We start from the raw sequence: 54,686 nt of genomic DNA, 5'->3' as shown, positions 1-54,686 counted from the left end.
GAGCGCTCGCCCCACGCCTGGTCGAGTGCCCGGGTGAAGACCTCGGCGGGCTGGGCGCCGGAGACGCCGTACTTGCGGTCGAGGACGAAGAAGGGGACGCTGTTCGCGCCGAGCTCGGCGGCCTCGCGCTCGTCGGCGCGGACCTCGTCGGCGTACGCGGCCGGGTCGGCGAGCACCTCGCGGGCGGCGTCGGCGTCCAGGCCGGCCTCGACGGCCAGCTCCACCAGCCGCTCCGCGCCCTCGGTGAAGACGGAGCGCTCCTCGGCGAAGTTCGCCCGGTACAGGATCTGGATCAGCTCGTCCTGCCTGCCCCGCTCCTTGGCGAAGTGCAGCAGGCGGTGCATGTCGAAGGTGTTGCCGTGGTCGCGGTCGCGGGTGCGGTAGTCGAGGCCCTCGGCGGCGGCCTGCGCGCCCAGGTTGTCCTCGCCCGCCCTGGCCTGCGCCTCGCTCATGCCGTACTTCTTGGCGAGCATGGCCGGCACCGGCTGGACGTCGTTCTTCGCGCGGCCCGGGTCCAGCTCGAAGGAGCGGTGCACCACCTCGACCTCGTCGCGGTGCGGGAAGGCCGCGAGCGCCTTCTCGAAGCGGGCCTTGCCCACGTAGCACCAGGGGCAGGCGATGTCGCTCCAGATTTCGACGCGCATGTTCTCGGCTCTCTCCGGGTCGTACGGGCACGGAGGCTCTCTCCGCCCGGTACGTGAACGTTCAAGCAGCCGGTTTCATTCCCCGGGTGTCGCCCCGGGCACGGTCAGGCGCAGGAAGAGGTGGTGGTCCCCTTCCGCGGGCGGGTTCTCCGGGTCCGGCACCCAGCCCCGGCGGGCGTAGAAGGCCTGGGCGCGCGCGTTGTCCACGTGCACGTCGAGCACCGCGGTGCGCCTGCCGTCCGCCTGCCAGGCCTCCACGCAGGCCGCGTGCAGGGACGTGCCGATGCCGGAGCGCCAGCGGTCGGGGTCGACGTGGAACTGGTACAGCTTGACCGTTTCCGCGGGGGCGCCGTCCGGGGTGCGGAAGGAGGCGACAGCGACGATGGCGCCGTGCTCTACGGCGCACAGCACCTGAGCGTTCGGTCGCTCGATGGAACTCCGCCAGGCGTCGGCCCAGTCCACGTCGTCTTGGGGGACGCCGTCCGGGTAGTAGGTCGAGCGGGCCCGGTGGTGCAGCTCGGCGATGACCTCTGTCTCGACGGCCAGGGCGGTCCTGATCACCCGGGATTCACTGATCCGACGTTCACTGATCATGCTGCCGAAGACGATGCGGCGGCCCCTGCGGTTCCGCGGCCCGCCTCCTCAGCTTCCGTCGCGCAGGTCGTCCGGCCAGTCGGCCCTGAACTCGATGTGGTCGTAGGTGACCACGCAGCCCTCGCCCATCGGCGACTGGGTCATGAAGCCGACGAGTGCCGCGTCGGTCTCCTTCTCCTCGCCGAGGGTGAAGAGGCGGACGAACGTCCAGTGCGCGCCGTCGCGGGAGGCGTGGAAGGCGAAGGCGCGGCCCGTGCGGCTGATCCGCAGCCAGATCGAACTGCCCCGCACCGTGAAGGCGTTGGCGTCGTCGGAGTGCCCCCGGGTGACCACCGTGCAGACGGTGGGCTCGTCCGGGGAGTACTCCAGGCAGAGCTTGGCCCAGGCCCGGTCGCCGACGTGGACGTAGAGCGCCCCCGCGTCGAAGGCGCCCGCGAAGCCGACGGTGACCCGGGCGATCAGCTGGAAGTCGCCCTCGGGCGCCCCGAGCAGCCGGGGCGCGTCCGAGGCCGGGTCGAGCGCCTCACCGGTGGGCGGCACGAACCGGTCCTGCCGGGGGCCGGCCCAGCCGGTGAGGACACCGCCCTCGTAGGACCAGTTGCCGTCGGGGCCGTAGGTGCGCAGGGGGAAGGGGAGTTCGGGAAGTTCCACGTCCATCGGCCGAGTGTCTCAGCTTCCCCTGCGGTTACGGGCCCGTTTGTTCAGCGTTCGAGAAGGCCGTCGAAACGGCGGGGCACCCCGAGCGGGTTGTCATCGCGCAGTTCCTTCGGCAGCAGTGCCTCGGGGGCGTTCTGGTAGACGACGGGCCGCAGCCAGCGCTCGACGGCCGTACCGCCCACGGACGTCGAGGTGGAGGTCGTCGCGGGGTAGGGGCCGCCGTGGTGCTGGGCGGGAGCGACCGCCACACCGGTCGGCCAGCTGTCGACGAGCACGCGCCCGGCGAGCGGGGTGAGCTCCGCGAGGATCTCCGCGCCCCGCCCCTCCCCCGCGGACTCCTCCGCCGACAGATGGACGGTCGCGGTGAGGTTGCCGGGCAGCCGGGACAGGACGGCGGTCGCCTCGCCCTCGTCCGCGTAGCGCGCGACGACCGTCACCGGCCCGAAGCACTCCTCCAGGAGCAGGTCGTACGCCCCTTCCTCCGTGAGCCGGCCGGCCGGCACCGTGAGGAAGCCCGCGCTCACCGTGTGCTCGCCGCCCGCGCCGGGCGTCACCGGGGACTCGACGCCGTCCAGTGCGGCACGCTCGGCGACCCCGGCGACGAAGTTGTCCCGCATCCGGTGGTCCAGCAGGACGCCCGCCTCGGTGTTGCTGACGGCGTCGGTGAGGGTCTTCACCAGCCGGTCGCCCGCCGCGCCGGCCGGGGCGAGCACCAGGCCGGGCTTCACGCAGAACTGGCCGACGCCCAGGGTCATCGAACCCGCCAGTCCGGTGCCGATGGCCTCCGCGCGCTCGGCGGCCGCGGCCTCGGTGACGAGGACGGGGTTCAGGGAGCCCAGTTCGCCGTGGAAGGGGATCGGGACGGGTCGGGCGGCCGCGGCGTCGAAGAGGGCACGGCCGCCCCGTACGGAACCGGTGAAGCCGGCCGCCGCGACCTGCGGGTGCCGGATGAGCTCGATGCCCGCCTCGAAGCCGTGCACCAGGCCGATGACGCCCGCGGGGATGCCGTGCTCGGCCGCGGCCCGGCGCAGCACCTTGGCGACCAGCTCGGACAGGGCCGGGTGGTCGGGGTGGGCCTTGACGACCACCGGGCAGCCCGCGCCCAACGCGCTCGCGGTGTCGCCGCCGGCGACGGAGAAGGCGAAGGGGAAGTTGGAGGCCGCGTAGACGGCGACCACGCCCAGCGGGACCTTGTACCGGCGCAGGTCCGGGATCGGCGGGGTCGCGGTGGCGTCGGGGTGGTTGATGATGACGTCGAGGAAGGCGCCCTCGTCGACGAGGTCCGCGAAGGCGCGCAACTGGTAGGTGGTGCGGGCGAGTTCGCCGGTGAGCCGGACCGGGCCGAGGGCGGTCTCGGCGTCGGCGGCCTCGACCAGCTGGTCCTTGGCCGCGTCCAGGCCCGCGGCGGCGGAGCGCAGGAAGGCCGAGCGGACCGCGCGGTCGGCGAGCGAGGCGCGCGCGGCGTGGGCGGCCCGGACGGCGGTGTCCACCTCTTCGGCGGTGGCCTCCACAGCAACCTGTTCACGCTGCTTCCCGGTACGCGGGTCGACACTCCAGACTGGTGCTGCTGCCACGCGGGTCCCTCCACCTGTATCGCATCGCCGCTGCAATGCCGCAGTATCTAGGTCATCCACCAGCAGCGTTCGATATACTGAACGCTGTCTCTGATGATGAATACGCTGTCGGAGACTATATCTCCAGGTTCTCGTCCAACGAAGGGGTCAGGGCGATGTCGGCAGGCGAGACAGGCGGCGGGGCACAGGTCAAGTCCGCGGTGCGGACCGTTGAATTGCTCGAATACTTCGCGGGCCGACCCGGCATGCACTCGCTGGCGGCGGTCCAGGAGGCGGTCGGCTATCCCAAGTCCAGTCTCTACATGCTGCTGCGCACGCTGGTCGACCTCGGCTGGGTCGAGACGGACGCGACGGGCACGCGGTACGGCATCGGGGTGCGGGCGCTGCTGGTCGGCACCTCCTACATCGACGGCGACGAGGTCGTCGCGGCCGCCCGCCCGACGCTGGACCGGCTCTCCGACGACACCACGGAGACCATCCACCTGGCCCGTCTGGACGGCACGAACGTCGTCTACCTGGCCACCCGCCAGTCGCAGCACTACCTCCGCCCCTTCACCCGGGTCGGCCGCCGGCTGCCCGCCCACTCCACCTCCCTCGGCAAGGCGCTGCTCGCGACCCACACCGACGAGCAGGTCCGCAAGCTCCTGCCTCAGACGCTGCCCGCACTCACCGAGCACACCATCACCGACCGGGAGCAGCTCATCGAGGAGCTCCACCAGGTCCGCGAGCAGGGCATCGCCGTGGACCGCGAGGAGAACACGCTCGGCCTACGCTGCTTCGGCGTCGCCATCCCGTACCGCACCCCGGCGCGCGACGCGATCAGCTGCTCGGTCCCGGTGGCCCGGCTGACCCCCGCCCACGAGCAGCTGATCAAGGACGCGCTGTTCGACGCGCGGGACCGGCTGACGCTGGCGACGCGGAGGCTCTGAGCAGGACGGTGCCTCCCCCGTGCGGCGGAGGCGGATCATCGTCGTGCAGGAGGTGGACCCGCCTGTCGGCACGGGAGCGTTGAGGCATGAACCCCTCAACCGCTCCCGCCCCGGCCCGTGTTGTCACCGGCTCCCGCCGTCGCCTGCTGCGGCTCGTGGCCATCGTCGCCTGTCTGCCGTATCTGTGCCTCAAGCTCGCCTGGATCGCCGGGAGTCACCTCGGCATCCCGGACGGGAGTCCGTTGCTGAGACACCGGATGACCATGGTTGTCGCCAATGGGCTCACCGTGCTGATGGACGCGGCTGTCATCGTGCTGGCGCTGTTGCTGACCCGGCCGTGGGGACAGCGGGTGCCCTCCTGGCTGCTCGCGGTGCCGATGTGGGTCGCCACGGGACTTCTCTCGCCGATCATGGTGGGATTTCCACTGCAGTTGGTCGTCCACGGGGGTTCGGACAGCGGAGACGACCGGCCGTTCCTCGACGGGTGGGTGTTCGGGGTCGTGTATGGGGGGTTCATTGTGCAGGGGCTCGCTCTGGGGGCGCTCTTCGTCGAGTATGCCCGCGAGCGGTGGGGACACCTGTGGCAGGGGCGGGTGTGGGACCTGCCCGCGCAGAGTGCGCCTGCCGCGCAGCGGGTGACCGCCGTGACGGCGGCCGTGCTCGCACTGGTTCCGGGCACGCTCCGGCTGCTGTGGGCCTGCGGGGTCACGACCGGGCGGGACACGAGCAGCGGCCGACCGATGGAGGTGGTGTACGTCGGCTTCCTGGCCGCCGCCGTCGTCGGCGCCTGGCAGCTCGCCTTCCGCCACGGCCGCCCGCTGCCGGTCGGTGTGCCGCTCGCCCTGGGCTGGGTCGGCTCCGGGGCGGTGGCCTGCTGGGGCGCGTGGCAGGCGCTGGCCCCGCTCACCGGGGTGAACGACGGCGCCGACGGCCCGACGCGGCTGCTGGACCTCGCCTACGCCGGCCAGGTGATCACCGGCATCCTCGTCGCGGTCCTCGGTGCCCGGTTCTTCGCCGAGCGGTCGGCCCGGGCCCCGAAGCGGCCCGCGCGGTGAGGACGTTGGCCCGGCCGCTGTTCGGCCGCACCGCGCGCCGCCGCTGGATCCATCTGATCCTGGGCGGCGCGCTCGCCATGCCGTACGTCTTCGTCGGCGAGGTGATCGTCGGGCCCATCCTCGGCTCGGACCGCTTCTGGGGCGACCTGCCCGTCCAACTGGGCTCCTTCGCCGTGGGGTTGCCGATCGCCGCGGTCACCTCCCTGTTCCCGCTGACCCGCCCGCTGGAGACGGGAGCCGCCCGCGCCCTGTGCGGCGTGCCCCCGGACGCGCTGGCCCACGGTCCCGCCCGGACCCGGGCCGCGAGGGGGCGGACGGCGGCCTGGTTCACGCTGCACCTGGGATTCGGCGGGATCGTCTCGGGGATGTCCCTCGCCGTGCCGCCGTTCGCGGCGGTGCTGATCGTGCTGCCGCTCTTCTCGTGGCTGCGCGACACACGGCTCGCACTGCCCGCGGTCTTCGACCACACCTGGGCGCTGGCACTCGCGCCGGTCGCCGGGGTCGCCACGCTGCTGGCGCTCGCCGGGTGCGCGGCCGGCGCCGGCGCGCTGCTCGCCCGCTGGGCGCCCGCGCTGCTCGGACCCACCCCGGAGGACCGGCTGGCGGCGGCCGAGGCACGCGCGGCCGACCTCGCCGTACGCAACCGGCTCGCCCGCGAGTTGCACGACTCCGTCGGACACGCGCTGAGCGCCGTGACCCTCCAGGCGAGCGCGGCCCGCCGGGTCCTGGACACCGACCCGGAGTTCGTCCGCGAGGCCCTCGCCGCGATCGAGGACACCACCCGGCGCACGGTGGGCGAACTCGACGCGGTGCTCGGCGTGCTGCGGGACGGCGACGCCCCCGGCACCGCACCCGCGCCGACCCTCGCGGCCGACCTCGACGGACTGCTGCGGCGCACCCGGGCGGGCGGGCAGTGCGTCACGGCGACCGTCACCGCCGATCCGGCCGCGCTGCCGGGGCCGCTGAACCGCGAGGCCTACCGCATCGTGCAGGAGGGACTGAGCAACGTGCTCAAGCACGCGGGCGGACAGGTCGAGGCCGCCTTACGGATAGAGGTCGCCGACGAGCAGCTGGCGATCACCGTCGAGAATCCGCTGGGCGCCCCCTGCCCCTCCCGCCCCGGCGGCGGCCACGGCCTGCGCGGCATCGCGGACCGGGTGCGCCTGCTGGGCGGCACGGTCACCGCCGGCCCGGCCGGGGAGACGTGGCGGCTGCACGTACGACTGCCGATGAAGGGAGCCGCATGACCCGCCTCACGACGATCCGGGTCGTCCTCGCCGACGACGAGCGCATGGTCCGCACCGCCCTGCGCGCCATCCTCTCCGCCGAGCCGGACCTGGAGGTCGTCGGCGAGGCGGCGACCGGGGCCGAGGCCGTGTCGGTCGTACGGGATCTGCGGCCCGACGTGGTCCTGATGGACGTGCGCATGCCGGAGGTCGACGGCATCCGGGCCACCGAACAGATCCTGGCGACGCTCGCCGCACCGCCCCGCGTCGTCGTCGTGACCACCTTCGAGAACGACTCCTACGTGTACGACGCCCTGCGCGCCGGGGCCTGTGGCTTCCTGCTCAAGCGGGCCGACGCCGACGCGCTCGTACAGGCGGTACGGCTGGTGGCGCGCACCGACAGCCTGCTGTTCCCGTCGGCCGTGCGGGCGCTGGCCGCCGCACACGCCCGCGCGGAGCCCGCGCCTCCCGCCTGGGTGGCGCGGCTCACGGGCCGGGAGAGCGAGGTGCTGCGGCACCTGGCGGCCGGGCTCACCAACGCCGAGATCGCCCGGCTCATGGAGGTCGGCCCCGCGACCGTGAAGACGCACGTCGCGGCGGTCCTCGCCAAGACAGGCACCCGGGACCGCACCCAGGCGGTGATCGCCGCGTACGAGGCGGGCTTCATGAATGCGCGATGAGAAAAGCGGACGTACGGGAACGAGTCCCCTCTCCCGGTCGTCTTCTGTCTGGGATGAACAAGACGATCAGGCGGGCGTCCGTCTTCGTGCTGCTGCTCGTGCTCGCGCTGGTGATCAGGGCGACATGGGTGCAGTTCTACGACGGCAAGGCCCTCGCGGACGACAAGAACAACCGGCGCAACGCGATCAAGACGTACGCGGACCCGCTCGGGAACATCATCGTGGCCGGCGACTCCGTCACCGGCTCGACGCGCACCAGGGGCGGTGACCTCGCGTACAAGCGGACGTACAAGAACGGCGAGCTGTACGCCGCGGTGACGGGCTACGCCTCGCAGGCCTACGCGCCGACGCAGCTGGAGGGCATCTACCAGGACCTGCTCAACGGCACGGACACCCGGCTCAAGACCGTCATGGACACCCTCACCGCCAAGCGTGCCGAGCCGGGCGACGTGGTCACGACCATCGACCCGGACGTGCAGAAGGCGGCGTACCGGGCGCTGGGCGGCAAGAAGGGCGGGGCCGTCGCGATCGACCCGCGGACCGGGAAGATCCTCGCGGCGGTGTCGACCCCGTCGTACGACCCGGCCGCCCTCACCGACGCCAACACCGCCGGGACGGCCTGGAAGAGCCTCAACGCCGACCAGGACAAGCCGCTGACCAACCGCGCGCTGCGCCAGCCGCTGCCGCCGGGCTCGACGTTCAAGCTGGTCGTGGCGGCGGCCGCGCTGGAGGAGGGGCTGTACAAGAACGTGGACGAGCCCACCGACAGCCCCGACCCGTACACCCTGCCCGGCACCACCCGGGTCCTCGCCAACGAGAACAAGTCGGCGCCCTGCAAGAACGCTCCGCTCCGCGACGCCCTGCGGTACTCCTGCAACAACGTCTTCGGCAAGCTGGCCGTCGACCTGGGCCAGGACAAGGTGAAGGCGATGGCCGAGAAGTTCGGCTTCAACGACGACGAACGGGACGTCCCGGTCCGGGCCTACGCCAGCGTCTACCCGTCGAAGATGGACAAGGCGCAGACGGCCCTGTCCGGCATCGGCCAGTTCGACGTCACGGCGACCCCCCTGCAGATGGCCATGGTGTCGGCGGCCATAGCCAACGGCGGCAAGCTGGTCTCGCCGCACATGGTGTCGCGGATCACCGACAGCGGCGGCGATGTGCTGAAGAACTACGACGACGACGCGGACAGCGAGGAGATCGTGAGCTCCTCCACCGCCGAGCAGCTGCGGTCGGCGATGGAGACGGTCGTCAAGGACGGCACGGGCACGAACGCGTTGATCGACGGTGCGACCGTGGGCGGCAAGACGGGCACGGCCCAGCACGGCGAGAACAACAGCAAGACCCCGTACGCCTGGTTCACCTCCTACGGCAAGTCCGACAGCAACGGCAAGGAGGTCGCCGTGGCGGTCATGGTGGAACAGTCGGACGCGGCACGCTCGGAGGTCAGCGGCAACGGCCTCGCGGCTCCCGTGGCCAAGGCGATGATGCAGGCGGCGTTGAAGTAGCGCCCAAAAGCGGCGCGGCCGGCCACGGCGAACCCGCGCCGGCCGCGCGGCGTCACGTTCCTCACTTCACGCCCAGCACCTGCTCCACGGGATCGATCGCGAAGTACACCAGGAACAGTGCCGAGACGGCCCACAACAGCCAGTTGACCTCCTTGGCCTTCCCCAGCACCGACTTGATGAGCACGTAGGCCACGAAGCCCGCACCGATGCCGTCGGTGATCGAGTAGGTGAACGGCATCGCGGCGATGGTCAGGAACGCCGGGATCGCGATCTCGTACTTGTCCCAGTCGATGTGCTTGACGTGGGTCATCATCAAGAACCCCACGGCGATCAGCGCGGGCGCCGCCGCCTGCAGCGGCACGATGGTCAGCAGCGGCGTGAGGAAGAGCGCGAGACCGAAGAGCCCGCCGGTGATCAGGTTGGCGAATCCGGTGCGGGCGCCCTCGCCGACCCCGGCCGCGGACTCGATGTACGCGGTGTTGGAGGAGGCCGAGCCGACACCGCCGGCCACGGCCGCGGCGCCGTCGATGAACAGGACGCGGCCGATGCCCGGCACCTGCCCCTTCTCGTCGAGCAGCCCGGCCTCCGCGCTGATGCCGACGATCGTGCCCATGGCGTCGAAGAAGTCCGACAGGATGAGGGTGAAGACCAGCAGGACGGCGGTGAGGACCCCGGCCTCGGCGAAGCCGCCGAACAGGCTGAAGTGACCGACGAGTCCGAAGTCCGGGGTGTCGACGATCTTGTCGGGCACCTTCGGGGTGGTCAGGCCCCAACTCTTGATGTCGGCGACGGCGTTGATGACGATCGCGACGACGGTCATGGTCACGATGCTGATGAGGATCGCGCCCTTCACCTTCCGCGCGACCAGCGCGATGGTCAGCAGCACGCCGAGACAGAAGACGAGGACGGGCCAGCCGGTGAGCCGGCCGACGGCGCCCAGCTGCACCGGCACGGTGGTGTGCGCGGCGTCCGGGATGCGGCTGACGAACCCGGCGTCGACGAATCCGATGAACGCGATGAACAGGCCGATGCCGACGCCGATGGCCTGCTTGAGCTGCTGCGGGATCGCGTTCATGATCGCTTCCCGCAGCCCGGTGAGGACCAGGACGCAGATCAGGGCGCCTTCGAGGACGACGAGGCCCATCGCGTCGGCCCAGCTCATCAGCGGGGCGAGCTGGAAGGCGACGACGGCGTTGAGGCCGAGCCCGGCGGCGATGGCGAGCGGGAGGTTGCCGCCGACGCCCATGATGATCGTCATCACACAGGCCACCAGGGCGGTGGCGGTGACCAGTTGGCCGGTGTCGAGGGAGTGGCCGAACTTGTCCTTGGCGCTGCCCAGGATGATCGGATTCAGGACAAGGATGTAGGCCATGGTGAAGAACGTGGCGAAGCCGCCGCGTATCTCCCGGCCGAAACTGGATCCCCGTTCGGAGACCTTGAAGTACCGGTCTACGGCGCCTGCCTGGGGTGGCGCGGCACTTGGCCGGTCGTCCACCTTCTGCGTCTCGGACATGGTCGTCCTCCTCGTCGCCTGAGTGTTCGGGTGCGGATGCTGGCTGGATTGTTCCCCCGTTGAACCGGTTTCAGGTTTTCTCCGTGTTACGGAATCGGGTTCGGCTTTCCCTACGTCGGCCGGATCCGCGTACGGCTCACCCCGGTGAAGCGACTCGAACACCCGCACCACGGATTCGCACCGGGGACACAACCTCACCTCCCCTTTCAGCGTCTCTTCCAGTAGCCCGATCTACCGGCCTGAGCCCCCCTCGGCCGGTATCGCCGGTCTGAGCCCCCCTCAGCCGGCATCGCCGGTCAGAGCCCCCCTCGACCGGCGAGCGAACGCCCCCACCGGTGACCACCGGTGGGGGCGTTCCTCGTCATCGACGCGTGAGGGTCAGCTCACGAAGTACGTCGGGTTCGGCAGCTTGTAGGTCCGGTCGGCGTAGCCGCCGTCCAGGTCCGAGTACTGGTCGCCGAAGTTGGCGATGATCTCGTACCCGAGGTCGTCCTCGATGTGCTCGCGGGTGCCGCCCTTGTACTGCACGGTCGTGCAGTTCCAGGTGCCCGGGGTGGCGCAGTCGCCCAGGTAGGACGGCGGGTTGGCCGCATCCTTGAGGAACATGTGGTCGGCGTCGAGGTTCACGTCGACACCGATCTTCTTCAGGTTCTCGACCGCGGCGGAGCGCTGGGACTCCTTCAGGCCGGAGTTGTAGAAGACCTCGACGCCCTTGGACTCGGCGTACCGGACCAGCTCCGGGCTGCCGAAGACGGCCGGACGGTCGGCCTTGGCCACGTACTCGGCCCAGGTGGTGCCGTTGTACGTGTAGTTGGTCTTCTTCTCGTAGTCGAGGCTGAGCAGCAGCGTGTCGTCGATGTCGAAGACGACCGCGGGCTTCTCGCCCCGGTGCAGCGCCTTGCGCGCCGCGCGGTCGATGTAGCGCTTGGCGTCGGCGTCGAGGCGCGCGAGGTCCTTGGCGTACGGGCTGTCCGGGGACGCCTGGTACACGCCGTTGCTGTCGGCGGTGGTGCCGTAGTACGTGTCGATGTCCTTCACCAACTGCCCGATGTTGTAGGGCTCGTGGGTGGAGTTCGCCGTCCGCTGGTCGGCGGTTGCCGCGCCGGCGCCGTACAGGGCTCCTCCGGCGAGGACACAGGCGGCGGTGGCCGCCGCGATGCGAAGTGATTTATGCATGACAGGTTTTCTACGCGCGTCACCCGGGGTAGCGCGAGACCTTTTGCGTGATCGATATGGAGTCGAGCCGAGTGTTCAGCCGGCGTACGGGTCCGGCACCTTGCCCGGTCGTGCCAGGAACTCGAAGTCACAGCCGGTGTCGGCCTGGGTGATCTGCTCGGTGTAGAGCGCACCGTAGCCGCGTTCGTAACGGGCGGGCGGCGGCGTCCAGTCGGCCCGCCTGCGCGCCAGCTCCGCGTCGTCCAGGTCGAGTCGCAGCGTGCGCGCCTGGACGTCCAGGGTGATGGAGTCGCCGGTGCGCACCAGCGCCAGCGGTCCCCCGACGTGCGACTCGGGCGCCACGTGCAGCACGCAGGCGCCGTAACTCGTGCCGCTCATCCGGGCGTCGGAGATCCGCACCATGTCCCGCACGCCCTGCCTGAGCAGGTGGTCCGGGATGGGGAGCATGCCGTACTCGGGCATGCCCGGGCCGCCCTTGGGACCGGCGCCCCGCAGGACCAGCACGCTGTCGGCGGTGATGTCCAACCCCGGGTCGTCGATGGTGCGTTGCATGGTCCAGTAGTCGTCGAAGACGACCGCCGGACCGGTGTGCCGCAGCAGGTGCGGCTCGGCGGCGATGTGCTTGATGACCGCGCCGTCCGGGCACAGGTTGCCGCGCAGGACGGCGACCCCGCCCTCGCTCGCGACCGGGTTGTCGCGGGGCCGGATGACGTCGTCGTGGTGCACCCGGGCGCCGGCGAGCTGCTCGCGCAGGGTGTCGTACGAGACCGTCGGCCGGTCCAGGTGGAGCAGGTCGGTGATGCGGGAGAGGAACCCGGGCAGTCCGCCCGCGAAGTGGAAGTCCTCCATCAGGTACGTCCGTCCGCCGGGGCGAACGTTGGCGAGGACCGGGACCGTGCGGGCGACGCGGTCGAAGTCGTCGAGGGTGAGCCGCACCCCCGCGCGGCCCGCCATGGCGATCAGATGGATGACGGCGTTGGTCGAGCCGCCGAGCCCGAGGACCGTGGTGACCGCGTCCTCGAAGGCCTCGCGGGTGAGGATCTCGGACAGCCTGCGGTCCCGGTGGACCAGTTCGACGGCGCGCAGGCCCGACGCGGCGGCCATCCGCTCGTGCCCGGAGTCCACGGCCGGGATGCTGGAGGCGCCCGGGAGGGTCACCCCGAGCGCCTCGGCGGCGGCGGTGAGCGTGGAGGCCGTACCCATGGTCATGCAGTGGCCGGGCGAGCGGGCCAGGCCGCTCTCCAGCTCGGCCAGCTCGCAGTCGCCGATGAGGCCGGCGCGCCTGTCGTCCCAGTACTTCCACATGTCGGTGCCGGAGCCCAGGACCTCGCCCCGCCAGTGGCCCGGCAGCATCGGCCCGGCGGGCACGAACACCGTGGGCAGGTCGACGCTCGCGGCCCCCATGAGCAGGGCGGGCGTGGACTTGTCGCAGCCGCCGAGCAGGACGGCGCCGTCGACCGGGTAGGACCGCAGCAGCTCCTCGGTCTCCATCGAGAGCAGGTTGCGGTAGAGCATCGGGGTCGGCTTCTGGAAGGTCTCGCTGAGGGTGGCGACCGGGAATTCGAGCGGGAAGCCGCCGGCCTGCCACACCCCGCGTTTGACGGCCTGGGCCCGGTCCCTCAGGTGCACGTGGCAGGGGTTGATGTCCGACCAGGTGTTCAGGATCGCGATGACCGGCTTGCCCAGGTGTTCCTCGGGCAGATAGCCGAGCTGGCGGGTGCGGGCGCGGTGGCTGAAGGAGCGCAGTCCGTCGGTGCCGTACCACTGGTGGCTTCTGAGCTCCGCCCCTTGCTTCCTGTCATTCCTGTCATTCCTGTCATTCCTGTCATTCCTGTCATTCTTGGCCTTCCTTGCCTTCCTGTCGGTCGTCATGTCGGCCATCCCGCGACGATGGCGGCGACCTCCGCGCGCGCGTCCTCGGGCAGTTGCCCGCTGGGCGGGCGGACCTCGCGGCGGCACAGGCCGAGGGCGGCGAGGGCCTCCTTGACGACGGTGACGTTGTCGGCGGAGCCGTTGGCGGCGCGCAGTTCCTCGAAGCGGCGGATCCGCTCCCAGACCCTCATGGCGGCGGGGTGGTCGCCGGATCGAAGCGCTTCGATCATGTGCAGCGAAACGACCGGGGCGACGTTGACGAGCCCGGAGGTGAAGCCGGTGGCCCCCGCCGAGAAGTACGAGGGGGCGTACGGCTCGGCGAGACCGGCGACCCACACGAAGCGATCGAGACCCGCGTCCCGGGAGAAGGCGGCGAAGCGGGCGGCGTCCGGGACCGCGTACTTGACGCCGATGACGTTCGGACAGGCGTCGGCGAGCTCGGCGAGGCGGGCGCCGGGCAGCTGGGCGTCGCGGATGTACGGGACGACGCCCAGTTCGGGGACGGCCGCGGCGATCGCGCGGTGGTAGTCGACCCAGCCGCTCTGCGCGACGTACGGATGGACGGGCTGGTGGACCATCACCAACTGCGCGCCGAGCTCGCGGGCGTGGCGGGCGGAGGCGACGGCGGTGGGGACGTCGTGGCCGACGCCCACGAGGACGGTGCCCCGGTCCCCCGCCTCGTCGACGGTCAGCTCGGTGACGAGGCGGCGTTCCTCGGGGGTGAGGGCGTAGAACTCGCCGGTGTTGCCGTTGGGGGTGAGGGTGGTGACGCCGCTGTCGAGGAGTCTGCGCAGCAGGGCCCGGTGGACGTCCCGGTCGACGGTACCGTCCGCGGCGAACGGGGTCACCGGGATCGCCACCACCTCGGCCAGGGCCGCCCGTTGGGTCTCGAACGTCACGCCGCTCACCTATGCCCCTCCTCCGCTCGGGGCTCGTCGGAGGCCCGCGGGAACGCCCGCCGGACGAACGACGCGATGTGGGCGTGCAGCGCCTCCGCCGCGCCGTCCGCGTCGCCCTCCAGGGCGAGCCGCAGGATCTCCCGGTGCTCGTCGGCCTCCCGCTCCCAGGACGGTTCGGCGGCCCAGGCGACGGTGGAGACGAGGGCGGCCTGGTCACGGACCTCGTCGAGCATCCGGCCGAGCAGCGGGTTGCCGCACGGGAGGTAGAGGGCGCGGTGGAACTCCCGGTTGGCCAGGGAGCGTTCGGCGGTGTCGGTGGCCGCGTCGGCCCGGGTCAGCGCGTCGAGGGCGGCGTCCAGGGAGGCTCCGCGGCGCACGGCGCGCCGGAGCGCCTCGGGTTCGAGGAGCAGCCGGACGTCGTAGACCTCGCGTGCCATGTCCGCGTCCACCCTGCGCACGGTGACGCCCTTGTATTGGCTCATCACGACCAGTCCGGTCCCGGCCAGGGTCTTGAGCGCCTCGCGCACCGGGGTCTTGGAGACCCCGAACTGTGCGGCGAGCTCGGTCTCGACCAGGGCCTGGCCCGGGGGCAGCTGTCCGGTGAGGATGCGGTGCTTGATCGCGTCCAGCACGAACTGCGTCCGGGACGGGATCGGTGTCGGAGTCGGTGTCGGCACAGAGGTCATGCGCGCCTCACGTATCGCGTCTCATATATGACGTATGAAGTACGACGCGTCGAAGGTAGGAGCGGCCCCGTGTCCCGTCAATGCTTCTGACAAAGGCCGCCCGAGGAGGTGCGGCCGGGATCAGATGACCCTGGTGTCGCCCTCCCGGGCGGTGTCGGTGGGCCGGCCGAAGGCCACCGCGGCCCGGGCGGTCGCCGTCTGAGGAGCCAGCGTGGGGCCGACGTGGGTGACGAGCAGTTCCCGTACGTGCGCCTCGCGGGCGATGCGGCCCGCGTCCTCCGGGGTGAGATGGACCTGTTCGCCCTGGCGATGCTCGTCGATGTCCGCCTCGCACAGGAACACGTCGGCGGTGGCGGCGAGCTCGACGAGCGCGGCGCACGGACCGCTGTCCCCGGAGTACGCCAGGACGCTCCCCTGGGACTCGGCGCGCAGGCCGTACGCCTCGATGCCGTGGCGGACGGCGCGCGTGGTGAGGCGGAGGTTCCAGTGCTGGACGGTGTGGCCGTCGAACAAGGGGCGGAAGTCGAGGATGCCGCTCAGGAAGTCCAGGTCCGGTTTGCCGAAGAAGCCCGCGAGCCGCCGCGCGCACTCCTGCGGGGCGTAGACGGGGATCGGTGCGGCCGGGGTGAGCCCGCCGAACGCGAAGGCGTAGGCGGCGGCGAGCAGGTCGGCGCTGTGGTCGGCGTGCAGGTGCGAGATCCAGATCGCCGTGAGCCGGGCGGGGTCCGTGTGCCGCTGCAGCTCGGCGAACGTGCCGGGCCCGGCGTCCACCCACACCTCCGCGCCGCCGCCGCGCAGCAGGTACCCGGAGCAGGGGCGACCGGGCCGGGGGTGCGGGGAGGCGGTGCCGAGGACGGTGAGCGTGAGGTGCATGCGGGGAGCGTAATGTCGCCGCGCACTTGATCACGCCGGAAATCGAACCGCCGGGCCGGCCGGGCGGCGGGGAGCCCGCGGGCGCGGGACGGACGCGGCGGTGCGGGTGGCCGCCGGGCCGGGTCGGCTACGGCTTCCACTCCGGGTTTCTGCCGCTCAGACCCAGTGCGCGGGCCAGGAGAGGGGCGTCGGCGGGGACCGGGACGGCGGGGCCGAAGGGGCCGTTGCCGGACGGGTCGGCCGCGGCGCGGAGGAAGCCGTAGGACGCCTCCAGGGCGGCGGGGTCGGGTTCGTAGGTCAGGCCCTCCGCGGGCCGCTGCTGGGCCGGGTGAGCGCGACCGCCGGCACGCTGCTCTTCACGCCGAACGTGATCGGTCTGGCGCTCGGCGCCGGCCTGGTCGACGCGGTGGACCACCGGCTGCTGCCGGCCCTGTTCGGCCTCGCGCTCCTCGTGACGGCCACCGTCCTGGCTCAGAGCGCGGCGAGCGCCTCCCGTACCGCCGACAGGTCCGCGTCCGACGCCAACCCGGCGTGATACAGCCGCAGTTCCGTCGCGCCGAGGTCGCGCGCCCGCGCCGCGTCCGCGGCCAGGGTGCCGGGGCTGCCGCCCAGCCCGGAGACCACGGTGAGGTTGGCGGCCAGCACGGTGTCCTCGCGGGCCCGTTCGGCGAAGGGCGTGAGCAGGTCCGGCCCGCCCGTGCAGGGCACGACCACGCCGTCCGCCACGGACAGGGCGTGCGCGGGGTCCACGCCCGCGTTGGCGCCGCAGTGGTAGGAGACCGGGTCCGCGTGGAGCAGCACCTGGAAGCCGTCGGGCGCGGCGGCGCGGACCGCGGCGACGGCGTCCGCCTGCAGACCGCGGGCGGTCTCGTCGCGCCACGCGCGCGTGGCCGCGGCCGCCGGTTCGCCGAGCAGCTTCTCCACCGCCGCCCAGCCCCCGTCGTCGGGGGCGCCCCGCCACAGCGGCTCCAGGGCGGTGCGCACGGCGGCCGACAGCTCCCCGGAGTCCAGGCCGATCTGCGCGTAGCCCGCGCCGCAGGCAGGGCAGAAGCACAGCGACATCAGGTACTGGCCGACGTCCCCGAGACCCACCCCGGCGGTCTTGTCGTGGGCGTGCAGATGCGCCAGCCCGTACCAGCCGAGGGACTCCAGCTCCGTGCCGCGCGCGCCGGGCCGTACGGCGGCCTCGGCGGCCAGGTCCAGCAGGTACGCGCGCGTGGCGGGCTGCGCGATGCACGGCGCCCACGGGTAGCGGTCGCCGTAGGCGTTGACGACGGAGGTCTGCGGGTGTTCGGTGCCCAGCCGGGAGTTGTGCGCGAGGACGACCCAGGTGTGCACGTCGAGGCCGGCCGCCGTGAGCGCCTCGGCCGCCTCGCCGTACGCGTCTCCGGGGGCCCAGTTGCCGGCCGGGTACGGGCGCAGGGCGCGGTCCGCCCAGCGGTCGTCTGCGAGGTAGAGCACGGCCGCGTGCTCGGCGGTGACGATGCGGTGGCGGGGGTGGCGCGGGGTCAGCGCGCGCGTGGAGTGGTAGGCGGAGGCCAGGGTCACCTGGTCCACGCCGAGCGCGGCGATCCGCGCGGGTGCCTCCGGGTCGCCGTTGACGTCCCAGGGATAGACGAATGCCGAGGCCTTCATGCGTCCTCCTCCAGCAGCGCGTACCCGCGCTCGACGAGCTGAGCGAGCTGCTTCACATGATCCTCGCTCGGCTCGTGCAAGGGAGGTCGTACCTCGCCGACGTCGAGGCCGCGCAGCCGTACGCCCGCCTTCACGAGGGCGACGGCGTAGCCGCGGCCCTGGGCGCGCAGTTCGACGAAGGGCCGGTAGAAGCCGTCCAGCAGACGGTGCGCGGTGTTCTCGTCGCCGTTCTCCAGTGCGCGGTGGAAGGCGAGGGCGATCTCGGGGGCGAAGCAGAACACGGCGGAGGAGTAGAGGGTGATGCCGAGGGCGCGGTAGGCGAGCTGGGTCTGTTCGGCGGTGGGCAGTCCGTTGAAGTACAGGAAGTCGCCGGGGGCCTCGGTGCGGACGGCGCTGACGATCCGCTGCATCAGGTCCAGGTCGCCCAGGCCGTCCTTGAAGCCGATGATCCCCCGCGTGCGCGCCAGCTCGACCACGGTGTGCGGGGTGAACACGGCGTTGTCGCGCTGGTAGACGATCAGCGGCAGGTCGGTGGCCCCGGCCAGCTGCCGGTAGTGCCGCAGCAGGCCCTCCTGCCCGGCGTGCACGAGGTAGGGCGGCATGGCGAGGAGCCCGTCGGCGCCGGCGGTCCGTGCGAGCCACGCGTACCGGACGGCGAGCTCCGTGCCGTACCCGGCGCCGGCGACGACCGGCACCCGCCCCTCGGCCGCCTCGACGGCCGCCCGTACGCAGGCCTCGAACTCCTCGGGCAGCAGCGCGTGGAACTCCCCGGTGCCGCAGCAGGCGAACACGGCGGCGGCCCCGGCCTCGACGCCCCGGCGCACATGGGTGCGGTAGACGTCGAGGTCCACGGCGCCGTCGTGGCCGTAGGCCGTGACCGGGAAGAACAGCGGCCCGCTCGGGGCACATAGTCGGGCGGCGAGAGGGGCTGGCGTCACGAGCGCTCCCAATCGGTGCATGTCTCTGATCGGCGTCCATATTTCTGAACGCGACCACGCTACGGTCGCCCATCAGGGCGGGTCAAGCACGCAAACGAGCAACACGGCGGCGGATTTCCCCGCTCCGCGTCACCCTTGACTGCGCACGTCACCGCTCCCTAGCGTGTCTGCGGATGTGAATTCCGTCCATGGATGGAGACTGAGGATGCCCGCTCCCCGCACCGTTCTGCTCACCGGCGCCGCCGGCGGGCTCGGCACCCTGATGCGGGACCTGCTCCCGGAGTACGGCTACGAGCTGCGCCTGTTCGACGTGCGCCCCGTCGAGGGCGAGGCGGACGCGATCACGGCGGACCTCGGCGACCGGGGAGCCCTGCGCGAGGCCGTCCGGGGCGTCGACGCGGTCCTGCACCTCGCGGGCATCTCCCTGGAGGCGCCCTTCGAGAAGATCCTCCGGGCGAACATCGAGGGCACGTACAACCTGTACGAGGCGGCCCGCGAGGAGGGGATCGGGCGGATCGTCTTCGCCTCCTCCAACCACGCGGTGGGCTTCACCCCGGCCCCGCGCGGCGCCGACCCGCTGATCCCGATCGACACCCCGCGCCGCCCGGACACCTTCTACGGCCTGTCCAAGGCCTTCGGCGAGGACCTCGCCCAGCTCTACTGGGACAAGCACGGCCTGGAGACCGTCTCGGTGCGCATCGGCTCCTGCTTCGCGCGGCCGACCAGCGTCAGGATGCTCTCGGTGTGGATGAGTCCCGGCGACGGCGCCCGCCTCTTCCACGCGGCGCTCACCGCCGAGAACGTCGGCCACACCGTCGTCTACGGCTCCTCCGCGAACACCCGCCTGTGGTGGGACCTGACGACCGCGCGGGCGCTCGGCTACGAGCCGCGGGACGACTCCGAGCCGTACGCCGAGAAGCTGATCGCCGAGCAGGGCGAGCTGGACCCGCAGAACCCCGCGCACAGCCACCTGGGCGGGCACTTCGTGACCGACCCGCCGATCTGGCCGCACTGACCCGGCCGGCATCCGACCGACACGGGCGGGCGCGGCGGAAACGATCACTTGCGACGGCGGGCGGGCACCCAAACGGGCCCGCCCGCCGCCCCATTCGGGCATCCGCGCTGCCCGATCCCACCCCGGCCGGGGCAGCGGCGCAGGTCCGAGCCCGGCACAGCGCTCGGCAAACGGGCAGACACGGGCAGTATCGAACGAGGAACAGACCTGGTCAGCGCCGCGCGCCCGCTGTAGAACTTCCCCCATGGCCCGAACGGGCAGCTCCACAGGGAAGCGGGTGACGACATGAGCACCAGGACGGCGGAAGAACGCCAGCGCGAGATCGTGTTGGCCGCGCGCGCCACCGGCGCCGTCGACGTCACCACGCTCGCCGACAGCCTGGGCGTGGCCAAGGAGACCATCCGGCGCGATCTGCGCGCCCTGGAGGACCACGGCCTGGTGCGCCGCACCCACGGCGGCGCCTACCCCGTGGAGAGCGCCGGGTTCGAGACGACGCTCGCCTTCCGCGCCACCAGCCACGTCCCCGAGAAGCGCCGCATCGCCGCCGCCGCGGCCGAGCTGCTCGGGGACGCGGAGACCGTCTTCGTCGACGAGGGCTTCACCCCGCAGCTCATCGCCGAGGCCCTGCCGACGCACCGGCCGTTGACCGTGGTCACCGCGTCCCTGCCGGTCGCCGGCGCCCTCGCCGAGGCCGAGAACACCTCGGTGCTGCTGCTCGGCGGCCGGGTCCGCCCCGGCACGCTGGCGACCGTCGACCACTGGACGACGAAGATGCTGGCCGGCTTCGTCGTCGACCTCGCCTACATCGGCGCCAACGGCATCTCCCGCGAGCACGGTCTGACCACCCCCGACCCGGCGGTCAGCGAGGTCAAGGCCCAGGCCGTCCGGGCCGCGCGGCGCACCGTCTTCGCGGGCGTGCACACCAAGTTCGGGGCGGTCAGCTTCTGTCGGTTCACCGAGATCGGCACGCTGGAGGCGATCGTGACGAGCACGCTGCTCCCGGCGACCGAGGCCCACCGGTACTCGTTGCTGGGTCCGCAGGTCATCCGGGTCTGAATCTCGTACGACGGCACTCTCCCGGGGTGCTCCACATCACGCGATGCCCCTTATGCCCCATACATCCAGGAGCGATCCATGCGCACCCAGAGCCGACGGAGGCCGCGAGTCACGCTCGCCATGGCCACCGCAGCGACGCTGCTCGCCCCGCTGCTCACCGGCTGCTGGGCCGGGGCGGGCGGGTCCGGTTCCGGCGGCGACTCCATCAACGTGCTGATGGTCAACAACCCGCAGATGACCGAGCTGCAGAAACTCACCGCCGCCCACTTCACCGAAGAGACCGGCATCAAGGTCAACTTCACCGTCCTGCCCGAGAACGACGTCCGCGACAAGATCAGCCAGGACTTCGCCAACCAGGCCGGCCAGTACGACGTGGCGACCCTGAGCAACTACGAGATACCCATCTACGCCCGCAACGGCTGGCTGCACGACATGAACGCGTACGTCGCCAAGGACCGGGCGTACGACGAACAGGACGTCCTCAAGCCGATGCGCCAGTCCCTGACCGGCGACGACGGCAAGCTCTACGGGCAGCCCTTCTACGGCGAGTCGTCCTTCCTGATGTACCGCAAGGACGTGTTCGCCGAGAAGGGCCTGACGATGCCCGCGCACCCGACCTGGACCCAGGTGGCCGACCTCGCGGCGAGGGCGGACGGCGCCGAGTCCGGCATGAAGGGCATCTGCCTGCGCGGACTGCCCGGCTGGGGCGAGGTGATGGCGCCGCTCACCACCGTCGTGAACACCTTCGGCGGCACCTGGTTCGACAAGGACTGGAAGGCCCGCCTCGACTCCCCCGAGTTCCAAAAGGCGACGAAGTTCTATGTCGACCTCGTCCGCGAGCACGGAGAGTCGGGCGCGGCCCAGTCCGGTTTCGCCGAGTGCCTCAACAACATGACCCAGGGCAAGGTCGCCATGTGGTACGACGCCACCTCCGCAGCGGGCCTGCTGGAGGCGGCAGGCTCCCCGGTCAAGGGCAAGCTCGGCTACGCCCCCGCCCCCGTCGAGAGGACCGGGTCCTCCGGCTGGCTCTACACCTGGGCCTGGGGCATCCAGAAGGCCTCCCGCAACCCCGACAAGGCCTGGAAGTTCGTGTCCTGGGCGTCCGGCAAGGAGTACGAGCGGCTGGTCGGCGACACCAGCGGCTGGTCCAACGTCCCGGCGGGCAAGCGCGCGTCGACGTACTCCAACGCCGCCTACCGCAAGGAGGCGGCCGCCTTCCAGGACATGACCAAGGAGGCCATCGAGAACGCCCGGCCCGGCGACCCCGGCGTGCAGCCGCGCCCCGCGCCCGGCATCCAGTTCGTCGGCATCCCCGAGTTCACCGACCTCGGCACCAAGGTCTCCCAGGAGATCAGCGCGGCCATCGCCGGACGCGAGTCCGTCGACGCGGCCCTGAAGAAGTCCCAGCGACTCGCCGAGAACATCTCCAAGGAGTACGAGGGACGATGACCGCCACGACGACAGCCCCGCTCGCCACCCCGTCCGTACGGACACCGCGGCAGCCCTCGGCCCGCCTGCGCGCCTGGGCCACCCGGGCCCCGCTGCTGCCCGCCCTGCTGTTCATGATCGCCGTGACCCAGCTGCCGTTCGTGGCCACGCTGGTGATCTCCTTCTTCGACTGGAACGCCCTCTACCCCAAGGCCCGTCACTTCGCCGGCCTCGACAACTACCACCAGGTCCTGACCGACACCGACCTGCGCCACTCCGTGTGGACGACGGTGCTGCTCACCGTGGCCGTGGTGCTCGTCAGCCTGGTCCTGGGCCTCGCCCTCGCCCTGCTCCTGGACCGCAGGTTCCGCGGCCGGGGCGTGGTGCGCACGCTGCTCATCGCCCCGTTCCTGGTGGTGCCCGTGGCCGCGGCCCTGCTCTGGAAGCATGTGCTCTACAACCCTGAATACGGCCTGCTCAATGGGTTGTTGCACTATGTGGGCGGCCCCCAGCCGGACTGGATCTCCCGCACCCCGCTGCTCGCGGTCGAGGCCTCCCTGGTGTGGCAGTGGACGCCCTTCATGATGCTGATCCTGCTCGCCGGCCTGCAGAGCCGCGACCAGCAGCAGATCGAGGCCGCGCGGGTGGACGGCGCGAACGACTGGCAGGTCTTCCGCCACCTCACGCTCCCGCACCTGCGCCGCTATCTCGAACTCGGCGCCCTGCTGGGCTCGATCTACATCGTCCAGAACTTCGACGCGGTCTTCACGATCACGTCCGGCGGCCTGGGCACCGCCAACCTCCCCTACACCGTCTACCAGAGCTTCTACCAGGCCCACGAGAACGGCCTCGCCTCGGCCGCGGGCGTCCTCGTGGTCATCGGCTCCATCATCATCGCGACCTTCGCCCTGCGGGTGGTGTCGTCGCTGTTCCGCGAGGAGGTGTCCCGCGCATGAGCGCCATGGCCGTACCCGTACGCCGTCGCAAGGGGGCCGGTCTGGGCCTGGTGGCCTGGCTGGCGGGAATCCTGTTCTTCCTGCCCATCGCGTGGATGGCGCTGACGTCCATCCACTCCGAGCCGGACGCGGCGACCAACCCGCCCTCCTTCACCGCCTCCCTCACCCTGGACGGCTACCGCGAGTTCTTCGGCACCGGCGGCGGCGCGAGCCCCTGGCCCGCGCTGATCAACTCGACCGTGGCGTCCGTGGTGTCGACCCTGTTCGTCCTGCTGCTGGCGCTGCCGGCCGCGTACGCCCTGTCGATCAGGCCGGTGAGGAAGTGGACGGACGTCCTGTTCTTCTTCCTGTCCACGAAGATGCTGCCGGCGGTGGCGGGCCTGCTGCCCGTCTACCTGTTCGCGAAGAACGCCGGAATGCTGGACAACGTCTGGCTCCTGGTCATCCTCTACACCTCCATGAACCTGCCGATCGCGGTGTGGATGATGCAGTCGTTCCTCGCCGAGGTCCCGGTCGCCGTGATCGAGGCGGCGCGGGTGGACGGCGCCCGGCTGCCGACGATCCTGGCCCGGGTCGTGGCCCCCATCGCCCTGCCCGGGATAGCCGCCACGGCCCTGATCTGCTTCATCTTCAGCTGGAACGAACTCCTCTTCGCCCGGGTGCTCACCGGCGTGGTCGCCGAGACCGCGCCCGTCTTCCTGACCGGCTTCATCACCAGCCAGGGCCTGTTCCTGGCGAAGGTGTGCGCCGCGTCGCTCGTCATCTCCCTGCCGGTGCTCGCCGCGGGGTTCGCCGCCCAGGACAAGCTGGTCCAGGGCCTGTCGTTGGGAGCCGTGAAATGAAGGCCGCCGTCATCGAGTCCGTGGGCCGCGCCGTCGTCGCCGAGGTCCCCGACCCGACGCCGGGCCCGCGCGAGGTCGTCGTGGAGGTGGCGGCCTGCGGGCTGTGCGGCACGGACCTGCACATCCTCCAGGGCGAGTTCGCGCCCAAGCTGCCGATCGTCCCCGGGCACGAGTTCGCGGGCGAGGTGGTCGGCGTCGGCAGCCAGGTCACCGAGGTCGCGGTCGGCGACCGGGTGGCGGTGGACCCGTCGCTGTACTGCTACGAGTGCCGTTACTGCCGTACCGGCCACAACAACCTCTGCGAGCGGTGGGCCGCGATCGGCGTGACCACCGCCGGCGGAGCGGCGCGGTACGCACTGGCGCCGGTGGCGAACTGCGTCCGGCTGCCCGACCACATCCGCACCCAGGACGCGGCGCTGATCGAACCCCTGTCGTGCGCGGTGCGCGGCTACGACGTGCTGCGCAGCCGGCTGGGCGCCCATGTGCTGATCTACGGCTCCGGCACCATGGGCCTGATGATGCTGGAGCTGGCCAAGCGCACCGGCGCGGCGAGCGTGGACGTCGTGGACGTGAACCCGTCCCGCCTGGAGACGGCCCTGCGGCTCGGTGTCTCGGCCTGCGCCGAGAACGCCGACCAGTTGGACCGGCCGCAGGGCTGGGACGTGGTCGTCGACGCGACGGGCAACGCGGCGGCGATCCAGGACGGCCTGGACCGGGTGGCCAAGGCGGGCACGTTCCTGCAGTTCGGAGTGGCCGACTACGCGACCCGGGTGACCATCGACCCGTACCGCGTGTACAACCAGGAGATCACCATCACCGGCTCGATGGCGGTGCTGCACAGCTTCGAGCGGGCGGCGGAGCTGTTCGCGAACGGGGTGCTGGACCCGGAGGTCTTCATCAGCGACCGGATTCCGCTGGAGCGGTACCCGGACGCGCTGGACCGGTTCGCGGCGGGGGTGGGCCGCAAGATCGTGGTGGTGCCGTGACCGGTGACGGCCCCGACGGGAGGAAGGGGCGATGCGGGCGAAAACCACTGGGCCCGCCCGCCGCCGGCCCCCTACCATCCCGGACATGCCACGCCCCCAGGGATTCCGCTACGAAGCACACACGAGCGGCACCGTACGCATCACCCACCACGACCGCCCCGCGGCCACCCTGAACGGGGCGCGCGCCGCGCAGTTCCTCGCCGAGGTGGACGCCTCAGACCCGCAGCTCGTGATGGCCCGCTGGACCGGGAACTACCGGCGCGGCAACGAGCGCTCCGCCCGCAACCATCCCCGCAACGCGCGCTGAGCCGAAGTCAGCCGATTGGCCGCCGGGTAAGGGAACGGTAAAGCGGCTCCGCTCGTTCACCCGGCATGACAGCTATGACCCCCGGCTCGAACATCCCTCTGTCCGCCGCCCGCGTGACGGTGGACGTCGCCGCCCCGGTGCGGCTCGACGTGTCGAGCCTGCTGCTCACCGCCGACGGCAAGGTGCGCTCCGACGACGACTTCATCTTCTACAACCAGCCCACGGGTCCGGGCGTGACCTACCGCTCGGGCGGGGGCGCGGCGCCCGACGCGATCATGGTCGACACCGCCGCCGTGCCCCCGGGCATCGAGAAGATCGTCGTGACCGCGAGCCCGGACGCCGCGGGCCAGACGTTCCAGGGCATCGAGCCCACGGCGACGATCCGCAACGCCGACGACAACAGCGTCCTGGCCACGTTCACGCCCCCGCAGCTCGGCACCGAGACGGCACTGGTGGTCGTGGAGATCTACCTGCGCAACGGCGCCTGGAAGGCCCGCGCGGTCGGCCAGGGCTATGCCAACGGGCTCGCGGGCATCGCCACCGACTTCGGCGTGACGGTGGAGGAGCCGGCCCCGGCACCGGTCGCTCCCCCGCAGCCGGTCGCGCCGCCGCAGCCGATGGCCCCGCCGCCGATGCCGCAGGCACCGGTGACGCCCCCGGCTCCAGCCGCTCCCCCGGCACCGCCCGCCCCCGCGCCCGGCACCGGGAAGATCAACCTCGACAAGGGCCGGGTCAGCCTCCAGAAGAACCAGACCGTCTCCCTCGTCAAGGGCGGCCGCCCGCTGCTCTCCCAGGTGCACATGGGCCTCGGCTGGGAGCCCGCGTTCCGCGGCAAGGACATCGACCTGGACGCCTCCGTCATCGCGTACGGCCCGCAGCGCAACCACATCGACAGCTGCTACTTCGGCAAGCTGACCATCCTGAACGGCGCGATCAAGCACTCCGGCGACAACCTCACCGGCGAGGGCGGGGGCGACGACGAGGTGATCGCCGTCGACCTCGGCCGGATCCCGCAGGACGTCACCGGCCTGGTCTTCACCGTGAACTCCTTCTCCGGCCAGAAGTTCACCGAGGTCGCCAAGGCCTACTGCCGCCTCATCGACGGCGCGAGCGGCGAGGAACTGGCCCGCTTCGACCTCACCAACGCCGAACCGCAGACGGGCGTGATGATGGCCAAGCTCATCCGCCAGTACTCCGGCGAGTGGGAGATGACCGCGCTGGGCTCCTTCGTGAAGGCGCGCACCGTGCGGAACATGGTCAAGCCGGGATCCGAGGCCCTGTAGCCGGACCTCGCGAGACGCAAGGGAAGTGGCCCGCACCCCCCGTAGAAGTGCGGGCCACGCCTGTGGTCAGGCGGCCCAGGGCCAGTCGGCGTCCCGAGCCGCCTCCAGCAGAGGCACCATCCGGAAGGCCGCGTCCGACAGGCCGCCGAAGGTGTGCCGGTTTTCCTTGCCCGACGGGCCGTGGCCCGCCCGGTAGCCGGCCAGGTTCCAGGTGTAGACCGGGACGTCGGCCGGGACCTGGTGGGTCGGGTCCCCGTGCTGGTGGTACGCGTACTGCTCGTCGGTGACGATCAGCACCCGGTCGTGCTTCTTGTAATGCCGGCGCACCGCCTCGGTGGTGTCGGTGCCGCCCAGGTCGCCGAAGCGCCCCAGGATCTTCAGCACCGACTCGCCCTTGCGGAACTTGACCCGCTTGCTCGTGGAGCCGAACTCGACGAGGTCGGCGTCCGCCGCCCGCACCGCGAGCGCCGTACCGAAGATCGCCGCCGCGTCGGCCCGGTTGAGCTCGGAGCGGTCCGACAGCCGCGCCCACATCGAGCCGGAGCGGTCGATGAGCACCAGCGTGCGGCCGGGCAGCGCGGGCACATTGGCCAGCGAGTGACCGAGCGCCCGCTCCAGCGCGTACGACCAGCGCAGCGACGGGGCGTGCTGGTAGGCGGCCAGGTACCGGAAGGGGAACTGCCGCGAGCGCGCCACCTCCGCCGGGTCGCCGATCCGCGCCGCGACCTGGGCCGCGACCTCGTCCGAGACGCCGGCCTGATCGAAGTTGCGCAGGTTGCGGACCAGGGCCATGGTGCCCATGGACGGGATCACGGCCTCCCAGGCCGTCTTGTCCATCGGGCCCTGGAGCCATCCGGCCAGCGCCTCCCAGGTGATCCCGGCCGCCGCGAGCCGCTCGGCTCCGTCGGGCGCGGTCACCACCGCCCGGCGCTCCTCGACCGGCACCGCCATCAGCTCGCGGTGCGCGGTGAGCACCCGGTTCGACGCGGGCGGCTCGGCGGTGTCGGGGTTGTGCCGGCGGTCGAGGGCGTACCGGAACAGCTCGCCCTGCCACGCCTTGTCCGGGTCCGGCGCCGCGTGCACCAGGTTGAGGATGTCGCCGAAGCGGTAGCCCTTGGACGCGGTGTCGTACTTCAGCAGCGACTTGCCGTGGTACAGCCGTCGTACGGCGTCGGCGACACCGCGCTTGACGGGCTTGGGGATGTTGCGGCCGTAGGTCGCGGTCCAGTAGGCGAGCAGCTCACCGGGCTCGTCCGGGCGCTGCAGGACGGAGGCGACGACCTGCCGGTTGGACGGGCCGTCGGTGGCGCCGGCCGCCAGCCGGGCATGCACGTACTCGGCGGCGCCCACGACGGAGGCCGTCCGCATGCCGCCCTCGCCCCGCAGCCAGCCGAGCAGTCCGGCCGTCCAGGACGGGTCGGTGACGGCGAGCTCGCGCAGGAGCCGGGCGAACCGGGTGTCGCGGTCGGCGCCGCTCTCGTAGAAGGTCCGCTGCGAGACGAAGTTGGAGACGGCGAGCAGAAAAAGCTCCGAGCGCGCGTCCCGCTCATGACCGCGACCGCCCTGGTATGTACGGAGCACCCGCCCCGTGGACGTGACCCGCGAGGTCGGCTGCGCCCTGGCGGCCTTGGTGTTGAATCGCGCCATCGTGAATTCCCCCGAATTCATTCGTGTTTCGGAGAGAGGCGCAACAAAAGGAGGGGGCCCGAGATCAGGGGTCGGCGACGGACTTTTCCAGGTGCTCTACCCATTGAGCTACACCGACCCGAAGTCGATGACGGGACTCGAACCCGCAACCGCCCGATCCAATGAAGTAACCGCTGCCTGCGCACCGGGCACCCACCTTGAGCTGCGCCTCCCGAGATCAATTCGGCCGCGGCTCGGATTCTGCGAAAGAAGTAGCCGCCGCCCGCGCACCGGGAGGTGCATGAAGTTGTGGTGTCCAGAGTTCAGGTCGACGGAACCGACGGTTGGTGCTCTGACCTCTGAGCTACACCGGCACGTGGTACCGGTGGCGGGACTCGAACCCGCGGCCTCCCCATTAGCAGTGGAAGTAGGTCCTGCCTTCGCACCTGGACGTGCATCACTCTAGGAGGGGGACCGCGGGACGAGCGAACGAATTAAATTCCGCCGGGAGTTCAGCCGCGCTTCTGCCGCTTCCAGGGGCCGGTGATGGCGAGCATGATGCCCGGGTCCTGAATGTTGGCGAACAGGGTCTTTCCGTCGGGCGAGAAGGTGACGCCGGTGAACTCGCTGTACTCCGGTTCCTGTGCGGTGCCGATGTTCAGGTCGTTGCGGGCGATCGGGTAGGTGCGGCCGCTGTCGGTGGCGCCGAACAGGTGCTGGACGCCCTCGCCGTCCTCGGCGATGACGAGGCCGCCGTACGGGGAGACGGTGATGTTGTCCGGGCCGTCGAAGGCGCCGTCCTTGTCCGGGTCCGCGTTGACGCCGAGGAGCACCTTGAGGGTGAGGGTGCGGCGCTTGGGGTCGTAGAACCAGACCGCGCCGTCGTGCTGGACGGGGCTCTCGGTGCGGGCGTACGAGGAGACGATGTAGGTACCGCCGTCGCCCCACCACATGCCCTCCAGCTTGCGGGCGCGGGTGACCTGGTCGGCGGTGAACTGCTTGCGCACGGAGGTGGTCTTCGCGTCGCGGTCCGGGACGTCCATCCAGTCGACGCCGTAGACCGTGCCGATCTTGGTGGCGCGGGAGAGGTCGTCGACGAACTGGCCGCCGGAGTCGAAGCACTTGAAGGCCTGGAGGGCACCCGCGTCGTCGGCGAGGGTGCGCAGCTTGCCGCGGCCGTGGCAGAAGTCCTGCGGCGGGGTCCAGCGGTAGAGCAGGCCGTTGGGGCCGGCCGCGTCCTCGGTGAGGTAGAGGTGGCCGCGCTTGGGGTCGACGACGACGGCCTCGTGGGCGTAGCGGCCGAGCGCCTTGATGGGCTTCGGGTCGCGGTTGGCGCGCCGGTCGGACGGGTCGACCTCGAAGACGTAGCCGTGGTCCTTGGTCATGCCGTTCTGGCCGGCCTTGTCCTCGGTCTCCTCGCAGGTGAGCCAGGTGCCCCAAGGAGTGTTGCCGCCCGCGCAGTTGGTGGAGGTGCCGGCGATGCCGACCCACTCGGCGACGTGGCCGTGGCGGACCTCGACGACCGTGCAGCCACCGGAGGCGGCGGGGTCGTAGACCAGGCCCTCGGTGAGCGGCACCGGGTACTTCCAGGAGGCGCGGGGGCCCTTGAGCTCGTGGTTGTTGACGAGGAGGGTGGCGCCGCGCGGCCCGTCGAAGGTGGAGGTGCCGTCGTGGTTGGAGGGGGTGAACTCACCCGACTCCAGCTTGGTCCTGCCGCTGAACGTGATGATCCGGTACGTGAACCCGGCGGGCAGCGCGAGGATGCCGTCCGGGTCGGGGATCAGCGGTCCGTAGCCGACTCCGCCGTGGGCGGCCGCCGACTCCTCGCCCGCGCTTTCGGTGTCCGTGGACGCCAGGGCGTTCGGCGCGGTGGCGAGGGCGCCGACGCTGCCCGCCAGCGCTACACCGGCACCGGTGATCGCGGATTTCCTGGCGAAGTCCCTGCGGGTGAGCGACATGGTGTCTCCTGTGACGGTGGGAGTGCCGTGGAGGGTGGCGACCTCGAATCGACGAAACGCTCCCGCCCACCCCTGAACGGGAGTTGAACACCGAGCGACTTCAACATCCCCGCTTCCATGAACCCGTATGCACTCCCCCACAAAACCCCAAAGCGACCTGGCTCCGCCGACTGGCCCGACGGTTCATCCGACCCGGCGCCCGGTACGGCGACCGAAGTCCGGGCGGGCTGGCCGGCAGGCCGGCAGGACTTTGGGCTCGCCAACCAGGGGCCAGGGTGTCAGCCACAGTCCAGGCAGGTCGGCCTGAGTCCGGGCAAGCCGACCAGGGTCCGGGGCGTCGGCCCGAGTCCAGACACGTCGGCCTGAGTCCGGGCAAACCAGCAGGGAACCAGGACGTCGGCCTGAGCCCAGGCGCCTTGGCCTGAGTCGCGGCAAGCCGGCCAGCGCGAAGCCGACGGCAGTCCGGGCAGGCCTGCCGGAGTCCGGAGCACGGCAAGCGGACACAGCCCCACCGACGACGGTCGGCCACGACGGCGTTGGAACACGACGGCGTCGGGCCACAGCAGGGCTCAGCCGCGAAAACGTACTGCCTCAGCGGCGCTTCGGGAACGACGACTCTCCACCACGAGGGGTTCGACGCCAGCAGCGCTTACGCGCGACAAGGCTTCGCCCCTGCGGGCCCTTCGACCACAACGCCCCTCGGCCCAGCGGCGCCCGGCCGCGACGGCGCTCGGCCCAGCGGCGCCCGGCCGCGACGGCCAGCCCCGGCAGCGCCCTGCCGCAACAACGCCCGCCCACCCAGCAGCACTCGACCACAACACCCCTCGGCCCAGCGGCACCCTGCCGCGACGGCGCTCGGCCCAGCGGCGCCCGGCCGCGACGGCCAGCCCCGGCGTCGCGCCCGACCCCACCGGCACTCGGCCCCGTCGACAGCGTGGCGGGCGGCGCCGCTCAGCCCCAGCGGCGCCGGGCCGCCAAGGCGTTCGGTCCCGGCCGCGCCCAGTCTCAACCCCCTTGCTGTGAGCGGGCCTTGAACGCGGCCTTGCGGGCCTCCTTGGCCACCCGCTTGTCGGGGTGCAGGCGGCCCATTGCTTCCAGGACGTCCGCGGTCGCGGGGTGTTCGACTCGCCATGCGGCCGCGAAGAAGCCGCTGTGCTGGGACGCGAGGCCCTCCACCAGGGCCTGGAGTTCCTCGGAGTTGCCCTCGGCCGCGAGTTGTGCGGCCAGAGTGTCGATGGTCAGCCAGAAGACCAGGTCCTGGGAGGGCGTCGGCACGTCGGAGGCGCCGCGTTCGCTCAGCCACACGCGGGCCAGCCCGCCGAGCTCGGGGTCGTCGAGGACCTCGCGCAGCGCGGGTTCCGCCACCATGCCGACCAGCGACAGCGCCTGCTGGCAGCGCAGCCTGCGCAGCGGCGCGCCGGCGTCGCCGCCCCGGGCCGCGGCGAGCAACTCGCGGGCGGCGAGCAGCGGTTCGCGGTGGGCCAGCCACTGCTCGGTCTCGGCGTGCGCCGCCGCGGGCGGAAACGCGGAGGTCCCGTCGAGCAGCACGTCCGCCCCCTTGTCGGCGAGTTCACCGACCGCGGGCGCCTCGAACCCGGCCTCCAACAGCCGCGCCCGCAGCCCGTACACACCGAGCGGGGTGAGCCGGACCATGCCGTAGCGCGAGACGTCGGTGTCGTCGACCGCGAAGGACGACTCCTCGGCATCCTCGGCGTCCGACATCAACTCCTCGTCGAGCGGCTGGTACTCGACGAGCCCGATCGGCTCCAGCAGCCGGAACTGGTCATCGAGGCGCATCATCGCGTCGGAGACCTGTTCCAGCACGTCGTTGGTGGGCTCGCCCATGTCGCCGGGCACGATCATCGAGGCGGCGAGGGCGGGCAGCGGCACCGGCCCTTCGCCGGGACCGTCCGCGCTCACGGTCAGCAGGTACAGATTGCCTAGCACGCCGTCGAGGAAGTCGGCCTCCGCCTCGGGGTCCCAGTCGAGTGACGAGAAATCGACCTCGCCACCGGCGTCCATCGCCTCGACCAGCCCGTCGAGATCGGGCACGCTCGCGTCGGCGAGCACGCTCTCCAGCGCGGCGAGCCACACCGCGAGCACATCGTGCGGCGAACCCTGGGTGAGCAGCGCCAGGTCCTCCGCCGTCGCCACGGTCCCGGCCTCCTCGTCGACGATCTCGACCAGGCCCGCGTCCAGGGCTGTGCGCCAGGCCTCGCTCGCGAGCGAGGCCGCGAGGTCGCCGGTCAGTCCGAGCAGCTCGGCCGCGGCCGGCAGCTGCTCCTCGATCAGGCTGCCCCCGGCGTCGACCCGGGTCTCGGGCCCGGCCCAGCGGGCCAGCCGGGCGGCCCGGGAGAGCAAGGTCGTGGACAGCGCGGCGCGCGCCAGCTCCGCTTCGGGGTGCAGCCGTACGGGCGGCAGGGGGGAGCTGTCTGACATCGGCTGGTTCTCCTTGCGGCCGTGAAAGGACTCAGCCGCTCAGCCTAGACGGATTTCCACCCATGCCGCCCGGTTCATCTCACGGTCGGTAGTCGTACATGGCCGAAACCTTGACAACTCCCGCCTCCAGGCAGGAGATTGACGCGCGTAGAAGTCGGGGGACAACTGTTCACTGTCTTTCTACGCGTGTCACACGCCTCAGCGCGTGTCATGCACGCTCCAATTCGACCGACCACCCTCGCCCCGGCGCTCACGCATGTCCCCGGAGGGATCCCCTTGCCGAGCAGGTCTTCCGCGCGCCTCGCCGCGCTCACCGTCGCCGCCGTCTGCAGTGCAGCGTCCACCGTTGCCCTCACCTCGCCCGCACACGCGGACTCCGTGCGCATCCACGACATCCAGGGCACCACTCGTATGTCGCCGTACGCCGGCCAGAAGGTGACGGACGTCCCCGGCGTCGTCACGGCCACGCGCACCTACGGCTCCTCCCGTGGTTTCTGGATCCAGGACACGACGCCGGACGACAACCCGGCCACCAGTGAGGGCGTCTTCGTCTTCACCAGCTCCACCCCGAAGGTCGCCGTCGGTGACTCCGTCACGGTCACCGGCACGGTCTCCGAGTACGTCCCGGGCGGCACCTCGTCCGGCAACCAGTCGGTGACCGAGATCACCAAGCCGACGATCACGGTCCTGTCCAGCGGCAACGCGGTCCCCGCGCCCACCGTGATCGACGAGGACTCGGTGCCGGACGTCTACGCCCCGTCCGGCGACACCGCGGCGAGCGGCTCGATCAACGGGCTGGCCCTGGACCCGTCGGCGTACGCCCTGGACTACTACGAGTCCCTGGAGGGCATGAACGTCCAGGTCTCCGACACCCGCGTGGTGACCGGGACCGACCCGTACTCCGAGCTGTGGGTCACCGTGAAGCCCTGGGAGCACCGCAACCGCCGCGGCGGCACGGTGTACGGCTCCTACACCTCCCAGAACACCGGCCGTCTGCAGATACAGTCGCTCGGCGCCACCGCCGACTTCCCGAAGGCGAACGTCGGCGACACCCTGGCCGGCGACACCACCGGCCCGCTGGACTTCAACCAGTTCGGCGGCTACACCCTCGTCGCGAGCAAGCTCGGCACGCTGGAGAGCGGTGGCCTGGAGCGGGAGACGACCCGCAAGCAGTCGCGCGGCGAGCTGGCGGTGGCGACGTACAACGTCGAGAACCTCGACCCGTCCGACGCCACCTTCGAGGAGCACGCCTCCGCGATCGTGAACAACCTCAAGTCGCCCGACATCGTGTCCCTGGAGGAGATCCAGGACAACAACGGCGCCAAGGACGACGGCACGGTCGACGCGAGCGAGACCGTCAACAAGCTGATCGACGCGATCGTCGCGGCCGGCGGCCCGAAGTACGAGTGGCGCTCGATCAACCCGGTCAACGACCAGGACGGCGGCGAACCCGGCGGCAACATCCGCCAGGTGTTCCTGTTCAACCCGGAGCGGGTGTCCTTCACCGACCGCGCGGGCGGCGACTCCACCACCGCCGTCGGGGTCGTCAAGGAGCACGGCAAGGCCCAGTTGACGGCCTCTCCCGGTCGTATCGAGCCGGGCAACGAGGCCTGGAAGTCCAGCCGCAAGCCGCTGGCCGGGGAGTTCGTCTTCCGTGGCAGGACGGTCTTCGTGATCGCCAACCACCTGAACTCCAAGGGCGGCGACCAGTCACTGACCTCGCAGTACCAGCCGCCGACGCGCAGCTCGGAGACCCAGCGCCACGCGCAGGCGACGCTGGTCAACGCGTTCGTCAAGAGCATCCTCGACGTCCAGAAGAACGCGGACGTCATCGCGCTCGGCGACATGAACGACTTCGAGTTCTCCGACACCACCAAGATCCTCGAAGGTGACGGCGAGCTGTGGTCGGCGATCAAGTCGCTGCCCAGGAGCGAGCGCTACACCTACGACTACCAGGGCAACCAGCAGGTCCTGGACCAGATCCTGGTGAGCCCGGCGGTCCGGCGCGGTTGCGACTTCGACTACGACTCCGTGCACATCAACTCGGAGTTCCACGACCAGATCAGCGACCACGACCCGCAGGTGCTGCGCTTCCACCCGTAACCGGTGGCGGTCAGGCCTGGTGGAACACCCCGTTCAGCCAGGCCTGCCAGGCGGTCTCGTTCGCCTCGGCATCGGCGTCCGGCGCGAAGTCGTGGACGCTGATGCCGAGCGGCGCGCCCCAGTGGCCGCGCCCGAAGAAGCGGATCAGGGCGTTGTCGGTGCGCAGCCCGATGAAGTACGGGTTGCGGTAGTCGAGCACGGCGTCCAGGATCCGCCCGCCGGGCCCTCGGGCGCCGACCTTCGTGCCCGCGGCCGTGGCGTCGGCCAGGCCGAGCGCGTGGCCGACGGCCGCGAGCGCCCGCGGGGTCTGCGAGGCCTCGGGTCCGTTCAGCTGGACGAAGGTGACCGGGCGGGGCGCGAAGTGCGTGAGGTACTCGCACAGGGTGTGCAGGTAGAAGTTGGTGTGCTTGCTCGCGCCGTCGTACTGGTTGTTCCAGTCGTCGGTGAAGATGCCGCTGTGCACGTAGCGCACCCAGGCCCGGCGGCCCTCGTCGCGGGGCTCGATGGTGTAGTCGAGCTGGTTGAGGGACTGGGTCGGGAATCCGACGTCCTCGCTGCGGTTGGTGTAGCGATGGGGCGGGTCCCAGGCGGTGACGGTGGACCCGAAGGGCCCCTTGCCGCCCTCCCGGGGCTCGGGCGGGTCCATCGGCCAGAGGTAGCCACCGGATCCGGAGGTGACGGCCTCCCACACCTTCTCGGGCGGGACGTCGACCTCGAACTCGCGGACGATCTCGAATTCCTTGGACATGGTGGGGCTCCTGCTCGCTACTTTTCCGGATCGAGGGCGGGCTGGTCCTTGACCGTGGGGTGGACGGCGACGACGATCCGGTGGTCCCGGCCGCCCTCCGCGTCCGGGGCGTCGTACTTGCGGATCAGCGCGCTCACGCCCGCCGTCAGCTCCTGGACGAAGGCCGCCCGGTCGGCGGCCGAGGCGAAGCGGAGCTCGCCGTCCAGCGCGTACGTCGCCAGCCCCTTGCGGGCCTTGGTGGCGCCAGTGATCAGCGTGCCGACGTCCCGCACCAGGCGGGCGCCGAGCGCGAGCAGCCAGCGCGCGGACAGCTGGTCCCGGAAGCGGTTCGGGTCCGGCTGCACGGAGGCGAGCGCGAGCGGCGAGATGACGTACGACGCGGCGGTCGCGCGCATCAGCCGCTCGGTGACGTTGCCCTTGCGGCGCTCTCCGGCCAGCTCGACCAGGCCGTGCCGCTCCAGTGCCTTCAGGTGGTAGTTCACCTTCTGTCTGGGCAGCCCGACCTTGCCGGCCAGCATCGCGGCCGACGCGGGTTCGGCGGCCAGCTCGGCGAGCAGCCGGGCCCTTGTCGGGTCCAGGGAGACGGCTGCGGCCTCGGGGTCCTCGATCACGGTCACGTCCAGCATGCGTCCACCGTCCCACCGAATACTTTTTTTGTCCAGGCGAGTGAAACTTTCGGTGGGAGGTGGCCGCTGGTGGAGCGGGGGCCGTGCCGTGTTGTCTATGGGTTGCCTGCGGGGTGCCTGCGGGTTGTCAGTGGGTCGTCCGTGGATTGTCCATGGATTGTCCGTGGTTCAGTGACGGCGGCGGTGGCGCCTCTGCCACCGCAGGCCCGTCCAGATGATCGCCGCGCTCGTGGCCCCGACGAGCAGCACCGGGCGCGGATGCCGCATACCGAACTGGACGGCGGTGCGCACCGGGAGCGGAGCGTGCTCCTCGACGGTGCGTTCCGCCCGGGCGGCCCTGTCCTGGGCGGCGTGCCCCGCCCGGGTCGCCCGGTCCTGCACGGTGTGGCCCGCGTGGGTCGCCCGGTCCTGTACCGCGTGGCCCGCGTGAGCCGCCTTGTCCTGTACCGCGTGGCCCGCGTGAGCCGCCTTGTCCTGCATCACGTGGCCCGCCCTGGTCGCCCTGTCCTGTACGGCGTGGCCGGCCTGGGCCGCGCTGCCGCGCAGCTGGACGGTCATGGCGTCGGCCTTGTCCAACAGGTCGGCCGCCCGGGCCCGGGCACGACCTTTCAGGTCCGCCTTCCCCGCCAGTTCCTCGACGGTGTCGCCGAGCTCGTTCCTGGTCTGCTCGATCTGCTCCCGCAGTTCGTCGGGGCCCTTCGCGCCCGGCCCCTGTGGGGTCTTGTCCGTCATCGGTGTGCCCTTTCCCTGATCTCCTCGACGTCCGCCCTGACGCTCGCGAGAGCCTCCTGCGGTGCGGGTGGCGCGGCACGGCGCAGCCGGTCGCGTCCGATCGCGGCCAGCACGGCGGCGACCACGAAGAACACCGCCGCGACGACGAGCGCCGCGGCCCACACGGGCAGCGTCAGGGAGAGGGCGGCGGTGGCCGAGCCGGCCAGAACGATCAGGCCGACGTAGCCGACGGCGGCCGCGGCGCCCAGCAGTCCGCCGCCGCGCCCGGCCCGCCGCCCTTTCTCGACCAACTCCTCCTTGGCGAGGGCCGCTTCCTGCCGTACGAGCCGCGAGAGCTGTTCGGTGGCCCGGCCGACGAGATCGCCCACCGAGGGCTGCCCGTCGGCGGAGGGCCTCAGGTCCGTGGTCCCGGTCACGGTGTTCCGCCTCCTCTCGGTTCCGGAACATCCGGGTACCCCGGAGAAAGACCGTTAGCCCTGGTCGGCGCTCCCGGTCCCGCGCCCGCCGAGCCGGGACGGCCGGGTCTGGAACCAGTCCGGGCGGGCCCGCAACAACGCGACCTCCGCGACCGGTTCGGGCACGCCGAGACCATCGGGTCCGGGTGCCGTCCTGGAACCTCCGAGCACCCGACCGCCTACAACCAATCAATCAGTCAATCAATCAGCACCGCTTACCAATACTCCTTAGAAGAATTAAGTGGAGCTTCACGGTGGCTCTGCCGAGACTACTCCCATGACGACCACGGACAGTCCCACCGCTCCCTTCGGCCGCACCCTCTGCGCGATGATCACGCCGTTCACCGAGGCGGGCGCGCTGGACCTCGACGGCGCCCGGCTGCTGGCCGGGCGGCTGGTGGCGGAGGGCTGCGACGGTCTGGTACTCAACGGCACGACGGGTGAGTCGCCGACCACGACGGACGCGGAGAAGGCGGAGCTGGTCCGGGCCGTCCGGGAGGCCGTCGGCGACGGGACCCCGATCGTCGCGGGCGTCGGCACCTCCGACACCCGACACACCGTCGAGCTGGCCCTCGCCGCCGAAAAGGCGGGCGCCGACGGGGTGTTGGTGGTGACCCCGTACTACAGCAAGCCGCCGCAGGAGGCCGTGGAGGCGCACTTCCGCGAGGTCGCCGACGCGAGCGGTGTGCCGGTGATGCTGTACGACATCCCTGGCCGCACCGGCACCCGGATCGAGCCCGAGACGATGATCCGGCTCGCCGACCACCCCCGGATCGTGGCGGTCAAGGACTGCTCCTACGACTTCCTCGGCACCCAGAAGGTGCTGGCGCGCACGGAGTTGGCGTACTACGCGGGCTGCGACGAACACGTCCTCGCCCTGTACGCGGTGGGCGCCGCGGGCTGCGTCAGCACGGTCGCGAACGTCGCACCGCGCCGCATCGCGGAGATCCTGGAGGCGTTCGCGGCCGGCGACACGGCCCGTGCCGCCCGTCTCCAGCGGCGGGTGACGCCGCTGATCGAGGCGATGATGGACGGGGGCCTGCCGGGCGCGGTCACCAGCAAGGCCCTGCTGACCGAACTCGGCCTGCCCGCAGGCCCGTTGCGCGCCCCGCTGCGACCCGCCACCCGTGCGACGATCAACGGACTGCTCGCGGTCTACGAGGAGTGCACCGCGTCGGCGTGATCAGCGCCCTCGCCCCGCCCCCGAAAATTCCGACCGGCCCGCCCTCCCGCTGTCGTACGTTGTCCCCGTGAGCCACCCCCACGCCCGCCCCCTCCTCTTCCTCGACGTCGACGGGCCCCTGAACCCGTACGCGGCCAAGCCGGAGCGGCGTCCGGAGGGCTATACGACGATCCGGGTGGCCCTGCATCCCGGGCGCGCCCTGCGGGTCTGGCTGAACCCGGACCACGGTCCGGCCCTGCTGCGGCTCGGCTACGAGCTGTGCTGGGCCACGACCTGGATGGACGCGGCCAACCGCTGGATCGCCCCGGTCGTCGGCCTGCCCGACCTCCCGTACGTCGACTTCGGCACCGGCCTGTTCGCCGAGCGTCCCGACGGCGTGCACTGGAAGACGGAGGCGATCGTGTCGTACGCGCAGGGCCGCCCCTTCGCCTGGGTGGACGACGAGCAGAGCCCCGCCGACACGGTCTATGTGCGGGCCCACCATCCCGGCCCGGCCCTGCTCCACCACGTCAATCCCAGGATCGGTCTGCGCGAGGACGACTTCGCGGCACTGGCGGCGTTCGTGGCCCTGTGACACGCCTGTGACAGTCGGCGGACACCGCCATGACGTCTCCCGACCAGGCTTCTTAAAGCGGACATAAGCCACTAACCCGACTTAAGTCCCCTGCTTCCGAGGACGCGAGCAGCCAGGCCCGAGCCGATCCGTCGAAGGAATTCCCATGAGCCTCACCCTCACCACGCAGCACACCGAAGCCGCCGAGACCGCGCTGGCTCCGCGTGAGCGGGAGACTCTCCGGCACATCGCCGCGGGACGCACCTACCTGCAGACGGCCCGCTCCATGGGCCTCTCCAAGCACACGGTCGACGCCTACCTCCGCCGCATCCGCGCCAAGCTCGATATCACCACCACCGCCGAGCTCACCCGCCTGGCCATCTCCCTGGGCCTGTGACCCCGCCCCACGACACACGAGCGCCCTCCCGGCCACCTGGCCCGGGAGGGCGCTCGACGACCGGCGAAGATCAGTTGTGGCTGTGCAGGATCTCGTTCAGGCCGCCCCAGACCGCATTGTTCGGGCGGGCCTCGACCGCGCCCGTGACCGAGTTGCGGCGGAAGAGGATGTTGGAGGCGCCGTTCAGTTCGCGGGCCTTGACGATCTGGCCGTCGGGCATGGTGACGCGGGTGCCGGCGGTGACGTAGAGGCCGGCCTCGACCACGCACTCGTCGCCGAGCGCGATGCCCACGCCCGCCTCGGCGCCGACCAGGCAGCGCTCGCCGATGGAGATGATCACGTTGCCGCCGCCGGACAGGGTGCCCATGGTGGAGGCGCCGCCGCCGATGTCCGAGCCGTCGCCGACCACGACGCCCGCCGAGATACGGCCCTCGACCATGGAGGTGCCGAGCGTGCCCGCGTTGAAGTTCACGAAGCCCTCGTGCATGACCGTGGTGCCCTCGGCGAGGTGGGCGCCGAGGCGGACCCGGTCGGCGTCGGCGATGCGGACGCCCTTCGGGGCCACGTAGTCCGTCATGCGCGGGAACTTGTCGATCGAGGTGACCTGGAGGTGCAGGCCCTCGGCGCGGGCGTTCAGGCGAACCTTCTCGATGTCGTCGACGGCGACCGGGCCGAGCGAGGTCCAGGCGACGTTGGCGAGGAAGCCGAACATGCCCTCCAGGCTCTGGCCGTGCGGCTTGACCAGGCGGTGGGACAGCAGGTGCAGGCGCAGGTAGACGTCGTGCGCGTCGATCGGCTTCGCGTCGAGGGCGGAGATGACCGTGCGGACCGCGACCACCTCGACGTTGCGGCGCGCGTCCGGGCCGATCGCCTGCGCCGCGCCCTCACCGAGCAGCTCCACGGCCTGCTCGACGGAGAGCGACTCGGTGCCGGACGGACCGGGCTCCGCGACGAGCTCGGGAGCGGGGAACCAGGTGTCGAGGACGGTGCCGTCGGCGGCGACGGTGGCGAGGCCGGCGGCCACGGCACCGGTGGGACGGGGAGCGTTCGTGTCGGTCATGAGGGAAAACCTAACGTGACGGGGCTCGCGCGGGCGAACCGGTGCCGGGGGCGTCTCAGGTGCCGGGCGCGGGTTCAGGGGATCACCCGAGCCAGCATCTCGCGGGCGTACTCCTCGTCGTACGGAGCGCCGGTCAGCAGCACCTGAAGACAGATGCCGTCCATCAACGCGAGCAGCGCCCGGGCCGTGGCCGCGTCGGTGCGGTGGGCGAGGCGGGCCGCCGTCTCCTCCGTCCACTCGGCCGCGACCGGTCGCAGCGCGGGACGCCGCAGCGCCGCCAGATACAGCTCGTACTCCAGCTCCACGCCCGTACGCTCCCCGCCGAGCCACTCCCCGAGCGCCCGGGCGAGGTCCGTCGCGAGGTCGGTCGGGTCGCCGCGGCCGGCCTCCGGCAGCCACTCGACCAGCACCTTGGCGAAGCCCTCGTTGACCTGCCGCAGCGCGGCGACCAGCAGCTCGTCGAGGGTCGCGAAGTGGTATGTCGTGGAGCCCAGCGGGACGTCCGCCGCGGCGGCGACCGAGCGGTGGCTCAGGCCCGCGATGCCCTTCTCCCCGACCACCCGGATCGCCGCGTCGATGATCCGCTGCCGCCGCTCCGGGTCGTAACGCCGGGGCATCAGTGGGCGCCGCCCAGATTGAGGACGACCACGCCCGCGACGATCAGCAGGAGACCGGCGACCTTGGTCGCGCTCAGCCCCTCGCCGAACAGCATCAGGCCTATCACCGCGATCGTCGCGGTGCCCACCCCGGCCCAGATCGCGTACGCCGTACCGATCGACAGGGACTTGAGGGTCCGCGCGAGCAGGACGAAGGAGACGAGGTAGCCGAGGGCGGTCAGCACGGAGGGCCAGAGCCTGCTGAAACCGTCGCTGTACTTCATCGCCGTCGTGGCGGTCACCTCGGCGGCGATGGCGCCGGCGAGCAACAGGTATCCCATGTGTACAAGCGTACATAACGAGGGGCGTGCCGTCTGCCCACCGGGCTCGCGCGAACTCGTCGGGGACCCGCACCGGGCGCCACGTGCCACGCGCGTAGACGACATGTCCGGAACACGCTCCGTACGTCGGGCCGTAACGCTGAGCGCATAGAACTCTCGGCGACCAGTCGCTCATGTCCGTCCGGCTCCAACTTGCCTCGCTCTTCCGACTGTTGAAGGGACGCGCATGGACAGAACGCTCGGGCTCGGCGCCCGCGCGCTGGCCTCGGGACTGCTCGCCTCCGGCGCGCTGATCGCCCTCCCGCACACCGCGCACGCCGCCACCTACACGATCTCCGCGATCCAGGGCTCGACCCGGATCTCGCCCTACAACGGCTCGATGGTCACCACGACCGGCATCGTCACCGCGGTCCGCTCCACCGGTTCCTCGCGCGGCTTCTGGATCCAGAGCGCGAGCGGCGACGGCAACGCGGCGACCAGTGACGCGATCTTCGTCTACAAGGGGTCCACGACGCCGAACACCGCGGTCGGCAACAGCGTGACCGTCACCGGCAGGGTCTCCGAGTACTACCCGGACAGCGGCGCCGGCAGCCAGTCGCTCACCGAGCTCAGCGGCGCGTCCTGGACCACCAACTCCACCGGGAACAGCCTGCCTTCGCCGGTCACGATCAGCGACGCGACCGTGCCGGCCGCCTACACCCGCACCAACAACGGCGGTTCGATCACCGTCGGCCGCGTCCGCGCGCCACCACGGCAGCGCGGCGTCCACACCCTCCGCCGGGCCGTCCGCGTCCTCGAAGGACTCCGGATCGCACGACGGACCGGGCGACGGGCCGGGCGACGGATCAGGTGGTGGCGGGGGCGGCGGATCGGGCGACTCGAAGAACTCGTCCGCGCGGAAGTCCGTCCGCTCCGTCAACTACCCCGACCGCTACTGGCACATCAGCGGCGGCTACGTGCGGCTCGACCCGGTCGGCTCGGCCGGGGCCCGCCGCGACGCCACGTTCCGACTGGTCAAGGGGCTGGCGGACGCCGCCTGTTACTCCTTCGCCACGGCCGACGGCGGCTATCTGCGGCACCGCGACTTCCTGCTGCGCGCCGAACGCGACGACGGCTCCCGGCTGTTCGCGCAGGACGCCACCTTCTGCCCCCGTGCCTCCGCCCACGCGGGCGCGGTCATGCTGGAGTCGGTGAACTACCCGGGCCGCTTCCTGCGCCACCAGAACTTCCGGCTGAAGCTGGACCGGTACCAGAGCAGCGACCTGTACCGGGCGGACTCGGCGTTCCGGCTGGTCGACGGTCTGGGGTGAACACGAGAAACGGCGAGGTCCGGGCGGACCTCGCCGTTTCGTCGACGCCGGGTGGACCTCAGACGTTGAACCCGAGCGCGCGCAGCTGCTCGCGGCCGTCGTCCGTGATCTTGTCCGGGCCCCACGGCGGCATCCAGACCCAGTTGATGCGCAGCTCGTTGACGAGGCCGTCGGTGGCGGACTTGGCCTGGTCCTCGATGACGTCCGTCAGCGGACAGGCCGCCGAGGTCAGGGTCATGTCGATCGTCGCGATGTTCGCGTCGTCGATGTGGATGCCGTAGATCAGGCCGAGGTTGACGACGTCGATGCCCAGTTCGGGGTCGACGACGTCGTACAGGGCCTCGCGGAGTTCCTCCTCCGAGGCCGGCTTCGTCTCCACGGTGTCGCTCATGCGGTCTTCCTTTCGGCGTCGGCTCCGCTCAGCGCCTGGGCCGTCGCGTCCTTCCACGCCATCCAGCTCAGGAGGGCGCACTTCACACGCGCCGGGTACTTGGACACACCGGCGAACGCGACCGCGTCCTCCAGGACGTCCTCCATCGCGTCGTCCGGCTCGATCCGTCCCTTGGACTGCATCAGCTCCAGGAAGGTCTCCTGGATCTTCTGCGCGTCGGCCAGTTCCCTGCCGACGAGGAGTTCGTTCAGGACGGAGGCGGAGGCCTGGCTGATGGAGCAGCCCTGGCCCTCGTACGAGACGTCCTCGATCGTCGTACCGTCGTACTTCACTCGGAGGGTGATCTCGTCGCCGCACGTCGGGTTCACGTGGTGCACCTCGGCGTCGCCATCCCTCAGACCACGCCCGTGCGGGTGCTTGTAGTGGTCCAGGATGACTTCCTGGTACATCGAATCCAGCTTCATGCGATCGCTCGTCCCGTCAGCCGAAGAAGTTCCGTACGTGCTCCAGCCCGTCGACCAGAGCGTCGATCTCGGCCGGCGTGGAGTACAGATAGAACGACGCTCGCGTGGTCGCAGGAATTCCGTACCGCAGGCAGACGGGCCGCGCGCAGTGGTGGCCGACACGGACCGCGATGCCCTGCTCGTCGAGAACCTGGCCCACGTCGTGCGGGTGGATGTCACCCAGTGTGAAGGAGATGGCCGCCCCGCGGTCCTCGGCCGTGGTCGGGCCGATGATCCTCAGGTCCGGGACCTCCGCCAGGCGCTTGACCGCGTACTCGGTGAGCGCGTGCTCGTGGGCGAGGATCTTGTCCATGCCGATCGAGTTGAGGTAGTCGATCGCGGCGCCGAGACCGACCGCCTGGGCGATCGGGGGCGTGCCCGCCTCGAACTTGTGCGGCGCCGGGGCGTACGTCGAGGAGTGCATCGACACGGTCTCGATCATCTCGCCGCCGCCCAGGAACGGAGGCAGGTCCTCCAGCAGCTCCTGGCGGCCCCAGAGCACGCCGATGCCGGTCGGGCCGCACATCTTGTGGCCGGTGAAGGCCACGAAGTCGGCCTGCAGGGCCTGTACGTCCAGCGGCATGTGCGGCGCGGCCTGCGAGGCGTCGATGCAGACCAGCGCACCGACCTCCTGGGCGCGTCGGACTATGGCCTCGACCGGGTTGACCGTGCCCAGGATGTTGGAGACCAGGACGAAGGAGACGATCTTCGTCTTCTCCGTGATGATCTCGTCGATGTTGGAGAGGTCGAGACGGCCGTCGTCGGTCAGCCCGAACCACTTCAGCTTCGCGCCGGTGCGCTGCGCGAGCAGCTGCCACGGAACGATGTTGGAGTGGTGCTCCATCTCCGTGATGACGATCTCGGTCTCGCGGTCCACGCGGTAGGGCTCGTCGGCCCAGCCCAGCATGTTCGCCACGAGGTTGAGCGACTCGGAGGCGTTCTTGGTGAAGACCACCTCGTCGCGGCTCGGCGCGTTGATGAACTCGGCGACCTTGTCGCGGGCGCCTTCGTACAGCGCCGTGGCCTCCTCGGCGAGCACATGCACCCCGCGGTGGACGTTGGCGTTGTAGCGCTCGTAGTACTCACTCAGGGCGTCCAGCACCTGGCGCGGCTTCTGCGAGGTCGCAGCGTTGTCCAGGTACACGAGCTTCTTGCCGTCGTGGACCAGCCGGTCCAGGACGGGGAAGTCCTTGCGGATCGCCTCGGTGTCGAGGAGGCCCGGCAGCTGTGTCACGCGGATGCGCCACCCTTCGTGTAGGCCTCGTAGCCCTCGTCCTCCAGCTTGTCGGCGAGCTCGGCGCCGCCGGACTCGACGATGCGGCCGCCGGAGAAGACGTGGACGTGGTCGGGCTTGATGTAGCGCAGAATGCGCGTGTAGTGCGTGATCAGCAGGGTGCCGACCTCGCCGGTCTCACGGACGCGGTTCACACCCTCGGAGACGATCCGCAGGGCGTCGACGTCCAGGCCGGAGTCCGTCTCGTCGAGGATCGCGACCTTCGGCTTGAGCAGCTCCAGCTGGAGGATCTCGTGGCGCTTCTTCTCGCCGCCGGAGAAGCCCTCGTTGACGTTGCGCTCGGCGAAGGACGGGTCCATGTTGAGGCGCTCCATGGCCTCCTTGACCTCCTTCACCCAGGTGCGCAGCTTGGGGGCCTCGCCGCGGATCGCGGTGGCGGAGGTGCGCAGGAAGTTGGAGACCGAGACGCCGGGGACCTCGACCGGGTACTGCATCGCCAGGAACAGGCCCGCGCGGGCGCGCTCGTCGACGGACATCTCCAGGACGTCCTCGCCGTCGAGCAGCACGGTGCCGCTGGTGATCGTGTACTTCGGGTGACCCGCGAGCGAGTAGGCGAGGGTCGACTTGCCCGAGCCGTTGGGGCCCATGATGGCGTGCGTCTCGCCCTGCTTCACGGTGAGGTCGACGCCCTTGAGGATCTCCTTCGTGGCGTTGTCGGCCTCGACGGTGACGTGCAGGTCTCGGATTTCAAGCGTTGCCATGGGTGCCTCAGGACTCCTGGGTGACGGAGACGAGAACGTCGTCCCCTTCGATCTTTACGGGGTAAACGGGGACGGGGCGCGTCGCGGGGAGGCCGGACGGCTTGCCGGTGCGCAGGTCGAAGCTGGAGCCGTGCAGCCAGCACTCGATCTGGCAGTCCTCCACCTCGCCCTCGGAGAGCGAGACGTTGGCGTGCGAGCAGATGTCGTGGATCGCGAACACCTCCCCCTCGGTCTTCACGACCGAGATCGGCGTGCCGTCGAGTTCCACCCGCTTCGGGGTGTCCTCCTCCAGCTCGCTCAGCCCACAGGCGCGTACGAAGGTGCTGGTCATGCGACCGACGCCTCCAGCTCCTCCTCGATCTTGGCGATCAGGCGCTCCTCGATGTCCGCGACGCCGATCTGCTGGACCAGCTCGGCGAAGAAGCCGCGGACCACCAGGCGGCGGGCCTCGTGCTGGGGGATGCCGCGGGCCATCAGGTAGAAGAGCTGCTCGTCGTCGAAGCGGCCGGTGGCGGAGGCGTGACCGGCGCCGACGATCTCGCCGGTCTCGATCTCCAGGTTCGGCACCGAGTCGACGCGCGCGCCGTCCGTGAGGACGAGGTTGCGGTTCATCTCGTACGTGTCCGTGCCCTCGGCCTTGGCCTCGATGAGCACGTCGCCGATCCACACGGCGTGCGCCGCGTCGCCCTGCAGCGCGCCCTTGTAGACGACGTTCGACTTGCAGTGCGGGGTGTTGTGGGTGACCAGCAGGCGGTGCTCCTGGTGCTGCCCGGCGTCGGTGAAGTACAGGCCGAAGAGCTCGGCCTCGGCGCCGGTGCCCGCGTAGGTGACGCGCGGGTTCAGGCGCACGAGGTCACCGCCGAAGGTGACGACGACCGACTTGAAGGAGGCGTCGCGCCCGACGAGCGCGTTGTGCTGGGCCACGTGCACGGCCTTGTCGTCCCAGTCCTGGACGGAGACGACGGTGAGCTTGGCGCCGTCGCCCAGGATGTAGTCGACGTTGGCGGCGAGCACGGCGTCACCGGTGTGGTCGATGACGACGACGGCCTCGGCGAAGGCTCCCAGCTCGATGACCTGGTGACCGTAGGCGACCCCGCCCTGGCCGTGCACGGCGATGCGGATCGGCTCGGTGAGCACCGTCTCCTTGGGGACGGTGACCACGCCGGCCTGCTCGAACGCGGAGTAGGCCTGGGCGGCCACGCGGTCCACCGGGACGCCCGCCCTGCCGAGCCGCGCGTCGTCGCGGCCGACGCTCTCGACGGTGACGCCCTCGGGGGCGTCGACGGCGATCTTCACGCCCACGCCGTTCGCCACGGCGGTGCCGTCGTGCAGGCCCCGCAGGCGCTCCAGCGGGGTGAACCGCCACTCCTCCTCGCGGCCGTGCGGGACCGGGAAGTCCGCCACGTCGAAGGACGGGGGCGCGCTCATGCGCGTGGCGACGGTCGACTCGGCGGCCACCGCGATCTGGCCCGCGGTGGTGGAGCCCACGGGGATGTTCTGAGCCTCAGCCATGGCTGTCGTAGTGCTCGCTTTCTTACGTGAGTGGCTTGATGGAACCGCGGTCGGGGGCTAGCCCACCGCGCCTTCCATCTGGAGCTCGATCAGCCGGTTGAGCTCAAGGGCGTACTCCATCGGGAGCTCCTTGGCGATCGGCTCGACGAAGCCGCGCACGATCATCGCCATCGCCTCGAACTCGGTCAGACCGCGGCTCATCAGGTAGAAGAGCTGGTCCTCGGAGACCTTGGAGACGGTCGCCTCGTGGCCCATGGACACGTCGTCCTCGCGGACGTCCACGTAGGGGTACGTGTCGGAGCGGGAGATCGTGTCGACGAGCAGCGCGTCGCAGAGCACGTTGGACTTGGAGCCCGCGGCGCCCTCGCCGATCTCGACCAGGCCGCGGTACGAGGTACGGCCGCCGCCGCGCGCCACCGACTTGGAGACGATGTTGGACGAGGTGTTCGGCGCCATGTGGACCATCTTGGAACCGGCGTCCTGGTGCTGGCCCTCGCCCGCGAAGGCGATGGAGAGGGTCTCGCCCTTGGCGTGCTCGCCCATCAGGTAGACGGCCGGGTACTTCATCGTCACCTTGGAGCCGATGTTGCCGTCGATCCACTCCATGGTCGCGCCCTCGTACGCCACGGCGCGCTTGGTGACCAGGTTGTAGACGTTGTTCGACCAGTTCTGGATGGTCGTGTAACGGCAGCGGGCGTTCTTCTTGACGATGATCTCGACGACCGCGGAGTGCAGCGAGTCCGACTTGTAGATCGGGGCGGTGCAGCCCTCGACGTAGTGCACGTAGGCACCCTCGTCGACGATGATCAGGGTCCGCTCGAACTGGCCCATGTTCTCCGTGTTGATGCGGAAGTAGGCCTGGAGCGGGATCTCCACGTGGACGCCCGGCGGGACGTAGATGAAGGAGCCGCCCGACCACACGGCGGTGTTCAGGGAGGCGAACTTGTTGTCACCGACCGGGATGACCGTGCCGAAGTACTCCTTGAAGAGCTCCGGGTGCTCCTTCAGCGCGGTGTCGGTGTCGAGGAAGATGACGCCCTGCTCCTCCAGGTCCTCGCGGATCTGGTGGTAGACGACCTCCGACTCGTACTGGGCGGCGACACCGGCGACGAGGCGCTGCTTCTCGGCCTCCGGGATGCCCAGCTTGTCGTAGGTGTTCTTGATGTCCTCGGGCAGGTCCTCCCAGGACTCCGCCTGCTTCTCCGTGGAGCGCACGAAGTACTTGATGTTGTCGAAGTCGATGCCCGACAGGTCCGAGCCCCAGTTCGGCATGGGCTTCTTCTCGAAGAGGCGCAGGCCCTTGAGGCGGAGCTTGGTCATCCACTCCGGCTCGGACTTCTTAGCCGAGATGTCCCGGACCACGTCCTCGTTCAGACCACGCTTCGCAGAGGCGCCGGCCTCGTCGGAGTCGGCCCAGCCGTATTCGTACGTGCCCAGACCCTCGAGTTCGGGGTGGGCAGTCTCCGTGGGGAGAGTCATGCGGGGTTCCTCCCGGCCGTGCTTGCAGATGCGTCAGGTGAAATCTTGGGGATGAACGTCGTGCAGACGCCGTCGCCGTGGGCGATGGTCGCCAGTCGCTGGACGTGCGTTCCGAGCAGCTCGGCGAAGATCTCCGTCTCCGCCTCGCACAGCTGGGGGAACTGCTCCGCGACATGGGCGACCGGGCAGTGGTGCTGGCAGAGCTGCTCGCCGACCGGTGCGCTGCGCGCCGTAGCAGCGTACCCGTCGACGCTCAAGGCCTTGGCCAGCGCTTCGGCCCGCTTGTCGGGGGTGACGGCCTCGATCGCCTCGCGGTACGCGTGCGCCTGCGCGGCGATCCGAGCGCGGGCGAAGGCGGCGACCGCCTCCTGGCCGCCCTCCTGGTCGGCGATCCAGCGCAGCGCGTCCGCGGCGAGCTTGTCGTACGACTGGTCGAAGGCGTCGCGGCCGCAGTCGGTGAGGACGAAGACCTTGGCCGGGCGGCCGCGCGTCCGCGCCCCGTACACCCGCTGCTCGCGCGCCTCCACGACGTCGTCGGCGGTCAGGGCGTCCAGGTGACGTCGTACGGCCGCCTGGGTGAGGCCCAGCCGTCCGGCGAGCTCGGCGACGGTCGACGGGCCGTGGTCCAGGATGGACCGCGCGACGCGGTTGCGCGTCGAGCGCTCACCGGTCGCGAGCTCTTCATGAGGGGCCCCCGTGGGGGTCTCCGGAGCCTCGCCGACGTTTTTCACAACGCCATTGTTGCGTAATTCCTCAGAGCCTGACAAGCCGCCCCCTCGGCAGCGGACGGTGCACTGCGTCACTTAGGCATACCTAATCCGACCTGCGGAAACGATCTTCGATCGATCAAACCGATGGCATCGGCGGGGCTCTTCGGGAACACTCGCGAACCATGCCCACACCCCCTCCGACCGGCCCACTTGTCACGCGCGACACCGTCTCCGCACAGCTGCGCCTGCTGGGTGTCGAGACCGGCGAGATCCTGCTGGTGCACTCCTCGCTCAGCTCGCTCGGCTGGGTCAACGGCGGGGCCGTCACCGTCGTCCAGGGACTGCTCGACGCCCTCGGCCCCCAGGGAACGCTGGTCGTGCCGACCCAGACCGGCGACGTGTCGGACCCGGCCGTGTGGAGCAATCCGCCGGTGCCCGAGGCCTGGTGGGAGCGCATCCGCGCCACCATGCCCGAGTACGACCCGCTGCTCACGCCCTCGCGCGGGGTCGGAGTGCTCCCGGAGACCGTCCGCACCTGGCCGGGCGCCCTGCGCAGCGCGCACCCGCAGACCTCCTTCGCGGCCCTCGGCCCGCACGCGGCAGAGATCGTCGAGGGTCACGCCCCCGACTGCCGGCTCGGCGAGCGCAGCCCGCTGGCCCGGCTGGAGAAGCTGGGCGCCCGGGTGCTGCTGCTCGGCGCCGGCTACGCCGCCTGCACCTCCTTCCACCTCGCCGAGTACCGCATCCCGGCGCCCCTGGTCCGGGTGGGACGGCCCGCCCCGGGCGGCGGCTGGGAGACGGTGGTCGAGGTCTCGATCGACTCCGACCGCTTCGACGAGCTCGGCCACGACTTCGAGCGGGACCGGCCCGTGGCGCGCGGCACGGTCGGAGCGGCACAGGCACGGCTGTTCCCGGTGGCGGACGCGGTGGCCTACGCGGAGCGGTGGCTGCCGGTGCACCGACCCCGTGAGGAGGAGTTCCTGCACCCGCCCGCCTGACGGCCGGACGGCGTACCTAGACTCTGGACCCATGCGCAGTGAGCCCGCCCGCCCGTCTCCCGACCACCGCCCCTCGACGAGACGCTTCGCGCCGCACCCGCTCATCGAGGTCCAGGCCCTGGTGAAGCGGTACGGCACGAAGACCGCGGTGGACGGCCTCGACCTGGTGGCCCAGGCGGGGGTGACCGCCGTCCTCGGCCCCAACGGGGCGGGGAAGACGACCACGGTCGAGACCTGCGAGGGATACCGGAAGCCGGATTCCGGCACGGTGCGCGTCCTGGGCCTCGACCCGGTCCGGCAGTCCGCCGAGCTGCGTCCCCGCATCGGTGTGATGCTGCAGTCCGGGGGCGTGTACTCGGGCGCCAGAGCGGACGAGATGCTGCGCCACGTCGCCAAGCTGCACGCGCATCCACTGGACGTGGACGCGCTCATCGAGCGGCTCGGACTGGGCAGTACCGGCCGGACCACCTACCGCCGGCTCTCCGGCGGCCAGCAGCAGCGGCTCGCGCTCGCCATGGCCGTCGTCGGGCGCCCGGAGCTGGTGTTCCTGGACGAGCCGACCGCCGGCCTCGACCCGCAGGCCCGCCGGGCCACCTGGGAGCTGGTGCGCGACCTGCGCGCCGACGGCGTCTCGATCATCCTCACCACGCACCACATGGACGAGGCCGAGCAGCTCGCCGACGACGTCGCGATCATCGACGGCGGCCGGGTCATCGCCCAGGGCTCCCCGGAGGAGCTGTGCAAGGGCGGCGCCGAGAACACCCTGCGCTTCACCGGCCGTCCCGGCCTCGACGTGAGCTCCCTGCTCAAGGCGCTCCCGGCCGACTGCACGGCCGCCGAGCTGACCCCGGGCAGCTACCGGGTCGTCGGCAAGGTCGACCCGCAACTGCTGGCCACGGTCACCTCGTGGTGCGCCCAGCACGGGGTGATGCCGGACCGGATCTCGGTGGAACGGCACACTCTCGAAGACGTTTTTCTGGAGCTGACCGGCAAGGAGCTGCGCTCATGATTCCGGCTCACACCGAGATCGGCCGGGGGTCCGGGGGTTGTCCCCCGGGAAAGCACAGCCTGGAGCTGACCGGCAAGGAGCTGCGCTCGTGACGACCGCGACCGGTACGTACGCCCCCAAGCCGGGTGCGGCGCCCCTGCCCCGCATGATCGCGGCCCAGGCGGTGCTGGAGACGAAGATGCTGCTGCGCAACGGCGAGCAGTTGCTGCTGACGGTCGTGATCCCGACCCTGCTGCTGGTGCTCTTCAGCTCCGTGGACATCGTCGACACCGGCAAGGGCGAGGCGGTCGACTTCCTCGCCCCGGGCATCCTGGCCCTCGCCGTGATGTCCACGGCGTTCACCGGGCAGGCCATCGCGACCGGCTTCGAGCGCCGCTACGGCGTGCTCAAGCGGCTCGCCTCCTCCCCGCTGCCGCGCTGGGGTCTGATGGCCGCGAAGACGACGTCCGTGCTGGTCACCGAGGTCCTCCAGGTGATCCTGCTGACCGCGATCGCCTTCGCGCTCGGCTGGTCCCCGCACGGCAATCCCCTCGCCGTCCTGCTCCTGCTGGTCCTCGGCACGGCCGCCTTCTCGGGCCTCGGCCTGCTGATGGCCGGCACGCTGAAGGCGGAGGCGACGCTCGCCGCCGCCAACCTGGTCTTCCTGCTGCTGCTCGTGGGCGGCGGGGTGATGGTGCCGCTGGACAAGTTCGGCTCGGCCGGGGAGCAGGTGCTCGGTCTGCTGCCCATCTCCGCGCTCTCGGACGGGCTGCGGGACGTGCTCCAGCACGGGGCCGGGACGCCCTGGGGCGACCTGGGCATCCTCGCCGTCTGGGCGGTCGTCGGACTGGCGGCGGCCGGGAAGTTCTTCCGCTGGGAGTGACCCGATCGAGGTACCCCTGGTCAACCTCGGGGGCGGCCCCTCGTGAAAGCGTGCACAAGCGGCGGCCTACCATGGTGCACGTGCCAAAGCTGACCCCCGCCGACGCCGTGGCGGCCCTGCGCAACCCGCTCGCCTTCATCGCCGCACGCTGGACCCCGGATCCCCGGACGGTCCAGCGGGCCGCCCTCTCCGCGCTCGTCATGGCGGTGGTCATCGTGGTGACCGGCGGCGCCGTCCGGCTGACCGGCTCGGGCCTGGGCTGCCCGACGTGGCCGACCTGCACCGACGACTCGCTCACCACCACCCGGGCCATGGGCTTCCACGGCGCCATCGAGTTCGGCAACCGCATGCTGACGTACGTGCTGTGCGCGGCCGTCGGCTGGGCGATCGTGGCCGCCCGCGCCGAGAAGCCGTGGCGGCGCGGGCTGACCCGGCTGGGCTGGGCGCAGTTCTGGGTGATCATGGGCAACGCGGTGCTCGGCGGGATCGTGGTCCTGGTGGGCCTGAACCCGTACACCGTCGCCGCGCACTTCCTGCTCTCCTCGGCGCTGATCGCCGTCGCCACGGTGATGTGGCAGCGCACCCGGGAGGGCGACGGGGCGGCGCGGCCGCTGGTCGGCAAGGCCGTGCAGCAGCTGGTGTGGTTCCTGGTGGCCGCGTCCGCCCTGCTGATCGCGGTCGGCACGGTGGTGACCGGCGCGGGCCCGCACGCGGGAGACTCCAGCGAGGTCGACCGGATCCAGCTCGACTGGGAGACGGTCACCAAGCTGCACGCCGTGCTCGCCTGGATCGTGGTCACGCTGACCTTCGCCCTGTGGTTCGTCCTGAAGGCGGTCGACGCCCCCGAGGGACCGCTGCACCGGACCCGCGAGCTGTTCGTGATCCTGCTCGTGCAGGGGGTCATCGGCTACGTCCAGTACTTCACGCACCTGCCCGAGGTGCTCGTCGGCCTCCACATGCTCGGCTCGTGCCTGGTGTGGATCGGTGTGCTGCGCGTCCTGCTGTCCCTGCGGGAGCGTCCCGACGTGGCGGCCGGCGTCCCCGGTCCCTCGGCGGAGGCGACGGTCGGCACGCGCGCGTGAGTCATCCGTACGCTGCCACGAGCGCGTCGATGGCCGGGCCCAGGTAGTTCCTCGTCAGCTCGGCCCTGCGGGTCGTCCACGGCTCGCTGGGCGGCGCCGGAGTCCCGTACCGGCGGAGGTCGACGTCCTCGACCACCTCGGCGGGCGCGCCGAGGCCGGGCAGCAGGTCGAGGGCCTCGCGTTTGGAGATCAGCCGGCCCTCGCGCAGGGTGACGCTCGCGCGGGCGAAGGTCACCAGGCCCAGGTCGACCCAGACGTCCTGCTTCCACAGCCGTGCCTTGTCGACGGAGGGCCGCCAGAACTCCCGCTGGTCGCGCACGACGAAGTCATGGAGCTCCCCGGCCGTCACCGGCGGCAGCAGACCGGCCGGCGGCCGTCCGTACAGCACCCGCCCGAAGACGTGCAGTTCGCGCCGTGTGACGGGGGTGACCGGCCGCCGCAGCACATGGTCGTGCGCCCAGGTCAGGTGCTTGCGGCCGGCGTCGTCGAGCCCGGCCGGGGTCACATAGCTGCAGTGCAGCTTGGCGGCGAGCGGATCGATGCGCAGCGCGCGGTGCAGGGTGACGACCCTGCGTACGGTGCCCAGCGTCACGGGGCCCTCCAGCACGGCGATGAGGTCCAGGTCGCTGCGGCCCTCCTGGTAGTCGCCCCCGGCGAGCGAGCCGTGCGCCCAGAGGGCGACCGGGGCGAGGGGCGCGAGGGCCGTGAAGAAGCGGTCGAGTAAGGCGTCGGTCGGCATGCGCCCAGTCTGGACAGCTCAGCCCAGTCCGTACACCCGCCGTGCGTTCCCGGCCGCCACCAGTACGGCCACGCGCTGGGCGTCCTTGAGCGACCACGCGCCCTCGGCGACCCAGCCGCCCAGGACGCGGTCCAGTGCCTCCCGGAACAGCCGCGCGCCCACCACGTGCAGTTCGGGCAGACCGTGCGCCCCGCTGGAGAAGAGGATCTTGCCGAAGGGGGCCAGTTCCAGGATCTCGGCGAGGATCGTCGCGGCGCGGGCGCCGGTGCGCACGAGCGCGGCGCCCGAGTCGGCGTAGACGTGCGGGAAGACGCCCGCGAGGTGGGCGGCGTGGCGGTGGTAGGGGTAGCCGTGCAGCAGGACCAGGTCCGTGCCGAGGCCGGCCGTGGCGCGGACGAAGTCGGTGAGGAGCACCGGATCCGTGCGGTCGATGCGCGCCCCCGGCTCCCCGAGCCCGGCGTGCAGTTGGAGCGGCAGGCCCGAGGCGACCGCGATCCACAGCAGGTGCCGCAGCAGTACGGGGTCGCTCAGCTCCCCGCCGACCCGGCGCCCGGCCAGCCAGCGGCCGGCCGCGCCGCGCACCTCCCCCGGCCCGGGCGGCTCCGGCGCCAAGGCGAGGCCGTGGCGTACGCCCGCCACGGAGGTGAAGGCGACGGCGCTCGCGGCGGCGCCGTGCACGGACTCGGCGAGGTTGGCGAGGAAGGACTCGACGGTGCCGGAGGTGTCGGCGACCTGCTCGGCGAGGAGTTCCAGGCGGACGATCTCGCGGGCCTCGGCGGCGCCGGCGGTGGCCAGTTCGGCGGGCGGGGTGAGGTCGCCGGGCAGTCCGGTGTCGACCAGGTAGGTCGTGATGCCGCTGCCCCGCAACAGGCGGCGGCCCGCTTCCAGTACGCCCAGTTCGCGGCGCCGGGCGAGATAGCGGGCGGGCGGGCAGTGCGGCTCCAGGC

General features: G+C 71.2%; 55 protein-coding genes and 1 pseudogene (2 of these 56 running past the window's edge). 23 read left to right on the top strand and 33 right to left on the bottom strand.

Annotated features, from left to right (window positions below):
• From ACWGKT_RS09795 to ACWGKT_RS09780, 4 genes are all read right to left on the bottom strand, one after another.
• Window positions 1-644: the 5' portion of a DsbA family oxidoreductase gene (locus ACWGKT_RS09795; protein WP_453273159.1), read on the bottom strand. Its footprint begins 82 nt before the window's first position; the window shows 644 of its 726 coding nt (coding positions 1-644); the start codon lies at window positions 642-644; its stop codon lies beyond the left edge, outside the window.
• 75 nt (window positions 645-719) lie between these two features.
• Window positions 720-1,238 carry an N-acetyltransferase family protein gene (locus ACWGKT_RS09790; protein WP_453273158.1) on the bottom strand — a complete coding sequence of 173 codons (519 nt, stop codon included), beginning with the start codon at window positions 1,236-1,238 and terminating at the stop codon, window positions 720-722.
• A 48-nt stretch (window positions 1,239-1,286) separates the two neighbouring features.
• Window positions 1,287-1,895 (bottom strand): DUF1349 domain-containing protein, encoded by a 609-nt coding sequence (locus tag ACWGKT_RS09785; RefSeq protein ID WP_356143072.1) that lies wholly within the window; start codon window positions 1,893-1,895, stop codon window positions 1,287-1,289.
• Window positions 1,896-1,939: 44 nt separating this feature from the next.
• Complete coding sequence (locus ACWGKT_RS09780; RefSeq protein WP_453273157.1) at window positions 1,940-3,469, bottom strand: aldehyde dehydrogenase (NADP(+)); 1,530 nt, start codon at window positions 3,467-3,469, stop codon at window positions 1,940-1,942.
• A 155-nt stretch (window positions 3,470-3,624) separates the two neighbouring features.
• Here ACWGKT_RS09780 and ACWGKT_RS09775 point away from each other — a divergent pair, with 155 nt between their 5' ends.
• From ACWGKT_RS09775 to ACWGKT_RS09755, 5 genes are all read left to right on the top strand, one after another.
• A complete protein-coding gene (locus ACWGKT_RS09775; RefSeq protein WP_453273156.1) occupies window positions 3,625-4,398 on the top strand; it encodes an IclR family transcriptional regulator in 774 nt (257 codons plus the stop codon).
• Between the two features lie 86 nt (window positions 4,399-4,484).
• On the top strand, window positions 4,485-5,453 hold the full coding sequence (locus ACWGKT_RS09770) for a hypothetical protein (RefSeq protein WP_453273155.1): 969 nt from the start codon (window positions 4,485-4,487) through the stop codon (window positions 5,451-5,453).
• Window positions 5,450-6,700 (top strand): sensor histidine kinase, encoded by a 1,251-nt coding sequence (locus ACWGKT_RS09765; protein WP_453273154.1) that lies wholly within the window; start codon window positions 5,450-5,452, stop codon window positions 6,698-6,700. The genes ACWGKT_RS09770 and ACWGKT_RS09765 overlap by 4 nt, the downstream gene beginning before the upstream one ends.
• A complete protein-coding gene (locus ACWGKT_RS09760; RefSeq protein ID WP_453273153.1) occupies window positions 6,697-7,359 on the top strand; it encodes a response regulator in 663 nt (220 codons plus the stop codon). Before ACWGKT_RS09765 ends, ACWGKT_RS09760 begins: the two co-directional genes overlap by 4 nt.
• A gap of 53 nt (window positions 7,360-7,412) precedes the next feature.
• On the top strand, window positions 7,413-8,867 hold the full coding sequence (locus ACWGKT_RS09755) for a peptidoglycan D,D-transpeptidase FtsI family protein (protein ID WP_453273152.1): 1,455 nt from the start codon (window positions 7,413-7,415) through the stop codon (window positions 8,865-8,867).
• A gap of 61 nt (window positions 8,868-8,928) precedes the next feature.
• Here ACWGKT_RS09755 and ACWGKT_RS09750 read toward each other — a convergent pair whose 3' ends face one another.
• From ACWGKT_RS09750 to ACWGKT_RS09720, 7 genes and pseudogenes are all read right to left on the bottom strand, one after another.
• Window positions 8,929-10,380: an NCS2 family permease gene (locus ACWGKT_RS09750; protein ID WP_356143084.1), complete on the bottom strand. Its 1,452-nt coding sequence runs from the start codon at window positions 10,378-10,380 to the stop codon at window positions 8,929-8,931.
• 378 nt (window positions 10,381-10,758) lie between these two features.
• Complete coding sequence (locus ACWGKT_RS09745) at window positions 10,759-11,556, bottom strand: HAD family acid phosphatase (RefSeq protein WP_453273151.1); 798 nt, start codon at window positions 11,554-11,556, stop codon at window positions 10,759-10,761.
• Window positions 11,557-11,631: 75 nt separating this feature from the next.
• Window positions 11,632-13,428, bottom strand: coding sequence for an L-arabinonate dehydratase (gene araD, locus ACWGKT_RS09740; RefSeq protein ID WP_453273150.1), 1,797 nt, complete (start codon window positions 13,426-13,428; stop codon window positions 11,632-11,634).
• A complete protein-coding gene (locus tag ACWGKT_RS09735; protein ID WP_453273149.1) occupies window positions 13,425-14,336 on the bottom strand; it encodes a dihydrodipicolinate synthase family protein in 912 nt (303 codons plus the stop codon). Before ACWGKT_RS09735 ends, araD begins: the two co-directional genes overlap by 4 nt.
• Window positions 14,333-15,013 carry a GntR family transcriptional regulator gene (locus tag ACWGKT_RS09730; protein ID WP_453273148.1) on the bottom strand — a complete coding sequence of 227 codons (681 nt, stop codon included), beginning with the start codon at window positions 15,011-15,013 and terminating at the stop codon, window positions 14,333-14,335. Before ACWGKT_RS09730 ends, ACWGKT_RS09735 begins: the two co-directional genes overlap by 4 nt.
• A gap of 120 nt (window positions 15,014-15,133) precedes the next feature.
• Window positions 15,134-15,886, bottom strand: coding sequence for an MBL fold metallo-hydrolase (locus ACWGKT_RS09725; protein WP_356143094.1), 753 nt, complete (start codon window positions 15,884-15,886; stop codon window positions 15,134-15,136).
• Between the two features lie 127 nt (window positions 15,887-16,013).
• Window positions 16,014-16,196: pseudogene (locus ACWGKT_RS09720) on the bottom strand (TIGR03086 family metal-binding protein); the annotation flags it as partial.
• Between the two features lie 18 nt (window positions 16,197-16,214).
• Between ACWGKT_RS09720 and ACWGKT_RS09715 the strand changes: the two are divergent.
• Window positions 16,215-16,421: a hypothetical protein gene (locus ACWGKT_RS09715; protein WP_453273229.1), complete on the top strand. Its 207-nt coding sequence runs from the start codon at window positions 16,215-16,217 to the stop codon at window positions 16,419-16,421.
• Here ACWGKT_RS09715 and ACWGKT_RS09710 read toward each other — a convergent pair.
• A complete protein-coding gene (locus ACWGKT_RS09710; protein ID WP_453273147.1) occupies window positions 16,358-17,521 on the bottom strand; it encodes a hypothetical protein in 1,164 nt (387 codons plus the stop codon). The genes ACWGKT_RS09715 and ACWGKT_RS09710 overlap by 64 nt on opposite strands.
• Window positions 17,518-18,459 (bottom strand): 5-dehydro-4-deoxyglucarate dehydratase, encoded by a 942-nt coding sequence (locus ACWGKT_RS09705; RefSeq protein WP_453273146.1) that lies wholly within the window; start codon window positions 18,457-18,459, stop codon window positions 17,518-17,520. Before ACWGKT_RS09705 ends, ACWGKT_RS09710 begins: the two co-directional genes overlap by 4 nt.
• A 205-nt stretch (window positions 18,460-18,664) precedes the next feature.
• Here ACWGKT_RS09705 and ACWGKT_RS09700 point away from each other — a divergent pair, with 205 nt between their 5' ends.
• From ACWGKT_RS09700 to ACWGKT_RS09665, 8 genes are all read left to right on the top strand, one after another.
• Window positions 18,665-19,474, top strand: coding sequence for an NAD-dependent epimerase/dehydratase family protein (locus ACWGKT_RS09700; protein ID WP_453273145.1), 810 nt, complete (start codon window positions 18,665-18,667; stop codon window positions 19,472-19,474).
• Window positions 19,475-19,759: 285 nt separating this feature from the next.
• Complete coding sequence (locus tag ACWGKT_RS09695; protein WP_453273144.1) at window positions 19,760-20,530, top strand: DeoR/GlpR family DNA-binding transcription regulator; 771 nt, start codon at window positions 19,760-19,762, stop codon at window positions 20,528-20,530.
• 78 nt (window positions 20,531-20,608) lie between these two features.
• Window positions 20,609-21,979 (top strand): ABC transporter substrate-binding protein, encoded by a 1,371-nt coding sequence (locus tag ACWGKT_RS09690; protein ID WP_453273143.1) that lies wholly within the window; start codon window positions 20,609-20,611, stop codon window positions 21,977-21,979.
• The gene (locus ACWGKT_RS09685; RefSeq protein ID WP_356143108.1) at window positions 21,976-22,914 is read left to right on the top strand and encodes a carbohydrate ABC transporter permease; all 939 of its coding nucleotides are present in this window, start codon (window positions 21,976-21,978) and stop codon (window positions 22,912-22,914) included. Before ACWGKT_RS09690 ends, ACWGKT_RS09685 begins: the two co-directional genes overlap by 4 nt.
• Complete coding sequence (locus ACWGKT_RS09680; RefSeq protein ID WP_453273142.1) at window positions 22,911-23,756, top strand: carbohydrate ABC transporter permease; 846 nt, start codon at window positions 22,911-22,913, stop codon at window positions 23,754-23,756. The genes ACWGKT_RS09685 and ACWGKT_RS09680 overlap by 4 nt, the downstream gene beginning before the upstream one ends.
• Window positions 23,753-24,742, top strand: a complete 990-nt coding sequence (locus tag ACWGKT_RS09675; RefSeq protein ID WP_453273141.1) for a zinc-dependent alcohol dehydrogenase family protein — start codon at window positions 23,753-23,755, stop codon at window positions 24,740-24,742. Before ACWGKT_RS09680 ends, ACWGKT_RS09675 begins: the two co-directional genes overlap by 4 nt.
• A gap of 85 nt (window positions 24,743-24,827) precedes the next feature.
• Window positions 24,828-25,049, top strand: coding sequence for a hypothetical protein (locus ACWGKT_RS09670; RefSeq protein WP_356143114.1), 222 nt, complete (start codon window positions 24,828-24,830; stop codon window positions 25,047-25,049).
• A 74-nt stretch (window positions 25,050-25,123) separates the two neighbouring features.
• Complete coding sequence (locus ACWGKT_RS09665; RefSeq protein ID WP_453273227.1) at window positions 25,124-26,332, top strand: TerD family protein; 1,209 nt, start codon at window positions 25,124-25,126, stop codon at window positions 26,330-26,332.
• A gap of 66 nt (window positions 26,333-26,398) precedes the next feature.
• Here the strand turns inward: ACWGKT_RS09665 and ACWGKT_RS09660 are convergent, their stop codons facing one another.
• From ACWGKT_RS09660 to ACWGKT_RS09650, 3 genes are all read right to left on the bottom strand, one after another.
• On the bottom strand, window positions 26,399-27,979 hold the full coding sequence (locus ACWGKT_RS09660) for a TROVE domain-containing protein (RefSeq protein ID WP_453273140.1): 1,581 nt from the start codon (window positions 27,977-27,979) through the stop codon (window positions 26,399-26,401).
• A gap of 491 nt (window positions 27,980-28,470) precedes the next feature.
• On the bottom strand, window positions 28,471-29,916 hold the full coding sequence (locus tag ACWGKT_RS09655; RefSeq protein ID WP_453273139.1) for an alkaline phosphatase PhoX: 1,446 nt from the start codon (window positions 29,914-29,916) through the stop codon (window positions 28,471-28,473).
• Window positions 29,917-30,921: 1,005 nt separating this feature from the next.
• Window positions 30,922-32,355 (bottom strand): hypothetical protein, encoded by a 1,434-nt coding sequence (locus tag ACWGKT_RS09650; RefSeq protein ID WP_453273138.1) that lies wholly within the window; start codon window positions 32,353-32,355, stop codon window positions 30,922-30,924.
• Between the two features lie 276 nt (window positions 32,356-32,631).
• Here ACWGKT_RS09650 and ACWGKT_RS09645 point away from each other — a divergent pair, with 276 nt between their 5' ends.
• Window positions 32,632-34,458 (top strand): endonuclease/exonuclease/phosphatase family protein, encoded by a 1,827-nt coding sequence (locus ACWGKT_RS09645; RefSeq protein ID WP_453273137.1) that lies wholly within the window; start codon window positions 32,632-32,634, stop codon window positions 34,456-34,458.
• 10 nt (window positions 34,459-34,468) lie between these two features.
• Here ACWGKT_RS09645 and ACWGKT_RS09640 read toward each other — a convergent pair whose 3' ends face one another.
• The 4 genes from ACWGKT_RS09640 to ACWGKT_RS09625 all read right to left on the bottom strand — a co-directional run bounded on the left by ACWGKT_RS09640 (window position 34,469) and on the right by ACWGKT_RS09625 (window position 36,980).
• The gene (locus ACWGKT_RS09640; RefSeq protein WP_453273136.1) at window positions 34,469-35,206 is read right to left on the bottom strand and encodes an SRPBCC family protein; all 738 of its coding nucleotides are present in this window, start codon (window positions 35,204-35,206) and stop codon (window positions 34,469-34,471) included.
• 17 nt (window positions 35,207-35,223) lie between these two features.
• Window positions 35,224-35,832, bottom strand: a complete 609-nt coding sequence (locus ACWGKT_RS09635) for an ArsR/SmtB family transcription factor (RefSeq protein WP_235460581.1) — start codon at window positions 35,830-35,832, stop codon at window positions 35,224-35,226.
• A gap of 168 nt (window positions 35,833-36,000) precedes the next feature.
• Window positions 36,001-36,564 carry a DUF3618 domain-containing protein gene (locus ACWGKT_RS09630; RefSeq protein WP_356143128.1) on the bottom strand — a complete coding sequence of 188 codons (564 nt, stop codon included), beginning with the start codon at window positions 36,562-36,564 and terminating at the stop codon, window positions 36,001-36,003.
• On the bottom strand, window positions 36,561-36,980 hold the full coding sequence (locus ACWGKT_RS09625; RefSeq protein ID WP_453273135.1) for a phage holin family protein: 420 nt from the start codon (window positions 36,978-36,980) through the stop codon (window positions 36,561-36,563). The genes ACWGKT_RS09630 and ACWGKT_RS09625 overlap by 4 nt, the downstream gene beginning before the upstream one ends.
• 316 nt (window positions 36,981-37,296) lie before the next feature.
• Between ACWGKT_RS09625 and dapA the strand changes: the two genes are divergently transcribed.
• The 3 genes from dapA to ACWGKT_RS09610 all read left to right on the top strand — a co-directional run bounded on the left by dapA (window position 37,297) and on the right by ACWGKT_RS09610 (window position 39,152).
• Complete coding sequence (gene dapA, locus ACWGKT_RS09620; RefSeq protein WP_453273134.1) at window positions 37,297-38,202, top strand: 4-hydroxy-tetrahydrodipicolinate synthase; 906 nt, start codon at window positions 37,297-37,299, stop codon at window positions 38,200-38,202.
• Window positions 38,203-38,269: 67 nt separating this feature from the next.
• Window positions 38,270-38,776 (top strand): hypothetical protein, encoded by a 507-nt coding sequence (locus ACWGKT_RS09615; protein ID WP_453273133.1) that lies wholly within the window; start codon window positions 38,270-38,272, stop codon window positions 38,774-38,776.
• A gap of 145 nt (window positions 38,777-38,921) precedes the next feature.
• Window positions 38,922-39,152 (top strand): response regulator transcription factor, encoded by a 231-nt coding sequence (locus tag ACWGKT_RS09610; RefSeq protein WP_235456667.1) that lies wholly within the window; start codon window positions 38,922-38,924, stop codon window positions 39,150-39,152.
• A gap of 70 nt (window positions 39,153-39,222) precedes the next feature.
• On the opposite strand, the gene dapD is transcribed toward ACWGKT_RS09610, so the two are convergent.
• The 3 genes from dapD to ACWGKT_RS09595 form a co-directional block, all read right to left on the bottom strand.
• Complete coding sequence (dapD, locus tag ACWGKT_RS09605) at window positions 39,223-40,212, bottom strand: 2,3,4,5-tetrahydropyridine-2,6-dicarboxylate N-succinyltransferase (RefSeq protein WP_453273132.1); 990 nt, start codon at window positions 40,210-40,212, stop codon at window positions 39,223-39,225.
• A 74-nt stretch (window positions 40,213-40,286) separates the two neighbouring features.
• Complete coding sequence (locus ACWGKT_RS09600) at window positions 40,287-40,829, bottom strand: TetR/AcrR family transcriptional regulator (protein ID WP_453273131.1); 543 nt, start codon at window positions 40,827-40,829, stop codon at window positions 40,287-40,289.
• Window positions 40,829-41,149: a DMT family transporter gene (locus ACWGKT_RS09595; protein WP_356143140.1), complete on the bottom strand. Its 321-nt coding sequence runs from the start codon at window positions 41,147-41,149 to the stop codon at window positions 40,829-40,831. Before ACWGKT_RS09595 ends, ACWGKT_RS09600 begins: the two co-directional genes overlap by 1 nt.
• Window positions 41,150-42,105: 956 nt before the next feature.
• On the opposite strand from ACWGKT_RS09595, the gene ACWGKT_RS09590 reads away from it, so the two are divergent.
• Window positions 42,106-42,459 carry an AbfB domain-containing protein gene (locus tag ACWGKT_RS09590; protein ID WP_453273130.1) on the top strand — a complete coding sequence of 118 codons (354 nt, stop codon included), beginning with the start codon at window positions 42,106-42,108 and terminating at the stop codon, window positions 42,457-42,459.
• A 58-nt stretch (window positions 42,460-42,517) separates the two neighbouring features.
• On the opposite strand, the gene ACWGKT_RS09585 is transcribed toward ACWGKT_RS09590, so the two are convergent.
• The 8 genes from ACWGKT_RS09585 to ACWGKT_RS09550 are packed head-to-tail and all read right to left on the bottom strand — an operon-like array spanning window position 42,518 to window position 49,070.
• Entirely contained in the window at window positions 42,518-42,850 is a 333-nt protein-coding gene (locus tag ACWGKT_RS09585; RefSeq protein WP_145874896.1) for a metal-sulfur cluster assembly factor, read from the bottom strand.
• Window positions 42,847-43,314 carry a Fe-S cluster assembly sulfur transfer protein SufU gene (gene sufU / locus ACWGKT_RS09580; protein WP_356143146.1) on the bottom strand — a complete coding sequence of 156 codons (468 nt, stop codon included), beginning with the start codon at window positions 43,312-43,314 and terminating at the stop codon, window positions 42,847-42,849. Before sufU ends, ACWGKT_RS09585 begins: the two co-directional genes overlap by 4 nt.
• Before the next feature lie 16 nt (window positions 43,315-43,330).
• Window positions 43,331-44,587: a cysteine desulfurase gene (locus ACWGKT_RS09575; RefSeq protein ID WP_453273129.1), complete on the bottom strand. Its 1,257-nt coding sequence runs from the start codon at window positions 44,585-44,587 to the stop codon at window positions 43,331-43,333.
• A complete protein-coding gene (sufC, locus tag ACWGKT_RS09570; protein WP_453273128.1) occupies window positions 44,584-45,348 on the bottom strand; it encodes a Fe-S cluster assembly ATPase SufC in 765 nt (254 codons plus the stop codon). The genes ACWGKT_RS09575 and sufC overlap by 4 nt, the downstream gene beginning before the upstream one ends.
• Window positions 45,349-45,355: 7 nt before the next feature.
• Complete coding sequence (locus ACWGKT_RS09565; RefSeq protein ID WP_235456657.1) at window positions 45,356-45,679, bottom strand: non-heme iron oxygenase ferredoxin subunit; 324 nt, start codon at window positions 45,677-45,679, stop codon at window positions 45,356-45,358.
• Window positions 45,676-46,860, bottom strand: a complete 1,185-nt coding sequence (gene sufD, locus ACWGKT_RS09560) for a Fe-S cluster assembly protein SufD (protein ID WP_356143149.1) — start codon at window positions 46,858-46,860, stop codon at window positions 45,676-45,678. The genes ACWGKT_RS09565 and sufD overlap by 4 nt, the downstream gene beginning before the upstream one ends.
• A gap of 57 nt (window positions 46,861-46,917) precedes the next feature.
• Window positions 46,918-48,339 (bottom strand): Fe-S cluster assembly protein SufB, encoded by a 1,422-nt coding sequence (gene sufB / locus ACWGKT_RS09555; RefSeq protein ID WP_235456655.1) that lies wholly within the window; start codon window positions 48,337-48,339, stop codon window positions 46,918-46,920.
• A complete protein-coding gene (locus ACWGKT_RS09550; protein ID WP_356143152.1) occupies window positions 48,336-49,070 on the bottom strand; it encodes a helix-turn-helix transcriptional regulator in 735 nt (244 codons plus the stop codon). The genes sufB and ACWGKT_RS09550 overlap by 4 nt, the downstream gene beginning before the upstream one ends.
• Window positions 49,071-49,231: 161 nt before the next feature.
• Here ACWGKT_RS09550 and ACWGKT_RS09545 point away from each other — a divergent pair, with 161 nt between their 5' ends.
• The 4 genes from ACWGKT_RS09545 to ACWGKT_RS09530 all read left to right on the top strand — a co-directional run bounded on the left by ACWGKT_RS09545 (window position 49,232) and on the right by ACWGKT_RS09530 (window position 53,000).
• Complete coding sequence (locus tag ACWGKT_RS09545) at window positions 49,232-50,047, top strand: aminoglycoside N(3)-acetyltransferase (RefSeq protein WP_453273127.1); 816 nt, start codon at window positions 49,232-49,234, stop codon at window positions 50,045-50,047.
• A 31-nt stretch (window positions 50,048-50,078) separates the two neighbouring features.
• A complete protein-coding gene (locus tag ACWGKT_RS09540) occupies window positions 50,079-51,056 on the top strand; it encodes an ABC transporter ATP-binding protein (RefSeq protein ID WP_453273126.1) in 978 nt (325 codons plus the stop codon).
• 145 nt (window positions 51,057-51,201) lie between these two features.
• Window positions 51,202-51,918 carry an ABC transporter permease gene (locus tag ACWGKT_RS09535; RefSeq protein WP_356143187.1) on the top strand — a complete coding sequence of 239 codons (717 nt, stop codon included), beginning with the start codon at window positions 51,202-51,204 and terminating at the stop codon, window positions 51,916-51,918.
• A gap of 71 nt (window positions 51,919-51,989) precedes the next feature.
• A complete protein-coding gene (locus ACWGKT_RS09530; protein WP_453273125.1) occupies window positions 51,990-53,000 on the top strand; it encodes a COX15/CtaA family protein in 1,011 nt (336 codons plus the stop codon).
• A gap of 1 nt (window position 53,001) precedes the next feature.
• On the opposite strand, the gene ACWGKT_RS09525 is transcribed toward ACWGKT_RS09530, so the two are convergent.
• Together ACWGKT_RS09525 and ACWGKT_RS09520 are read right to left on the bottom strand one after the other, a co-directional pair.
• On the bottom strand, window positions 53,002-53,739 hold the full coding sequence (locus tag ACWGKT_RS09525; protein ID WP_453273124.1) for a nucleotidyltransferase: 738 nt from the start codon (window positions 53,737-53,739) through the stop codon (window positions 53,002-53,004).
• A gap of 18 nt (window positions 53,740-53,757) precedes the next feature.
• Window positions 53,758-54,686: the 3' portion of an amidohydrolase family protein gene (locus ACWGKT_RS09520; protein ID WP_453273123.1), read on the bottom strand. 178 nt of this gene lie beyond the right edge of the window; the window shows 929 of its 1,107 coding nt (coding positions 179-1,107); its start codon lies off the right edge, out of view; it ends in the stop codon at window positions 53,758-53,760.

The sequence above is a fragment of the Streptomyces sp. NPDC054794 genome, assembly GCF_053611585.1.
The sequence above is the reverse complement of the archived record's forward strand: the minus strand, read 5'-3'. Positions and strand labels throughout refer to the sequence as shown.

Bases quoted from the DNA above. Each gene is read 5' to 3' on its own strand.
- ACWGKT_RS09790 (WP_453273158.1), bottom strand. From the start codon at position 1,238: ATGATCAGTGAACGTCGGATCAGTGAATCCCGGGTGATCAGGACCGCC.
- ACWGKT_RS09785 (WP_356143072.1), bottom strand. From the start codon at position 1,895: ATGGACGTGGAACTTCCCGAACTCCCCTTCCCCCTGCGCACCTACGGC.
- ACWGKT_RS09775 (WP_453273156.1), top strand. From the start codon at position 3,625: ATGTCGGCAGGCGAGACAGGCGGCGGGGCACAGGTCAAGTCCGCGGTG.
- ACWGKT_RS09770 (WP_453273155.1), top strand. From the start codon at position 4,485: ATGAACCCCTCAACCGCTCCCGCCCCGGCCCGTGTTGTCACCGGCTCC.
- ACWGKT_RS09760 (WP_453273153.1), top strand. From the start codon at position 6,697: ATGACCCGCCTCACGACGATCCGGGTCGTCCTCGCCGACGACGAGCGC.
- ACWGKT_RS09755 (WP_453273152.1), top strand. From the start codon at position 7,413: ATGAACAAGACGATCAGGCGGGCGTCCGTCTTCGTGCTGCTGCTCGTG.
- ACWGKT_RS09750 (WP_356143084.1), bottom strand. From the start codon at position 10,380: ATGTCCGAGACGCAGAAGGTGGACGACCGGCCAAGTGCCGCGCCACCC.
- ACWGKT_RS09745 (WP_453273151.1), bottom strand. From the start codon at position 11,556: ATGCATAAATCACTTCGCATCGCGGCGGCCACCGCCGCCTGTGTCCTC.
- araD (WP_453273150.1), bottom strand. From the start codon at position 13,428: ATGACGACCGACAGGAAGGCAAGGAAGGCCAAGAATGACAGGAATGAC.
- ACWGKT_RS09730 (WP_453273148.1), bottom strand. From the start codon at position 15,013: ATGACCTCTGTGCCGACACCGACTCCGACACCGATCCCGTCCCGGACG.
- ACWGKT_RS09725 (WP_356143094.1), bottom strand. From the start codon at position 15,886: ATGCACCTCACGCTCACCGTCCTCGGCACCGCCTCCCCGCACCCCCGG.
- ACWGKT_RS09710 (WP_453273147.1), bottom strand. From the start codon at position 17,521: ATGAAGGCCTCGGCATTCGTCTATCCCTGGGACGTCAACGGCGACCCG.
- ACWGKT_RS09700 (WP_453273145.1), top strand. From the start codon at position 18,665: ATGCCCGCTCCCCGCACCGTTCTGCTCACCGGCGCCGCCGGCGGGCTC.
- ACWGKT_RS09695 (WP_453273144.1), top strand. From the start codon at position 19,760: ATGAGCACCAGGACGGCGGAAGAACGCCAGCGCGAGATCGTGTTGGCC.
- ACWGKT_RS09690 (WP_453273143.1), top strand. From the start codon at position 20,609: ATGCGCACCCAGAGCCGACGGAGGCCGCGAGTCACGCTCGCCATGGCC.
- ACWGKT_RS09685 (WP_356143108.1), top strand. From the start codon at position 21,976: ATGACCGCCACGACGACAGCCCCGCTCGCCACCCCGTCCGTACGGACA.
- ACWGKT_RS09680 (WP_453273142.1), top strand. From the start codon at position 22,911: ATGAGCGCCATGGCCGTACCCGTACGCCGTCGCAAGGGGGCCGGTCTG.
- ACWGKT_RS09675 (WP_453273141.1), top strand. From the start codon at position 23,753: ATGAAGGCCGCCGTCATCGAGTCCGTGGGCCGCGCCGTCGTCGCCGAG.
- ACWGKT_RS09670 (WP_356143114.1), top strand. From the start codon at position 24,828: ATGCCACGCCCCCAGGGATTCCGCTACGAAGCACACACGAGCGGCACC.
- ACWGKT_RS09665 (WP_453273227.1), top strand. From the start codon at position 25,124: ATGACCCCCGGCTCGAACATCCCTCTGTCCGCCGCCCGCGTGACGGTG.
- ACWGKT_RS09660 (WP_453273140.1), bottom strand. From the start codon at position 27,979: ATGGCGCGATTCAACACCAAGGCCGCCAGGGCGCAGCCGACCTCGCGG.
- ACWGKT_RS09655 (WP_453273139.1), bottom strand. From the start codon at position 29,916: ATGTCGCTCACCCGCAGGGACTTCGCCAGGAAATCCGCGATCACCGGT.
- ACWGKT_RS09650 (WP_453273138.1), bottom strand. From the start codon at position 32,355: ATGTCAGACAGCTCCCCCCTGCCGCCCGTACGGCTGCACCCCGAAGCG.
- ACWGKT_RS09640 (WP_453273136.1), bottom strand. From the start codon at position 35,206: ATGTCCAAGGAATTCGAGATCGTCCGCGAGTTCGAGGTCGACGTCCCG.
- ACWGKT_RS09635 (WP_235460581.1), bottom strand. From the start codon at position 35,832: ATGCTGGACGTGACCGTGATCGAGGACCCCGAGGCCGCAGCCGTCTCC.
- ACWGKT_RS09630 (WP_356143128.1), bottom strand. From the start codon at position 36,564: ATGACGGACAAGACCCCACAGGGGCCGGGCGCGAAGGGCCCCGACGAA.
- dapA (WP_453273134.1), top strand. From the start codon at position 37,297: ATGACGACCACGGACAGTCCCACCGCTCCCTTCGGCCGCACCCTCTGC.
- ACWGKT_RS09610 (WP_235456667.1), top strand. From the start codon at position 38,922: ATGAGCCTCACCCTCACCACGCAGCACACCGAAGCCGCCGAGACCGCG.
- dapD (WP_453273132.1), bottom strand. From the start codon at position 40,212: ATGACCGACACGAACGCTCCCCGTCCCACCGGTGCCGTGGCCGCCGGC.
- ACWGKT_RS09600 (WP_453273131.1), bottom strand. From the start codon at position 40,829: ATGCCCCGGCGTTACGACCCGGAGCGGCGGCAGCGGATCATCGACGCG.
- ACWGKT_RS09595 (WP_356143140.1), bottom strand. From the start codon at position 41,149: ATGGGATACCTGTTGCTCGCCGGCGCCATCGCCGCCGAGGTGACCGCC.
- ACWGKT_RS09585 (WP_145874896.1), bottom strand. From the start codon at position 42,850: ATGAGCGACACCGTGGAGACGAAGCCGGCCTCGGAGGAGGAACTCCGC.
- sufU (WP_356143146.1), bottom strand. From the start codon at position 43,314: ATGAAGCTGGATTCGATGTACCAGGAAGTCATCCTGGACCACTACAAG.
- sufC (WP_453273128.1), bottom strand. From the start codon at position 45,348: ATGGCAACGCTTGAAATCCGAGACCTGCACGTCACCGTCGAGGCCGAC.
- ACWGKT_RS09565 (WP_235456657.1), bottom strand. From the start codon at position 45,679: ATGACCAGCACCTTCGTACGCGCCTGTGGGCTGAGCGAGCTGGAGGAG.
- sufD (WP_356143149.1), bottom strand. From the start codon at position 46,860: ATGGCTGAGGCTCAGAACATCCCCGTGGGCTCCACCACCGCGGGCCAG.
- sufB (WP_235456655.1), bottom strand. From the start codon at position 48,339: ATGACTCTCCCCACGGAGACTGCCCACCCCGAACTCGAGGGTCTGGGC.
- ACWGKT_RS09545 (WP_453273127.1), top strand. From the start codon at position 49,232: ATGCCCACACCCCCTCCGACCGGCCCACTTGTCACGCGCGACACCGTC.
- ACWGKT_RS09540 (WP_453273126.1), top strand. From the start codon at position 50,079: ATGCGCAGTGAGCCCGCCCGCCCGTCTCCCGACCACCGCCCCTCGACG.
- ACWGKT_RS09535 (WP_356143187.1), top strand. From the start codon at position 51,202: ATGATCGCGGCCCAGGCGGTGCTGGAGACGAAGATGCTGCTGCGCAAC.
- ACWGKT_RS09530 (WP_453273125.1), top strand. From the start codon at position 51,990: ATGGTGCACGTGCCAAAGCTGACCCCCGCCGACGCCGTGGCGGCCCTG.
- ACWGKT_RS09525 (WP_453273124.1), bottom strand. From the start codon at position 53,739: ATGCCGACCGACGCCTTACTCGACCGCTTCTTCACGGCCCTCGCGCCC.